Annotated in this window: 55 protein-coding genes and 2 pseudogenes; 38 read left to right on the top strand and 19 right to left on the bottom strand. The window is 71.7% G+C overall.

From position 1 onward, the window contains the following. Positions 1-59: 59 nt before the first annotated feature. From ACZ43N_RS37360 to ACZ43N_RS37350, 3 genes are all read right to left on the bottom strand, one after another. A complete protein-coding gene (locus tag ACZ43N_RS37360; RefSeq protein ID WP_468103612.1) occupies positions 60-776 on the bottom strand; it encodes a hypothetical protein in 717 nt (238 codons plus the stop codon). A 186-nt stretch (positions 777-962) separates the two neighbouring features. After that, positions 963-1919 carry a dienelactone hydrolase family protein gene (locus ACZ43N_RS37355; protein WP_468103611.1) on the bottom strand — a complete coding sequence of 319 codons (957 nt, stop codon included), beginning with the start codon at positions 1917-1919 and terminating at the stop codon, positions 963-965. A gap of 64 nt (positions 1920-1983) precedes the next feature. Next, positions 1984-3897 (bottom strand): rhamnogalacturonan lyase, encoded by a 1914-nt coding sequence (locus ACZ43N_RS37350; RefSeq protein WP_468103609.1) that lies wholly within the window; start codon positions 3895-3897, stop codon positions 1984-1986. 726 nt (positions 3898-4623) lie between these two features. Between ACZ43N_RS37350 and ACZ43N_RS37345 the strand changes: the two genes are divergently transcribed. Together ACZ43N_RS37345 and ACZ43N_RS37340 are read left to right on the top strand one after the other, a co-directional pair. After that, positions 4624-4998: a hypothetical protein gene (locus ACZ43N_RS37345; RefSeq protein WP_468103607.1), complete on the top strand. Its 375-nt coding sequence runs from the start codon at positions 4624-4626 to the stop codon at positions 4996-4998. A gap of 18 nt (positions 4999-5016) precedes the next feature. Next, positions 5017-5262 carry a hypothetical protein gene (locus tag ACZ43N_RS37340; RefSeq protein WP_468103606.1) on the top strand — a complete coding sequence of 82 codons (246 nt, stop codon included), beginning with the start codon at positions 5017-5019 and terminating at the stop codon, positions 5260-5262. 156 nt (positions 5263-5418) lie between these two features. Here the strand turns inward: ACZ43N_RS37340 and ACZ43N_RS37335 are convergent, their stop codons facing one another. Beyond that, a complete protein-coding gene (locus tag ACZ43N_RS37335) occupies positions 5419-6360 on the bottom strand; it encodes a PhzF family phenazine biosynthesis isomerase (protein WP_468103604.1) in 942 nt (313 codons plus the stop codon). A gap of 110 nt (positions 6361-6470) precedes the next feature. On the opposite strand from ACZ43N_RS37335, the gene ACZ43N_RS37330 reads away from it, so the two are divergent. After that, on the top strand, positions 6471-7436 hold the full coding sequence (locus ACZ43N_RS37330) for a LysR family transcriptional regulator (protein ID WP_468103602.1): 966 nt from the start codon (positions 6471-6473) through the stop codon (positions 7434-7436). Here ACZ43N_RS37330 and ACZ43N_RS37325 read toward each other — a convergent pair. Both ACZ43N_RS37325 and ACZ43N_RS37320 read right to left on the bottom strand, forming a co-directional pair. Beyond that, positions 7393-7956, bottom strand: coding sequence for a dihydrofolate reductase family protein (locus tag ACZ43N_RS37325; RefSeq protein ID WP_468103600.1), 564 nt, complete (start codon positions 7954-7956; stop codon positions 7393-7395). The genes ACZ43N_RS37330 and ACZ43N_RS37325 overlap by 44 nt on opposite strands. Before the next feature lie 124 nt (positions 7957-8080). Next, positions 8081-9070, bottom strand: coding sequence for a BtrH N-terminal domain-containing protein (locus ACZ43N_RS37320; RefSeq protein WP_468103598.1), 990 nt, complete (start codon positions 9068-9070; stop codon positions 8081-8083). Between the two features lie 1119 nt (positions 9071-10189). On the opposite strand from ACZ43N_RS37320, the gene ACZ43N_RS37315 reads away from it, so the two are divergent. From ACZ43N_RS37315 to ACZ43N_RS37275, 9 genes are all read left to right on the top strand, one after another. Further along, positions 10190-11287, top strand: a complete 1098-nt coding sequence (locus ACZ43N_RS37315) for a hypothetical protein (protein ID WP_468103596.1) — start codon at positions 10190-10192, stop codon at positions 11285-11287. Beyond that, a complete protein-coding gene (locus ACZ43N_RS37310) occupies positions 11284-11763 on the top strand; it encodes an NUDIX hydrolase (RefSeq protein WP_468103594.1) in 480 nt (159 codons plus the stop codon). Before ACZ43N_RS37315 ends, ACZ43N_RS37310 begins: the two co-directional genes overlap by 4 nt. Before the next feature lie 25 nt (positions 11764-11788). Beyond that, positions 11789-12568: an SDR family NAD(P)-dependent oxidoreductase gene (locus tag ACZ43N_RS37305; protein ID WP_468103592.1), complete on the top strand. Its 780-nt coding sequence runs from the start codon at positions 11789-11791 to the stop codon at positions 12566-12568. A gap of 403 nt (positions 12569-12971) precedes the next feature. Then, positions 12972-14084, top strand: coding sequence for an inositol-3-phosphate synthase (locus ACZ43N_RS37300; RefSeq protein WP_468103590.1), 1113 nt, complete (start codon positions 12972-12974; stop codon positions 14082-14084). Beyond that, on the top strand, positions 14077-15114 hold the full coding sequence (locus tag ACZ43N_RS37295) for a phosphotransferase enzyme family protein (RefSeq protein WP_468103588.1): 1038 nt from the start codon (positions 14077-14079) through the stop codon (positions 15112-15114). The genes ACZ43N_RS37300 and ACZ43N_RS37295 overlap by 8 nt, the downstream gene beginning before the upstream one ends. After that, the gene (locus ACZ43N_RS37290) at positions 15111-16085 is read left to right on the top strand and encodes a hypothetical protein (RefSeq protein ID WP_468103586.1); all 975 of its coding nucleotides are present in this window, start codon (positions 15111-15113) and stop codon (positions 16083-16085) included. The genes ACZ43N_RS37295 and ACZ43N_RS37290 overlap by 4 nt, the downstream gene beginning before the upstream one ends. Then, positions 16082-16609, top strand: a complete 528-nt coding sequence (locus ACZ43N_RS37285; RefSeq protein WP_468103584.1) for an AAA family ATPase — start codon at positions 16082-16084, stop codon at positions 16607-16609. Before ACZ43N_RS37290 ends, ACZ43N_RS37285 begins: the two co-directional genes overlap by 4 nt. Then, positions 16606-17892: a DegT/DnrJ/EryC1/StrS family aminotransferase gene (locus ACZ43N_RS37280; protein ID WP_468103582.1), complete on the top strand. Its 1287-nt coding sequence runs from the start codon at positions 16606-16608 to the stop codon at positions 17890-17892. Before ACZ43N_RS37285 ends, ACZ43N_RS37280 begins: the two co-directional genes overlap by 4 nt. A 183-nt stretch (positions 17893-18075) precedes the next feature. Next, a complete protein-coding gene (locus tag ACZ43N_RS37275) occupies positions 18076-18804 on the top strand; it encodes an IclR family transcriptional regulator (RefSeq protein ID WP_468103581.1) in 729 nt (242 codons plus the stop codon). 7 nt (positions 18805-18811) lie between these two features. On the opposite strand, the gene ACZ43N_RS37270 is transcribed toward ACZ43N_RS37275, so the two are convergent. Together ACZ43N_RS37270 and ACZ43N_RS37265 are read right to left on the bottom strand one after the other, a co-directional pair. Beyond that, entirely contained in the window at positions 18812-19726 is a 915-nt protein-coding gene (locus ACZ43N_RS37270) for a class I SAM-dependent methyltransferase (RefSeq protein ID WP_468103580.1), read from the bottom strand. Between the two features lie 60 nt (positions 19727-19786). Next, positions 19787-21061 (bottom strand): aspartate aminotransferase family protein, encoded by a 1275-nt coding sequence (locus tag ACZ43N_RS37265; RefSeq protein WP_468103579.1) that lies wholly within the window; start codon positions 21059-21061, stop codon positions 19787-19789. Positions 21062-21222: 161 nt separating this feature from the next. On the opposite strand from ACZ43N_RS37265, the gene ACZ43N_RS37260 reads away from it, so the two are divergent. From ACZ43N_RS37260 to ACZ43N_RS37205, 12 genes are all read left to right on the top strand, one after another. After that, positions 21223-22263, top strand: a complete 1041-nt coding sequence (locus tag ACZ43N_RS37260) for a hypothetical protein (RefSeq protein WP_468103578.1) — start codon at positions 21223-21225, stop codon at positions 22261-22263. After that, positions 22260-22835, top strand: a complete 576-nt coding sequence (locus tag ACZ43N_RS37255; RefSeq protein ID WP_468103576.1) for a hypothetical protein — start codon at positions 22260-22262, stop codon at positions 22833-22835. The genes ACZ43N_RS37260 and ACZ43N_RS37255 overlap by 4 nt, the downstream gene beginning before the upstream one ends. Further along, entirely contained in the window at positions 22825-23844 is a 1020-nt protein-coding gene (locus ACZ43N_RS37250) for an ABC transporter ATP-binding protein (protein WP_468103574.1), read from the top strand. The genes ACZ43N_RS37255 and ACZ43N_RS37250 overlap by 11 nt, the downstream gene beginning before the upstream one ends. Continuing rightward, positions 23837-24622: an ABC transporter permease gene (locus tag ACZ43N_RS37245; protein WP_468103572.1), complete on the top strand. Its 786-nt coding sequence runs from the start codon at positions 23837-23839 to the stop codon at positions 24620-24622. Before ACZ43N_RS37250 ends, ACZ43N_RS37245 begins: the two co-directional genes overlap by 8 nt. Positions 24623-24668: 46 nt before the next feature. Further along, the gene (locus ACZ43N_RS37240; RefSeq protein ID WP_468103570.1) at positions 24669-25322 is read left to right on the top strand and encodes an HAD family hydrolase; all 654 of its coding nucleotides are present in this window, start codon (positions 24669-24671) and stop codon (positions 25320-25322) included. A 166-nt stretch (positions 25323-25488) separates the two neighbouring features. Then, on the top strand, positions 25489-26658 hold the full coding sequence (locus ACZ43N_RS37235) for an acyl-CoA dehydrogenase family protein (protein WP_468103568.1): 1170 nt from the start codon (positions 25489-25491) through the stop codon (positions 26656-26658). A 45-nt stretch (positions 26659-26703) separates the two neighbouring features. After that, the gene (locus ACZ43N_RS37230; protein ID WP_468103566.1) at positions 26704-27150 is read left to right on the top strand and encodes a type II toxin-antitoxin system RatA family toxin; all 447 of its coding nucleotides are present in this window, start codon (positions 26704-26706) and stop codon (positions 27148-27150) included. Beyond that, positions 27147-28163 carry an NAD-dependent epimerase/dehydratase family protein gene (locus tag ACZ43N_RS37225; protein ID WP_468103564.1) on the top strand — a complete coding sequence of 339 codons (1017 nt, stop codon included), beginning with the start codon at positions 27147-27149 and terminating at the stop codon, positions 28161-28163. The genes ACZ43N_RS37230 and ACZ43N_RS37225 overlap by 4 nt, the downstream gene beginning before the upstream one ends. 43 nt (positions 28164-28206) lie before the next feature. Continuing rightward, positions 28207-29397 (top strand): methionine adenosyltransferase, encoded by a 1191-nt coding sequence (locus ACZ43N_RS37220; protein WP_468103562.1) that lies wholly within the window; start codon positions 28207-28209, stop codon positions 29395-29397. A gap of 8 nt (positions 29398-29405) precedes the next feature. Further along, a complete protein-coding gene (locus tag ACZ43N_RS37215; protein WP_468103560.1) occupies positions 29406-30428 on the top strand; it encodes a hypothetical protein in 1023 nt (340 codons plus the stop codon). Further along, positions 30425-31213 carry an SDR family NAD(P)-dependent oxidoreductase gene (locus ACZ43N_RS37210; RefSeq protein ID WP_468103558.1) on the top strand — a complete coding sequence of 263 codons (789 nt, stop codon included), beginning with the start codon at positions 30425-30427 and terminating at the stop codon, positions 31211-31213. Before ACZ43N_RS37215 ends, ACZ43N_RS37210 begins: the two co-directional genes overlap by 4 nt. 4 nt (positions 31214-31217) lie before the next feature. After that, complete coding sequence (locus ACZ43N_RS37205; RefSeq protein WP_468103556.1) at positions 31218-32033, top strand: histidinol-phosphatase; 816 nt, start codon at positions 31218-31220, stop codon at positions 32031-32033. A 294-nt stretch (positions 32034-32327) separates the two neighbouring features. On the opposite strand, the gene ACZ43N_RS37200 is transcribed toward ACZ43N_RS37205, so the two are convergent. The 4 genes from ACZ43N_RS37200 to ACZ43N_RS37185 all read right to left on the bottom strand — a co-directional run bounded on the left by ACZ43N_RS37200 (position 32328) and on the right by ACZ43N_RS37185 (position 36028). Continuing rightward, complete coding sequence (locus ACZ43N_RS37200) at positions 32328-33392, bottom strand: NAD(P)/FAD-dependent oxidoreductase (RefSeq protein ID WP_468103554.1); 1065 nt, start codon at positions 33390-33392, stop codon at positions 32328-32330. 11 nt (positions 33393-33403) lie between these two features. Next, entirely contained in the window at positions 33404-33922 is a 519-nt protein-coding gene (locus ACZ43N_RS37195; protein ID WP_468103552.1) for an isoprenylcysteine carboxyl methyltransferase family protein, read from the bottom strand. Continuing rightward, the gene (locus ACZ43N_RS37190) at positions 33919-35007 is read right to left on the bottom strand and encodes a type III polyketide synthase (protein WP_468103550.1); all 1089 of its coding nucleotides are present in this window, start codon (positions 35005-35007) and stop codon (positions 33919-33921) included. Before ACZ43N_RS37190 ends, ACZ43N_RS37195 begins: the two co-directional genes overlap by 4 nt. A gap of 178 nt (positions 35008-35185) precedes the next feature. After that, positions 35186-36028: a UbiA family prenyltransferase gene (locus tag ACZ43N_RS37185; RefSeq protein WP_468103548.1), complete on the bottom strand. Its 843-nt coding sequence runs from the start codon at positions 36026-36028 to the stop codon at positions 35186-35188. Positions 36029-36457: 429 nt separating this feature from the next. Between ACZ43N_RS37185 and ACZ43N_RS37180 the strand changes: the two genes are divergently transcribed. After that, a complete protein-coding gene (locus ACZ43N_RS37180; RefSeq protein WP_468103547.1) occupies positions 36458-37321 on the top strand; it encodes an oxygenase MpaB family protein in 864 nt (287 codons plus the stop codon). 90 nt (positions 37322-37411) lie between these two features. On the opposite strand, the gene ACZ43N_RS37175 is transcribed toward ACZ43N_RS37180, so the two are convergent. Next, positions 37412-38320: an NAD-dependent protein deacetylase gene (locus ACZ43N_RS37175; protein ID WP_468103545.1), complete on the bottom strand. Its 909-nt coding sequence runs from the start codon at positions 38318-38320 to the stop codon at positions 37412-37414. Positions 38321-38621: 301 nt separating this feature from the next. Here ACZ43N_RS37175 and ACZ43N_RS37170 point away from each other — a divergent pair, with 301 nt between their 5' ends. Together ACZ43N_RS37170 and ACZ43N_RS37165 are read left to right on the top strand one after the other, a co-directional pair. Continuing rightward, complete coding sequence (locus ACZ43N_RS37170) at positions 38622-38864, top strand: DUF6411 family protein (RefSeq protein WP_468103543.1); 243 nt, start codon at positions 38622-38624, stop codon at positions 38862-38864. A 399-nt stretch (positions 38865-39263) separates the two neighbouring features. Beyond that, the gene (locus ACZ43N_RS37165; protein WP_468103542.1) at positions 39264-40229 is read left to right on the top strand and encodes a YihY/virulence factor BrkB family protein; all 966 of its coding nucleotides are present in this window, start codon (positions 39264-39266) and stop codon (positions 40227-40229) included. Positions 40230-40366: 137 nt separating this feature from the next. Here the strand turns inward: ACZ43N_RS37165 and ACZ43N_RS37160 are convergent, their stop codons facing one another. Further along, positions 40367-41014, bottom strand: coding sequence for a TetR/AcrR family transcriptional regulator (locus tag ACZ43N_RS37160; RefSeq protein ID WP_468103540.1), 648 nt, complete (start codon positions 41012-41014; stop codon positions 40367-40369). A 106-nt stretch (positions 41015-41120) separates the two neighbouring features. Here ACZ43N_RS37160 and ACZ43N_RS37155 point away from each other — a divergent pair, with 106 nt between their 5' ends. Together ACZ43N_RS37155 and ACZ43N_RS37150 are read left to right on the top strand one after the other, a co-directional pair. Further along, positions 41121-42554 carry an MFS transporter gene (locus ACZ43N_RS37155; RefSeq protein ID WP_468103539.1) on the top strand — a complete coding sequence of 478 codons (1434 nt, stop codon included), beginning with the start codon at positions 41121-41123 and terminating at the stop codon, positions 42552-42554. Between the two features lie 99 nt (positions 42555-42653). Then, a complete protein-coding gene (locus ACZ43N_RS37150; RefSeq protein ID WP_468103538.1) occupies positions 42654-42830 on the top strand; it encodes a hypothetical protein in 177 nt (58 codons plus the stop codon). A 406-nt stretch (positions 42831-43236) separates the two neighbouring features. Here the strand turns inward: ACZ43N_RS37150 and ACZ43N_RS37145 are convergent, their stop codons facing one another. After that, positions 43237-44076: a hypothetical protein gene (locus ACZ43N_RS37145; RefSeq protein WP_468103706.1), complete on the bottom strand. Its 840-nt coding sequence runs from the start codon at positions 44074-44076 to the stop codon at positions 43237-43239. A gap of 102 nt (positions 44077-44178) precedes the next feature. Here ACZ43N_RS37145 and ACZ43N_RS37140 point away from each other — a divergent pair. Further along, positions 44179-44745 (top strand): annotated as a pseudogene (locus ACZ43N_RS37140) (phosphotransferase); the annotation flags it as partial. A 93-nt stretch (positions 44746-44838) separates the two neighbouring features. Further along, complete coding sequence (locus tag ACZ43N_RS37135; RefSeq protein ID WP_468103537.1) at positions 44839-45084, top strand: hypothetical protein; 246 nt, start codon at positions 44839-44841, stop codon at positions 45082-45084. 226 nt (positions 45085-45310) lie between these two features. Here ACZ43N_RS37135 and ACZ43N_RS37130 read toward each other — a convergent pair whose 3' ends face one another. Beyond that, positions 45311-45955, bottom strand: a complete 645-nt coding sequence (locus ACZ43N_RS37130; RefSeq protein ID WP_468103535.1) for a TetR/AcrR family transcriptional regulator — start codon at positions 45953-45955, stop codon at positions 45311-45313. Between the two features lie 282 nt (positions 45956-46237). Here ACZ43N_RS37130 and ACZ43N_RS37125 point away from each other — a divergent pair, with 282 nt between their 5' ends. From ACZ43N_RS37125 to ACZ43N_RS37115, 3 genes are all read left to right on the top strand, one after another. Then, a complete protein-coding gene (locus ACZ43N_RS37125; protein WP_468103533.1) occupies positions 46238-47050 on the top strand; it encodes an SDR family NAD(P)-dependent oxidoreductase in 813 nt (270 codons plus the stop codon). Positions 47051-47307: 257 nt separating this feature from the next. Beyond that, a complete protein-coding gene (locus ACZ43N_RS37120; protein WP_468103532.1) occupies positions 47308-48741 on the top strand; it encodes an amidase in 1434 nt (477 codons plus the stop codon). Beyond that, positions 48734-49213, top strand: a complete 480-nt coding sequence (locus ACZ43N_RS37115; protein WP_468103531.1) for a hypothetical protein — start codon at positions 48734-48736, stop codon at positions 49211-49213. The genes ACZ43N_RS37120 and ACZ43N_RS37115 overlap by 8 nt, the downstream gene beginning before the upstream one ends. On the opposite strand, the gene ACZ43N_RS37110 is transcribed toward ACZ43N_RS37115, so the two are convergent. Together ACZ43N_RS37110 and ACZ43N_RS37105 are read right to left on the bottom strand one after the other, a co-directional pair. Beyond that, positions 49176-50429: a sensor histidine kinase gene (locus ACZ43N_RS37110; protein WP_468103529.1), complete on the bottom strand. Its 1254-nt coding sequence runs from the start codon at positions 50427-50429 to the stop codon at positions 49176-49178. The genes ACZ43N_RS37115 and ACZ43N_RS37110 overlap by 38 nt on opposite strands. After that, positions 50426-51097 carry a response regulator transcription factor gene (locus ACZ43N_RS37105; RefSeq protein WP_468103528.1) on the bottom strand — a complete coding sequence of 224 codons (672 nt, stop codon included), beginning with the start codon at positions 51095-51097 and terminating at the stop codon, positions 50426-50428. Before ACZ43N_RS37105 ends, ACZ43N_RS37110 begins: the two co-directional genes overlap by 4 nt. An 86-nt stretch (positions 51098-51183) precedes the next feature. Between ACZ43N_RS37105 and ACZ43N_RS37100 the strand changes: the two genes are divergently transcribed. Beyond that, positions 51184-52104 (top strand): hypothetical protein, encoded by a 921-nt coding sequence (locus ACZ43N_RS37100; protein WP_468103527.1) that lies wholly within the window; start codon positions 51184-51186, stop codon positions 52102-52104. 4 nt (positions 52105-52108) lie between these two features. Continuing rightward, positions 52109-52801, top strand: coding sequence for an SIMPL domain-containing protein (locus ACZ43N_RS37095; protein WP_468103525.1), 693 nt, complete (start codon positions 52109-52111; stop codon positions 52799-52801). A 671-nt stretch (positions 52802-53472) separates the two neighbouring features. On the opposite strand, the gene ACZ43N_RS37090 is transcribed toward ACZ43N_RS37095, so the two are convergent. Further along, positions 53473-54741, bottom strand: coding sequence for a DUF418 domain-containing protein (locus ACZ43N_RS37090; RefSeq protein WP_468103524.1), 1269 nt, complete (start codon positions 54739-54741; stop codon positions 53473-53475). Between the two features lie 213 nt (positions 54742-54954). Here ACZ43N_RS37090 and ACZ43N_RS37085 point away from each other — a divergent pair, with 213 nt between their 5' ends. Continuing rightward, positions 54955-55170: a hypothetical protein gene (locus tag ACZ43N_RS37085; RefSeq protein ID WP_468103522.1), complete on the top strand. Its 216-nt coding sequence runs from the start codon at positions 54955-54957 to the stop codon at positions 55168-55170. A 77-nt stretch (positions 55171-55247) separates the two neighbouring features. Further along, positions 55248-55480: pseudogene (locus ACZ43N_RS37080) on the top strand (ABC transporter ATP-binding protein); the annotation flags it as partial.

The raw sequence follows: 55480 nt of genomic DNA, 5'->3' as shown, positions 1-55480 counted from the left end.
TCGTCCGTCTCCGCCGGCCGGGCCCGGGGGCCCGGCCGGCCACAGCCGGCGCCGGCCCTTTACGGCGTGAACACCTCTTCGAGACGGTCGATGGCTCCGTTCTTCCCCAGGTGGTAGGTGAAGACGAGCCCGGAGTCCGGGTTCGCGTCGAGCCAGTCGAGGAACTCCTGGACACCGATGGGCTGGTTGGTGGTGCTCTCCACGATGGGGTTGGTGACCGTGACGTACGCGGCCTGGTCCATCGGGATGTACGTCTCCTTGCCCACCGTCTCGAACGGCGCGCCGTCCGAGTCGGGCGTGCCGCATCCCCAGTTGCCGTGCTTGACGATCAGGCTCAGTGACCCCCCTTCCGGGGTGTAGCGGTAGACAGCGATCTCGTCGGGGGAGATGGGCATCTTGTGATCGCAGTCGTCACCGCCGTCGGCGCTGCCCCCTCCGCCGCCCCCGGACCCCGAGGCCGAGCCCTCGGACGGCTTCGAGGTGACAGAGGTACCCCCGGCGGACTTGCCCCCGCTTCCCCCGTCCGTGTCGGTGTTCTCACCCGCGCCCGCGGAAGCCTTCGCTCCGGTCTCCTCGCCCCCCGTACCGGCGCTCGCCCCCGCCTTGCCGTCGCCGCCCGTCGCCGTCACGGTCGGCTGCGCGTCACTCCCGGCGCCCTCCGTACCGCCGCCCCCCGAGCAGCCTGCCAGGCCCAGCGCCCCCACGGCGCACACGCTCAACACGGCTGCCCGGACGGCGCCGGGTCTGCGGCGGCTCTTCCTCGGCGTCAGGTTCATGTTCCGTCCCCCCACTCAGGTGGTTCGATCTCTCCGCGAGCCCCGTCGGCTCGGGTAGAAGGGACGAGTTCCGGCCATCGGCAGTTGCACGCCCTGGCTAGATTCTGCATGCCGGACGCACGCCTACCGCGCCCGGCACCACACGCACCGCACGCCGAGGGATGCGAGAACCTGCTCGGACCCGAGTCAGCCGAGGGTGCCCAGCGGGACGTACGGACACTTCGTCCTCGACCGGGAGATGTTGCTGGAATCGGCCGGCGACGGGCAGAGGAACTTGGTGTAGCGGGTGTCGTTGTCGATGAAGATCTTGAGCCAGGGGATCGTTCGCCGCGTCACGTGCGAGTTGCCCCACGTCGGGAAGCCGTGGCCGCCGCCGGCGAGTTCGACGAACGCGCTCTTCGTGCCGGCCGGCATGCCGCCGTACAGGCCGTCGAGGTACGAGGGGGTGACCGTGCCGTCGTCACGGGCGCCCATGATCATCGTCGGGACCCGCAGGGTGGACAGGTTCTGCGAGGGGGAGAAGGGCGCCAGCGGGACGGCCGCCTTCAGGGAAGGGCGCCGCTCGGCCGCGCTGATGGCGCCGCCACCGCCCATGGAGTGGCCGATCACTCCCAGTCGGTTCGGGTCGACCCGGTCGCGCACCGGGCTCCTCTGGGTGAGGTAGTCCAGCGCGGCGAGGAGCTGGGTGCCGCGGGCCGTGTCCCAGTCGTTGGGGCTGTTGGTGTCGATGCCGATGACGACGAAGCCGAACGAGGCGAGCCAGTGCCCCATCCAGGCCCCCTCGGCGTTCCACCGGGCGGTGTAGCCGGGCACCGCCGCGATCGCACCCCAGGTGCCCTGGCTGGTGTCGGTCGGATAGTAGATCCTGCCGCCGTTGAAGCCGTTGCCCGGCGACACGGTCATCTCCGCGGTGGCGAACGTTCCCCTCTGGGCCGCCACACTGGTCACCGTGGGGTCCGGGCCCCGCTGGTACGGGTTGTCCTGGGCCGATGCCGACTGTGCCGAGACCAGTGCCGCCAGCAGGGCGGCCACGATCGCGACCACCAACGCCCTCGGCCCGGCCCGCCGACTCCCCTGACGGGACCTCGCCCGGCCGGTGCCGGTCTCCTGCTGCGCGGAGACCTCGGTGACACGTGACTGCATGGTGGTTTCCTCCCTCTCGTTGTATGTGCGCGGAGCGCGGCGGTGTCGGAGCGGTCGCCGGCGGTCAGGGTGTGTGGACGGTGGGGCGGGGCGGGGTGGGCATGCCGGCGCCGATGAAGAAGCCGGGGTGGGGAGGCTGGTTGTAGGCGGTGTTCTGCCATGCCAGCGCGGTGCGGTACTGGGTGTCGTGGAGCAGGGTGGTGATACGCGTCGCGGTCTGGTGAGGCGTGCTGTAGACGCGCAGGGCGCGGTTGTCGCTGGTCCGCCAGACGACCTCTTCGCGCCAGTCGCCGAGGAGGTCCCCGGACAGGGCGGGGGTGGACTTGGTGCCGTTGTTGGAGGAGACCCCGGACCCGGTCAGCAGCCGGGTGTCGCCGGACGTGCCGTACTTGTCGATGCGGGTGCCGTCGAGGAGTTCGCGCACGGGATCGCCGTCCCACCACGACAGGAAGTTGATGCTGGACGGCTCCCGGCCGAGGGATCCGCCGGTCGCCGAGCGCAGCGTGGTGTCGGAGGCGGACCATGCCTCGGCGCCCGCGCTGCCGGCGTAGATGTCGGCGGCGACTCCGCGACCGTTGTCGCTGCCGGAGGCCGTCTGCCACAGGATCTGACCCGTGCGCGCGTCAGCCATCCAGGAGCCGGGCTTGCCGGCGTCCTCGGAGACCTTGAAGTACTCCAGTCCCGCGCGGGCCGGGTTGAGGTCGCCGACGTGACCCGCGTCGCCGTGGCCGAGCCTGGTCGTCCAGAGCCCGGCACCGTTGTCGTCGACGGTCATCGCGCCGTAGACGATCTCGTCCCTGCCGTCGCCGTCGACGTCCGCGACGGACAGACCGTGGTTCCCCTGTCCGTCGTACCCCTTGCCGCTGTTGGTGGAGGAGGTGGTGTCGAAGGTCCAGCGGCGGGTGAAGGCGCCGCCCCGCCAGTCCCAGGCGGCGAGGACGGTGCGGGTGTAGTAGCCGCGCGCCATGACGAGTGAGGGGCGGGCGCCGTCCAGGTACGCCGTGCCCGCGAGGAAGCGGTCCACGCGGTTGCCGTAGGAGTCGCCCCAGGAGGAGACCGTGCCGCGGGCCGGGACGTAGTCCACCGTGCCCATCGCCCTGCCGGTCTGCCCGTTGAACATGGTCAGGTACTCGGGGCCGGACAGAACGTAGCCGCTGGAGTTGCGGTGGTCGGCGGAGGAGTTGCCGATGACGGTGCCCGTGCCGTCCCGGGTGCCGTCGGCGGTCTTCATGGCGACCTCGGCCTTGCCGTCACCGTCGTAGTCGTACACCTGGAACTGCGTGTAGTGCGCTCCGGAACGGATGTTGCGGCCCAGGTCGACACGCCACAGCCGGGTGCCGTCCAGCCGTATTCCGTCGACGATGGTGTTGCCGGTGTAACCGGACTGGGAGTTGTCCTTGGCGTTGGTCGGCTGCCACTTCAGGACCAGATCGAGTCTGCCGTCGCCGTCCAGGTCGCCGGTGGAGGCGTCGTTGGCCTCATAGGTGTACGCCACCCCGTCGGGTGTCGTTCCGCCTGCGGGGGGCGAGATCGGCACGTCCAGGTACCCGGCCCTGAACTGGAGCGCACGCTCCGACGCCGGCTGCTCGGTGCCGTTCACCACCGGGCGGACCGTGTAGTCGGCCGAGTCCGCCGCGCCGGCGTCGAAGTAGTTCGTCGAGGCGGTCAGGGGAGAGGAGTTCAGCTTGGTGGCGCCGCGGTAGACGTTGAACGCCACGTCGTTCGAATCGGTGGCCAGCCACCGCCACGACACCAGGTTCCCGCCGCTGGTGTGCGTGCTGATCAGCCCCCGGTCGAGGCGCTCCACCTGGCGCGCGGTGGCGGCGTGCGCGCTGTGCGGGAGCGCGGTGAGGGCGGAGACGGCCAGCACGGCGGCGGCCGTGACACCCAGGGTGCGCCTGCCGCCCGACCGGATCGACCGGCTCGTCGATCTCCGGGATCCGGGCGTGCGTCGGGGACGCGAAGGTACGTCGGTCATGATGACCTCCGATGCGTGGGGGGGAGTGAAGCGGTGTCGCCAGTGCTGTGTGCGGGCCAGGGGTCACTCCATGGGTGTGGGAACGCTCCCATCGGTGGGAGGGTAAGAACCGATCTGATGCTCCGTCAAGAAATCTGTCGGACCCGGACTTTCGGCCATGTTCGGATTCGTGGCCTCGGCTCCTCTTCGCTGACTGACAGCCCGGACGCCTCCCTGGAAACTGCGTGGTCCCCCTGCTCGGCGTGGGAACGATCCCGGTCGGCTGACCGGCGAAGTGCGAGTCGGGAAAGGCAGGCTCGCGGCTGCTCGCCGCAATCCCCCTCAGGACCGGGACCGTTCACACACCCGGTATGCCCATGGCGGCAGCCGGATGTGATCGCGTCCGCCGGTCGCTCATGCCCCGACCGGCCCTCGACCGCTCGACCGCTCGACCGCTCGACCGGCGCGGCACGCCGCCGCCGGCGTTCATGTATCAGCGCCCTCGGCCCCCACAACACCTGCCCGCCGACCGGCTCGACCGCCATTCCCCCGGGGCGCGATCGGCGGACGGGGAAGGAGCGACCATGTCCCCCACACATGCGTCCGGTTCGACCCCGGTGCCCGTCAGCCGCCGGACGTCGCTCCGGGCCCCACCGCGACCGCGGGAGCGATCGCCGACGCGGCCGTGTTCCCGGAAGGGGAAACGCCGGCCGCAGCCCCGGCGGCGCGGGCGCGGACAGCGGCACCGTGCCCGAAGCCGTCGCGGCCCACTGCGCCGTGCCGCGTTCGCACACCACCGCCCCCGCCGCAGGCGCTGTTGCCGCTCCGGTCACCGTGTGGCCGGCCGGCGACTCCACCATGGCCGACCCGGGCTCCGGCCCGTTGCCCGGTCGGCTGGGCAGCCAGTTCGACGCCCTGTTTTCAACAGGAGGTGACCGCCAGGAACCAGGCGGTGGGCGGTCGCAGCGTCCAGACCTGGCCGCACGAGTCGAACGTGTGGCCAGGCGAGGCCAACGGCGGCGCAACCACGCCATGTTCCCCGGCGAAGTCGTCGCCACGAACGACTGCATCCACCGACACGGCAACCAGGGCTGGTCCGACACCACCCTCTACACGGGGTGAACCCCCTGCTCCATGTGCATGAGCGCGACGGCGTGGGCGGATCTGCGACGTGTCGTCCGGGGCAGCTCCATCGACGAGATCCGCCGCACCGACATCACACAGATCTCCCTGTCCGCACCCGATGTGGCCACCGCCGCGCGGTCCTTCCACACGCCCGCGCTGCTCCCGGGCGGCGTACTAGCCGACCGCACCAACCGTCTCTTGCGCGAAGCCCAAAGGCTCCGGCAGTCTCTCCCGGCCCCGCCCGCGACCCACACCTCCTGACTTCGGCGGCCCGCGAGGCAAGCACAGGGGCCGGGCCGAGGGGACGCGTCCTGCGCGACGGCACGGTTTGCCCCATCGCCGACGACCGCGGCGCCCCCTGACGCCGCCCGCATGAGCGGTAACCGCACCCCCCCGTCCGGCCCCAGGGGCACTGGCTCACACGAGGGGCACCGCCCCGCCCGTGACGCGGACGCGGGGGTCCTCGCCGGACACGTCGATCCGCAGGTCGCTGGGGCGCCCCATGTCCTCGCCCTGGCGGATGTCGATCGTGGACGGGGCGGTGATGAGGCCGAGGGCACGCAGGTAGCCACCGAAAGCCGCCGCGGCGGCGCCGGTCGCCGGGTCCTCGACGACACCGCCCACGGGGAACGGGTCGCGGGCGTGAAAGAGGTGCGGGGACTCGCGCCAGACCAGGTGGACCGTCGTCCAGCCGTGGCGGCGCATCACGTCGGCGAGGCCGTCGAAGTCGTAGGCCAGGTCGGCGAGGCGGGACCGGGAGGCAGCGGCGAGGACGAGGTGGTCGTTGCCGCCGAAGGCCACATGGGGAGGCAGGGCGGTGTCCAGGTCCTCCGGGGACCAGCGCAGTGCCTTGAGGGCCTCGTCCAGTTCGGCGGGTGTGGCGGGTCGGGAGAGGGCCGGAACGCTGGTGAGGGTGGCACGGGTCGTGCCGTCGGCGGGGTCGACCGCGGTGGCGACGGGGATCTCGCCGGCGGGCGTGTCGAAGAGGAGGTCGCCCCCGCCCAGCCGTTCCGCGAGGGCCACGGCCAGTGCCACGGTCGCATGGCCGCAGAACGCCACCTCGGCGAGCGGGCTGAAGTAACGGACCCGGAAGCGGCGCGCGGACGCGTCCGCGGCGGTGACGAAGGCCGTCTCCGAATAGCCCACCTCGGCGGCGATCGCCAGCATCGCGGCGTCGTCGAGCGCGGAGGCGTCGAGGACCACACCGGCGGGGTTGCCGCCTGCCGGGTCGTTCGAGAAGGCGGAGTAGCGCAGGATGCCGGTCGTCGCCTCGGACGGCCGGGCCGCGTCGGGGGAGCCGGAGGGGGCCGCGGAACTCACGCCGCTTACATCGTCTCTGGGGTACGCGTCGCTGGTCATGCCCCCACGCTGCCAGTGAACGGCGATCGCGTCCAACGATCATCAGCGATCGAGTCCATCGATAATGTACATAACGGCAGGCAGTGCGATGGCCGACTAGTCTGGGCGTCGTGGACACCCGACTGTTGCAGACCTTCATCACGCTCGCCCGGACCGGCAGCTTCACCGCGGCCGCCGCCGAGTTGCACCTCGCCCAGTCCACGGTCACCGTCCACATCCGCACGCTGGAGCGGGAGTGGGGCACCCGGTTGTTCGACCGGTTGCCCACCGGAACGCTGCTCACCGAGTCCGGGCGACGGCGGCTGGAAGGGGCGCGGGAGGTGCTCGACGCCGTGGCGCGGCTGCGCGGCGGCGGTGTCGGGGAGGGCGGTGACGGCGTCCTGCGGGGGCGGGTGCGGGTCGGTGCCCCTGAGTCGCTGTGTGCGACCAGGCTGCCCCCGCTGGTCGCCGCACTGCGCGACCGCCACCCGGACGTGTACGTCGACCTGTACGCGGCCGGAACGGGCGAATGCGTGGAAGGGCTGAGGTCCGGGCGGCTGGATCTGGCGCTGCTGCTGGAGGACGAGGCAGATCCACTCTCCCCGGATGTGGCGGCCGAGACGGTGGCGCACGAGGAACTCGCCCTCGTCTGTGCTGCCCGGCATCCCCTCGCGGGGCGCGAACGACCGCCGACCTGGGCGCGCTTGGCGAGGGAAACCTTCTTCCTGCTGGAGGAGGGCTGTTCGTACAGCGATGCGTTGGAGCGGCGGCTGCTCGCCGTGCCGGACGCCCGGCCCCGGCTGACCCGGTTCGGTGGCGTCGACGCGGCGCGCTCATGTGTCGCCGCCGGACTGGGACTGACCCTGCTGCCACTGACGACCGTGGAGGAGCAGATGCAGCAGGGCAGACTGGCGCGCGTACCGGCGCCGGGCTTCAGCGGTATCCCCGTGCGGCTGGCCCGCCACCGCAGACGGTGGACGTCCCCGGCCGCGGGGGCCGTGGCGCGGGAGATGGCCCGACGGTGGGCGGACGGCGAGGTCTCTCGGACAGCCCCTACCGCGCCACGCGGTAGCGGACGTACACGACTTTCGAGGTGAAGATGCGGGTCTCGACCAGTTCGAGATCCACCCGGCGCCCGTCCCGGGGAAAGAAGGGAATGCCGCCGCCGACCAGCACCGGGTAGACCCTGGCCCGGTACTCGTCGATCAGCCCCAGTGCGGCCGCCTCGGCGGCGAGCGTCGCACCGCCGATCGCGATGTCGCCCGTCCCCGGCTCGGCTCGCAGGCGCTCGATCTCCTCCGCCAGGCCGCCGGAGGCCAGGCGGGCGTTGCCCTGCACCGCCGGCAGCGTGGTGGAGAACACCACCTTGGGCAGCGGCTTCCAGAGCGCGGCCCACTCGAGCTGTGATGCGTCGAGCGAGGGATCCTGGTCGGCGGTCTCCCAGTACAGCATCGTCTCGTACAGCCGTCGTCCCAGCAGGTGGACACCGACGTGTCGGATCTCGTCGATCCAGGAGCGGAAGACCTCCTCGTCGGGCGTCGTCCAGTTGAAGTCGCCGTCCGGCCCGACGATGTAGCCGTCGAGTGAGACGTTCATCGAATAGGTCACGCTGCGCATCAGAAGTCCTCCTCCGTGACGGGCTCGACGGTACGACCGCCGGACGTCGGACACCGGATGACGCACCGTGGCCCGCGAGGCGGACCACGACGGCCCCACCGCCGACTGGCCGGCGGGGCCGGTTTCATTCCTCCAGACGGCTCAGCGCCTGCATGGCCTCACGTTCGGTCCGTGCGAGTTCGGACAGGGTGGTGCCTGCCTCGATGAGGTACTGGGCATCGCCCGTACGGCCGGCTTGCGCGATGAGCGACGCGGTGTGCGTCCACAGCCCGGCGGCTTGCGCGTACAGCGCGTGCCCGGTGCGCAGGTGCGGACTGTCGATCAGCTCGGCGCATTCCGCGAGGAAGTCGCGGTACAGGTTCCGGAAGAGAGCGCCGCCGGTGCCGGCCTTCTCCATCAGCAGGGCGGCCTGCGGCAGATCGTGCTGCGGGTCGTCGCTCCGCTGGAGCCAGCCGCGTACCTGCTTGCCGGCCTTCTCGATACCCCGGTGGCCCAGGTTGGCGATGGGCGGGTCGAGGAAGGCGTCGGCGCAGGCGGTGATGGCCGGGACGACCCGCTCCCGTGGGGGAGCGGTGTTCGCCGAGGCGGTGACGGTGAAGGAGCGGTGCCTGGCCGTCATCGGCCCGCGCGCGGCGCGGGCCGCGGCGAGGCTGGTCAGGCTGGTGGTCACGGCCCCGCCCTGGGAGGCGGTGTCGACGAGTCGGGCGTGCTGGTCGTCGTAGCCGTACAGGGCGACGATGTGCCCGCCGAAGTGGACTTTCGAAGTGAAGTAGTCGAGGTGGTAGCTGTCCAGTTGCAGTCCGACGGGTCGGCCGGCGTCGACGGCGGCCGTCACGTTCTCCCAGGCCCTGCGTGGGGAGGTGGTCTCCTTCACCTGGAGGTCCAGCCCCAGCCTGTCGGCGAGGCCCATGGTGAGGGCGAAGGGTTTGACGCGTCCTCCGAGGAAGGGGAAGTCCATACTCTTGCTGTCCCAGTAGATGAAGGACAGCCCTGCGCCGAGCCCGAAGAGCATGGCTTCGGACAGATCGAGCCCCTGGTGACGCAGCAGCACCGCGAGCGTGGTGGTCTCGCAGTGCTGCATCCCCCGGGCGTCGATGCCGTCGACCTGCGTCATGAGATGCGCTCCCGGACGGTGCGTGGCGGACGGGGTCACCGGCTGGTCCTGGTCGGCGGTCCGACACAGTACCGGCATCGGTACCGGCCGTCGGGGCCCGGCCTCGCCGGTGCTGAAGTGACGCCCGATGATGCGGTGATGGTGGCAGAGCACGTACCGACGTATACGACTCGACTGCTCACCTCGGAGACCTGGGGGGACTTCGCGTCCCTCGTGGAGCAGCACAACGGTGTGTGGGGTGGCTGCTGGTGCAGCGTGATGAGCGGGGGAGGCCGCGGCCGGCGCTCTTCGACCTCGGTCCAGTGCGAGCACGACAGGGGCGCGGAATGCGGGCAGCCTCATGCATGGTCCTTGCGTAGCTGCCGACGACGGGCCCGCGAGTTCGCCGCGGGACGTCCATGAGGCCGACGTACCGATCGTACCCGCGGGGCCGGCCTCGATCGGCGCGCACCTGCACCAGCACCCCTGCACCAGCACCTCGGCGGCCCGGATGCCGGGCCGAACCATGTCGGCCGGCCGCGGAGTCCCCGGCGGGCCGAACCGCGGGCGCCGGCCCCATGGATCTCAGGTAAACGGGCACCGAACGGGCACGCTCAGCCGGCAAACGGGCACTGGTCCCCCGGTGGCGAGGGCTCCCTCCGCCTCGTGAAGGACCTCAGTGGTTCGGCAACGGCAAGCCCGACTGCCCTGGTCGCGCGCTTTGCCGCCCCCGGGCCGGGGAGGGTGGGGGAGTGAGGTGCGAAGCGTCCTGTAACGGAAAAATCGTGACGAAAGGAGCGCAAGAAGGTGAGCCGGTATGCCGACGGACTTTCAGGCAAGGAACCGCTCCCTTTCGGACAGAGATACTCAAGTGTTGAACACGCCAGGGAAGTTTGGTTGGATGGCTTTCACTCGGGAAGCCTTCCGTCCGTCACTCAGGACCTGTAAGGGCAGCGGGTCGGCAATTGAACAGCCCATGGCGATTCACTGTTCGCCGGAACAGAATGAATCCGAATGCACAGGAGAACGCGCTCAGGTGTGCTCTAGCGATACACAGAGAAAATGTACGCACCCCCGCAGGTCGATAGTGCGCGGTTCGGTAATGCGCGGTCGCATCTTCTGCGTCGGAGGGCGTTGAAGTTGGAACTTGGTTTAGGCAGCGAAACGCAGATCGTCTGGCACGACCTGGAGTTCCGGGTCCGGGCCGAGGACCCCGAGGTCCTCGACTACGTCAGCAGCCAGCACCAGCTCGCCCGCGGGGAGCCCGCTCAGGCCGTCACACGGATCACCGTCACAGCCGTGAGCGACCCGTCAGGGCTGGAGAAGCTGGCGGCCCAACCGGTCACCGAGCGCCGGGAGTCCTACGCGGGATGGTGGTACGGCTGCCACCACCGTGAGGACGGAACGTTCGTCCTCGTCTCGGGGGAGGGGCACGAGTTCCCGCACGCCCTCCTCACCACCGACTTCCTCTCCTGGGAGATCATCGCCGCGCACGAGTGTGAGCTGGGGCTCGTCGTCACCCGCACCCTGCGGGAACTGGTCCGCGAACACTTCGTCGACCGCGGTGCGCTGATGCTGCACGGCGCGGCGGCCGTCCTGCCCGACGGCACCGGCGTGGTCCTCGCCGGCCCGTCCGGCGCCGGCAAGACCTCGCTCTCGGTGCAGCTCGCCCAGGCGGGCGGCCACTGCGTCGCCACCGACCGGTGCCTGCTGCTGGCCGACGGCCCGGCATGGACCGTGGTCGGCCTGCCCCTGTCCGTCCGGCTCACGCAGGAGGCGGCCGTCGGCCTCGGGATCGCGCCCGGAGAGAAGAACAAGCTCATCAGACACGGCGAGGCGGCCACCCGCAGACCGGACCCCAAGAACAAGATGTCGCTCAGCAACGGCGAGATGCGGCGCCTGGCCGGCGTCGAGTTCCTGGCGTCCACCCGGATCGACCGGCTGGTACTGCTCGAGAACACCGGCACGCCGGAACCCTTGTCCAGCCCTGTCCCAGAGGCGGAGGCCGTGGCGGCGCTGGCCGAGCACATCCTCGTTCCCGACACGGCGTACCGCACCCGGTGGCTGTCCGCCGACCCGAGCCCCGAGCCACCCGGCGATCTCACGGGCCGCCTCCGTGAACTGGCCGCGGCCGTGCCCGCCCTGCACGGTGAGTGGACACCGACCACGTACAACGGCGGCGCTCTGGGCGCCTGGCTCGCCCCGCGCGCCGAGATGACGGGAGACCCTGCACGATGACCGCCCCCCAGATCCGTTACAGCGCCCGTGCTCTGCTGCTGGACGAGGACGGAAGACTCCTGCTGTTCTCCAGCGTGGACGACGACAACGGCGAGACCTTCTGGTACCCCGTGGGCGGTGGCATCAAGGACGGGGAGTCTCCCGAGGACGCTCTGCGCCGCGAGGTCGAAGAGGAGACCGGCCTCAAGGACTTCGAGGTCGGCCCCCAGATCTGGTACCGCGAGGCCGTGGCCTCCTGGGGAGGCAACACCTACGACTGCCGCGAGCGCATCTACCTCTGCCGCGTCCCGCACTTCGAGATCGACACCAGCGGCTTCAGCCAGGGTGAGATCGACACGGTCAGCGGCCACCGCTGGTGGACGCAGGACGAACTGGACGCCGCCACCGACCGGCTGGTCCCCGCCGATCTCGCACCCCGGCTCCGTGCGGTCCTCGCCGACGGGGCTCCCGCGGAACCCGATGTCGTCGGCAGCTGAGCACGGGACCGAAAGGCACAGGCACATGAAAGGACTGAAGGGGCGGCCCGCACTCGTGACCGGAGGTGCCCAGGGCATCGGCAGAGCGGTCGCCGCCCGCCTCGCCGACGAGGGTTCCCACGTCATGATCATGGACATCGACGAGGACTCAGGACGGTCCACGGCCGCGGACCTCACCCGGCACGCGGGCACCGGCCGGGTCGCCTTCGTACGCGGCGACATCGCGGACGAGGACGACGTGGTGGCCGCCGTGGAGGCGGCACGCACCGCGTTCGGCGGAGTCGAACTGCTCGTCAACTGTGCCGCCGCGTTCATCATGCGCGGGATCGAGGCCACCGTGGAGGAGTGGCGGCGCGTCACGGACGTCAACGTCATGGGCCACGCCCTGATGGTCAAACACGTCGCGCCCCTCATGGAGGCCGCCGGAGGGGGCAGCGTCGTCAACGTCTCCTCGATCTCCGCGCACATCGCCCAGCCCCGGTTCGTCACGTACAGCGCCACCAAGGCGGCCATCATCGGCATGACCCGGTGCATGGCCACCGACCTGGCCGGGGCGGGGATCCGCGTGAACGCGGTGAGCCCGGGAACCGTCTGGAACGACAACCTCGCGCGCCGCTACAAGGAGAAGTACGGCGTGTCGCGCGAGGAGGCGGACGCCCACCCGGACATCGGCGGCAAGCACATGCTGCACCGCACCGCCGACCCGGAGGAGATCGCCTCCACCGTGGCGTTCCTGCTCTCCTCCGAGGCCAGCTTCGTCACCGGCGAGAACCTCATGGTCGACGCGGGACACACCGTGATGTGATGTCGCCACGCGTGGGCAGCGAACTCCGCTCCCCACGCGGGCGGTTGCTTTCCCGGATTCCGCCGCCGTCTGCGTGCTGCCTTCCGTGCCGCGTTTCCGGTACGCCCGCACGTTTTTCTTGGCGAGCAGGTGCGCGGCGAACTCGCGACCCCCGCCAATCATTTTCGGGGTCCTCTTTCGCGCATGCCTTTCACAGGCGTGCGCGAGTCCCCCCGCTATTCCATCCGGCGATTCCACGGGAATTCGAGTGGTGGATAAACGAAGCCCCCTTGATATACGTTTGCCGCGACCGGGCGGAAATAGCTGAAGCAGATGAACCGCTCGCACCGATCCCGGTCGCCTGAGATTCCTCGGCACACCGGGAAAAACGTATCCACAGTCAGGTAAGTCCGGAGGGAAACCCTTGAGTAACAACGCGATCAGGGTCGTGCTGGCCGGCGTGGGTTCCTGCGCCTCCAGTTTCGTGCAGGCAGTGGTCCTTGACCGGCAGAGGCCCGGTCCGGCCAACGGCGTGATGCACGAGTACATCGGCGGTCACCGCCTCGCCGACATCGAGTTCGTCGCGGCCTTCGACGTCGACCACCTGAAGGTGGGTCAGGACCTCTCCGACGCCGTGTACGCCGGCCGCACCGCCGCCGTCCGCCACGTGGACGTCCCCCACCAGGGCGTCACCGTCCAGGCCGGCCCGCTGCTCGACGGCCTCGACGGAGCCCTCGCAGACGCCGTCGCCGTCCACGCCGACGTCGACGCCGCCACCCCGCAGTCCCTGGCCGCCGCCCTGGCCGCCGCCCGGCCCGACGTCGTGGTCTGCCTGTTACCCACCGGCTCCACCGAGGCAGTGCAGACATACGCGCGGGCTGCCGCCGAGGCGGGCGCCGGCTTCGTCAACGCCACCCCCGAACCCGTCGCCAACGACCCCGAGCTGGCCGCCCTGTTCGCCGAACGCGGTGCCGCGCTCCTCGGCGACGATCTGCGCAGCCACCTCGGCGCCACCACCCTGCACACTGCCTTGATCGAGCTCTTCCAGAGCCGCGGCGTCGAGGTCAAGGACAACTACCAGCTCAACGTCGGCGGCAACACCGACTTCCTGAACCTGTCCGACCCGGCCAGGTCCCGCTCCAAGCAGACGTCCAAGCGCAAGGCTCTCGCCAACGCCGGCATCGACTCCCGGGAGGTCGCCGCCGGCCCCAACGGCTTCGTCAAGCACCTCGGAGACCGCAAGGTCTGCTTCCTGCGCATCGAGGGCGAGAGCATCATCGGCGCCCCCGTGCACATGGAGATACGCCTGGAGGTGGAGGACAGCCCCAACGCCGCCGCCGTGCTGGCCAACGCCGTCCGCGCCGCACACAGCGCCGCCCGCCAGGGCATGGTCGGCGTCGTCGACCCGGTCTGCGCCTTCCTGTTCAAGAGCCCCAAGACGGGGGCCAAGGAATCCGAGGCGCTGCACGACTTCCAGGGGTTCGTACGCAAGGCGGGCGAGCACCACGCCCTGCAGGCGGTCGACGGGAATGCCTGACGCCGCCCCCACCCTGCAGCCCGCGCAGGACAGCACGGTCACCCGCGTCCTCGCCCGGGAGTACGGCCTCCACACCCACCAGGTGTGGTCCCTGAACCGTGAGAGCGTCAACACCGTCTGGCGCGTCACCGCACCGGACGGGGAGTACGCGCTCAAGCGGCTCGGGCGGGACGTCTCCCCGCAGTGGCTGGCCTTCGAACACGCGGCGCTGCCCCGGCTGACCGCCGCGGGCATCCCCGTCGCGCCGCCTGTGCCCGCGGCCGGGGGACACAGCTCGGCCGTCCACGACGGCTCCGTCTGGCAGCTGCGGCCCTGGCGGGCGGGCAGACCCTTCGACTCCGCCCGCCCCGGCGACATCGCACAGGCCGGTGCCTTCCTGTCCGCGCTCCACCGCGTGTCGGTCAGCGGACTACCCGCGGACGGCCAGAGCTCCACCCGCAACCTGGAGTTCTGGCTCACCACCACGCGCCCCCCGCACACGGTGCTGGACGAGGTCGACGAGATCGCCGCCCCCCATGTCAGCGTCGCCGTGCGCGCCGACGCCCGGCGCGCCTACACCGCCGTACTGAGCCGGGCCCAGGCCGAACTCGCCGCGTACGACACCCTCCCCGAGGTCCTCACCCACGGCGAGGTGGCGGGCTCCAACCTGCTGTACTCCGACAGCGGGGAACTGGCCTGCGTCCTCGACTGGGACGCGCTGCAACTGCGCCCCCGCGTCTACGACGTCGCCCGCGCCCTGCTGTTCCTGCCCCGGCGCGCCCGCGGCAGCTTCCGGATCCTGCCCGACCGCGCCCGGGCCGTGCTCGACGCCGCGACGGCCCACCGGCCGCTCACCCCGGACGAACTCGGCTCCCTGATACCCGTACTCGAGCTCAACTTCGTCCCGTCACCCGGATACCTCCGACAGGTGGCGCGGCACGCCCCGGGCATCCTCGAGTGGTACCTCGGTTGGCGGGCCGAGGGCGCCGTCACGGTCCGCGGCCTCCTCTCGGACGTCGTCGCCACGACAGCGCAGGGAACCCGCGGATGACACGGTACGTGTGCCGCACCTCCGGGCATGCGGTGGCGCTCGACGTGAGCCCCGACGCCGCCGCCCACGTCCGGGAGACGCTCACCCCCTACATACGGGTCGCCCCCGCCGCCGACCCCGTCCCCGCCGCCGACCCCGGCCCTGCCCGCTGGCGGATCGGGATCGCGGACCAGGAGCGCCCGGCGGGCGAGGAGGTGGTCATCACGAACGCCACCGAACCCCCCACCCGGCTCTGGTACGACGGAACGGCCCGCCAGGTCCTGTTCGACCCGGCGATGCCACGGGACTTCCTGTGGCACAACCTCATCCGGTTCACCCGCATCCTCCTGCGGCTGGAGCACACGCAGGACCCGGAAGTCTTCCTGCACGCCGGGCTGGTCGCCAGGGACGGGCACGGCGCGCTGGTGCTGGGCGCGAAACGGGCGGGGAAGACCTCCACCGTCCTGTCCGCCCTGCGCCACGGACACCGCTTCGTCGGCAACGACGACGTGTCCGTCCACGCCGGCGCCGACGGATGGACCGGACGCGGCTGGCCCCGCCGCGTCTCCGTGCGCGGCGACACCTTCCCCGCCGTCGGACTGCCCGGCACCACCGACCGCCTGCTCCGCCCGGCGGAACTGCGCGCTCTCACCGGCAGCCCCCCGCTCCTGGCCGAGGCACGGATCCGGGTCCTGGTCTTCCCCCGGTTCCACCCCGAGCCCGGCGCCTTGCCCCTCGACACCGAGGAGACCCTGGCCCGGCTCGTCACGAACGAGTTGCTCACCGCGGTCAAGCACGCCGACTTCCTGCTGCCGTTCTTCACCCCCGCCCCACCCTCCGCCCGACGGGACATCCTCGCCCGCATGGCAGCCGAGGTGCCCGGCGTCGAACTCCGGCAGGACTTCTCCGCCCTGCACGACGGAGCCGCCGCGCTGACCCGGCTCCTGGAAGGAGACATCCCCGCACCACCCCTCGAAAGGCAGACAACGTGAGCACGACCGGCAGCAGGGTATGGGTGGTCGGCCCCTCGGGCGCGGGCAAGAGCACCGTCGCCCGCGCCCTCGCCGAAGCCCGCGGCGTACCCCACGTCGAACTCGACGCCATGTTCTGGGAGACGGGCTGGCGGCGCCGCCCCGAAGCGGACTTCCTCGCCGCCGTCGCCGCGCTGGACCACACCGACGGCTGGGTCGCCGACGGCCAGTACGGCGCGGCCCACCCGGTGCTGGAGGAACTCGCCGACACCGTCCTCTGGGTCGACCCGCCCCGTACCGTCACCACGGCCCGGCTGCTGCGCCGCACCCTGCGCCGGCTGCGCACACGCGAGGAACTGTGGAACGGCAACCGTGAACGCCCCGGCAGCGCGGTGCACCTCCTGCTGTGGGCCCACCGGGAGTTCCCCGTGGTCCGGCGTGTCAACACGGCCCTGTTCGCCCGCCTGAAGGCCCGCTCCGTGCCGTGCCTGCGGCTGCGGACCCCTCAAGACATCCAGGAACTGCTCAGGAAGGAACGGGCATGACACGACTGGCGCTCCTCGGCGGAGAGCCCCTGCTCACCCCCGCCGACCGGCCCCGGTGGCCGTACATCACCGAGGAGGACATCGAGTCGGTGACCGCGCTCCTGCGCCGGGGCGAGATCACCTACAACGGCAGCGAGGGCGAGGTCCAGGCCCTGGAGAACGGCTACCGCGCACGCCTCGGATCCGCCCACGCCCTCGCGGTCAACTCCGGCACCTCCGCACTGCACTCGGCGTTCTTCGGCCTCGACCTGCGCCCCGGCGACGAGGTCATCGCCCCGGCCTACACCTTCCTCGCCACCGCGATGCCGGTCTTCACCTGCAACGCCGTACCCGTCCTGGCCGACGTGGACCCCGACACGGGCATCCTGGACCCCGAGGAACTGGCCGCCCACCTCACACCCCGCACCAAGGCCGTCGTGGTCACCCACCTCATGGGCTTCCCCGCCGACATGGAGCGCATCACCGCCTTCGCCCGTGAGCACGGCCTGGCCGTCGTGGAGGACTGCTCCCAGGCCCACGGCGCCGAGACCTCGGGCCGGCCGGTCGGCCGCCACGGCGACGTCGCCGCCTTCAGCCTCCAGGCCAAGAAGCAGGTCACGGCCGGCGAGGGCGGGATCCTGGTCACCGACGACCGCAGGATCTACGAGCGCGCGGTGATGCTCGGCCACTGCATCGACCGCGGCGAGGAGGACGTCACCAGCGAGGAGTACGGTGCGTACGGCCGCACCGGCTTCGGCCTCAACTACCGCATCCACCCGGTCGGCGCGGCCCTCGCCCGCGGTGCCCTCGCCCGGCTCGACACCGTGCTGGCCGCCAGGGAGAAGAACTACGGCCGGCTCGGCGCCCTCCTCGACGGCATCCCCGGCATCACCCCGCCGGTGCGGCACAAGCACGTCGACCGCGTCGCCCACTACGTCAGCTACCAGCCCCTGTACGTCGCCGAGGAACTCGACGGACTGCCCATCGACGTCTTCACGGCCGCGGCCAGGGCCGAGGGTGTCCCGCTGACCCGGCCCACCTCGCCCCCGCTGCACCGCGAGGCCGCCTTCCGCAGCCCTGGCTGGCACTCCGGCACCTACCACCCCGGGGACAACACGTACCGCGTCTACCGGGGAGACGAGTTCCCGGGCACCGACACCTACCTCGCCCGAGCGCTGCGGCTGCCCGTGTACTCCGACGACCGCCCCGAACTGATGGACGCCTGGGCCGAGGGCATCCGCAAGGTCGTCGGCCACGCCGACGAACTGCGCGCCCGGCACGCCTCCGGCGCCCTGGTGCTGTGACCTGACCGGAAAGGTTCACCGGCTCGCGACTCCAGCCACAGCACCAGCCGCACGGTAGACGGCCGGCCCCGGCGAGACACCCGGCACCGATGCCCGCGTCGGCCCGGTACGCCCACCGCGTACCGGGCCGGGCGCGGAGCCCGCACGACACCGCACCACCGCCCCGACATGGAGGAAGTTCTCTTGTCCGTCGATAACAGTGCTCGCTCCATGCTCGCGCGCGGCCTCGGCGTTCTTCGCGCCTTCCGGCCCGGCGAGCCGGAACTCCCGCTCTCCGAGATCGCCCGGCGGGCCGACATGCCCAAGGCGACAGCCCACCGCATCATCGCCGAACTGGTCAGGGAGGGCATGCTGGAGCGCGGCGAGAAGGGACTCAGGCTCGGTCTTGGCCTGTTCATGCTGGGCGCCCGAGTGTCCCGTCAGCTGATGCTCCGCGACATCGCCCTCCCGCACGAGGAGCAACTGCACCGTCTCACCCACGGCAGCGCGTTCCTCTTCATCGCCGACCCCGCCGGCGCGGACGCCGCCCTCGTGGACGCCGTACGGAGCACCCATGGACACGATCCGGACCGGGGCATGGAGGAGTCCCGGGCCTCCCACCGGGCCGCGACGCGTGTCTTTCGCGCCTTCGGCGCCGACGACGACACCGCCGCGCATCAGGTCGCGCGCACCCGGAAGGACGAGACGGCCCTCGTACGGCGTCAGGGCTTCGCGGTCGTCCGCGGTGCCACCGGTGTGACCGGTGTCGCCGCCCCGGTGCTCACCACGTCCGGCGCCGCCATCGGGGCGCTGGCCGTCGCCGGCCCCCGGGCCCGGCTGGACGCGGGCCTCGCTGCCGCACACCTGAGGACCGCGTGCGCGGCCGTGTCCCGCGCCCTGCAACGAACCCCCGAGCTGGTCACCTCCTTATGACCGGAGGTCAGCTGCCGGTCCTCCTGGCGGTGAACAGCGTGGGCAGCAGCCGGCCCGCGAGGTACTCCTCCCGGGCCGCGGTCAGGGTGTCCCTGATCCGGTCCGCCGACGCGTCCCCGTAGATGTTCGCGACGCTCCCGCGGAAGATGCGCACCACCTTCAGCCGGTCGGCGAGCAGCGCCACGGCCCAGTCGGTCAACTCCTCGCGCTCCACGTCGGTGAAACCGGCCCGGGCCAGTTGGACCCTGCGGTCGGCCACCGACGTGGTGAAGAAGACGCCGCGCGGATGGATCGCGCGGAAGCCCTCCGAGGGCTCCGCACCATCGGCCGTGAGGCTGACCTCCTCGGTGAGCACCAGCAGCCCGCCGGGCCGCAGCAGCCGTGCCGCCTCGCGCAGTACGGCTCCCGGGTCCGGGAAGTGCGGCATGGAGCCCGTGATCAGGACCAGGTCGAGCGAGGCGTCGGGAAGGGGTACGTCGGTGGCCGACGCACACAGCTCCGACATCGTGGTGCGGCCCTGCGCCCGGCTGATCCGGGAACTGACCGCGCAGTGCTCGGCGACGAGATCCACGCCGTAGGAGCGCCGCACCTCGACGCCCGCGGCGGCGAGCCTGTCGACGGTGTAGCGCAGCGCACCGCCGAAGCCACTGCCCAACTCGCACAGCTCCACCGCGCGGCCCGACCCGAGGCGGGCGACGGCGGCGCGGACCACCACATCGCAGCCCTGAGGGCCGAAGTGGCCCATCTGGTCCAGGCCGAGGAGCCCGTCGGGCCCCTCCTCGCCGGTGAAGTCCACGATCGCCCGCTCGGTGTTCTCCCAGTCGTGCAGCGCCGGGAACAGGTCCCGGTGATAGCGGTACTGGACGCCGGCCTGGTCGGGTGTCTCCTCGGCTCCGGCCGGGGCGCAGGGCTCCGCGCTCATCTCGTACTCCTCGCGTTGCCGGCCCCGGCCCGGATCGTGCCGGAGCGGGGCGCTGGATGGTCAGGATCGGACCGCGGCGGCCGGTACCCGGAACTCGTCGGGCACCGCCGAGCAGACGGAGTGCAGAAGCGCCGACGCCTCCTCGGCCTCCTCATCCGTGGCGACCAGCGGCGGCAGCAGCCGCAGCACCTCCGGCCGGCCCAGACAGGGGGAGACGATCAGGCCCCGGCGGCCCAGCTCCATCAGGACCTCGCCCGCCGCGGCCCGCGTGGCGAACTCCACGCCCCACAGCAGCCCCCGCCCGCGCACCGTGGTGACGAGACCGCGGTGGTCTTCCGCCAGCCGCGCCAGGGCGGAACCGAAGAACTCCGCCAACCGCTCTCCCCGCGGAGCGAGTTCCTCCACCGCCCGCAGCGCCGCCACTCCCGCCGCGGCACCCAGCGGATGCCCGGAGAACGTGGTCGTGTGCACGAACGGATCCGCGGACAGCGGCGCGTACAGCTCCGGGGTCGCCACGACGGCGGAAACCGGCTGCACCCCGCCGCCGAGGGCCTTGCCCAGCAGCACGGCGTCCGGCTCCAGCCCGAGGCCGGTGCTGACCAGACGCGGGCCGCAGCGGCGCAGCCCGGTCTGGATCTCGTCCGCGATCAGAAACGCGCTGTGCGCACGGGCCGCGTCCGCCAGGGCCCGGAGGAACACGGGGTCCAGGGGGCGCACGCCCCCTTCGCCCTGCACCGGCTCCACCAGGACGGCGGCCACGTCCTCGCCCTGGAAGGCACCGGGTACCGCCGAGACGTCCGCGGGGATGTGGGTCACCCCGCCCAGCAGCGGTTCCAGGGTCTCGCGGTAGCGGGCGTTCCAGGTCGCGGCCAGCGCACCCATGGACTTGCCGTGGTAGGCGCCCTCGACGGCGATCACCCGCTGCCGGCCGGTGGCCCGGCGCGCCAGCTTCAGCGCCGCCTCGACCGCGTCGCAGCCGTTCAGCCCCAGCCACACCTTCGTCAGACGGCCCGGGTCGGCCCACGCGGCCAGGGCCCCGGCGAGCGACGCGGTGGCCCGGTTGCCCAGGACCCGGCTGGACACCGGCATCGCGTCCAGTTCGTCACGCACCGCCGCCACCACGGCAGGATGGCGCTGACCCAGCAGGGTCACCGCGTAACTGCCGAAGTCGAGCGCGGTACGGCCGTCGGACAGCCGCACCCGCGCACCCTCACCCCGAGCCTCGACGGCGCCGGAGCCGTTCAAGCCGTAGACCAGGGCCAGTTGCGGCGAAAGGTGCCGGCGGATCGCGGTGAGCGTCTCTCGGGCGGCGCCGTCGCCGGCGTTCGTGGTCATGGGGGCGTCCTCTCCGTGGTCCGGCGGAGAACACGGTTCTAGCCCCCCGCGCACACCCCTGAGAAGCCGTGTTCCGGCAGCCGGAACGGGCGTTGAGCCCGCAACCGCCCGCTTGACAGTGTGACCGCCGTCGCCGTCCGTATCGAAAGGTGCACCGACGCATGGAGACCACTTCCCCGGGCGCTGTGGCGTTCCCCGAACCGGACATCCTCGACCGGCGCCTCGCGGCCTTCCTCGACCTGCGGGGACTGAGCAGGGACGCCGTGCTCAAGGAGGCCGACCAGGGCATGGGAACACCGGCCCTCGCGGTGGTCGCCGGCTCGGTGCTCGCGGGTTTCGGCAACGTGCGCAGCGACCTCGACCTGCTCGTGCTCGTGGAGAACGAGAACCTCAAGCGTTTCCCCGTCCAGTCGCACGAGCACGGCACGCTCATCGACGTCGGCATCCGCCGGGCGAGCACCGTCCGTGACGCCGCGGCCGCGCTGACCGCCGCACCGTGGCCGCGCTTCGAGACCGTCACCGAGGACGCCTGGAACCACCGGCGCCGCACCCTCAACACCGTCTCCCGGCTGGCCCTCGGGCTGCCGCTCACGGTCGTCGAACCCTGGGACGAGTGGCACACCGGGCTGCGGGCGCCGTGGCTGCGGGAAGCGCTGCGCGAATGGTGGGTGGTGGAGGCCCACCGGCTCGCGCAGGCCGCCCGCTGGCTGCTCGACGCCAAGCCGTTGACCGCCGGGGTACGGGCCCGCGAGGCGGTCGTCGCCGCCCTCAACGCCCGTGCCACTGAAGGGGGTCAGCTGTACTTCGCCGCCAAGTGGGCGGGGGAGAAGCTCAAGGCGCTCGGCGACCTGGAGAACCTCGAACTGCTCCGCACCGTCCTCGTCCCCGGCGACCCCCGCGAACGGGTCCCCTTCTGCCTCGACGCCGTCGAGGGACTCGTCGGCCCGGCCGCACCGCTGCACGGCGTGCTGCGCTGGGCCACCGGCACCGGGACCATGCGGCTCGACGACCGTACGGTCGTGGACCGCTGGCAACTGCGCGCCCTGGAGGTCCGGCGGCTCGGCCTGCCGGACGGCGGGAGCGACGACGTCATCTGGTCGGGACCGGCCGGCACCGCTCCCCCCGAGGATCTGCTCCCGCTGTTCGTGCACAACATGGTGTGGCTCGGTATGGCCCACCCGGCTTCGGAGGTTCCCGCGTGACGCATCCCCCCACGACCGCGACCGACGCGACCGAGACCGACGCGACGGCCCCCGGCCCCGCCGGCACCCCCGTCGACCTGCGTCGGCTGCTCACCTTCCGCGCCCACGGCGCCGCCCGCCTCCTGCTGGGCTGCCGGGCCCGCCTGGAGGACGTCGAGGGCGCCGTCGCCGCCGGACAGAGCGAGGTCGCCGTCCTCATGGCGTACGACCTGCTCCAGCTGTCCCTGTCGATCCGCGGGCTGCGCACCGAGGGCGAGCTGACCTACGGCCACGACGAGGCCGCCTTCGACCCGTTCGCCGGCCTGCCCACCGAGGAGTCCGAGGCCGCCCTGACACTCTCCGCGGAGGGCGTGGACGCCACCGGTGACCGGGCCGAGCCGTGGCTGGCACGGCTGCGCGACCACCTCGCCGAGACCGAGGCCCAGCTCGGGTACCCGGCACCGCTGCCCGACGTCCGCTCCGGCAGCGGCATGATGAAGGGCTTCAAACTCGCCCGCACCTGGCAGCCGTTGATGGACCGGGTCGGCCTGCCCCCGCTGCTGCCGGACGCCTGGACGCGCCGTGCCGACTGAACCAGGGCCGGCCCGCGGCGCGGACCGGCCCCTCGCCCTCTCCGTTCGCGGAGTCGGCAAGAGCTACGGCGCGACGACCGCACTGGACCACGTCGACCTCGAGATCGCCGAGGGCACGATCGTGGGCCTGCTCGGCCACAACGGCGCCGGCAAGACCACCCTGATGTCCCTGGTCGCTGGACTCCTGCGCCCGGACACCGGGGAGATCGAGGTACGGGGCCACTCCGTGACACGGCACCCGCGCCGGGCCCGCCGCGAACTCGGCCTCGCCCCCCAGGAACTGGGCATCTACCCGCCGCTGACAGTCCGCCAGAACCTGCGGTTCTTCGCCGAACTGGCCGGACTGCGCGGCGGTGAGGCACGGCGGCGCATCGAGGAGGTCGGCGAGCCGCTCGCCCTGACCGCGCTGATGGACCGGCCCGCCTCCCGGCTCTCCGGCGGCGAACAGCGCCGTGTGCACACCGCGATGGCGTTGCTCCACCGGCCCGGACTCGTCCTTCTCGACGAGCCCACCGCCGGCGTCGACGTGGAGACCCGCGCCCGCCTCATCGCCCACGTACGGGAGCTGGCCGCGGCCGGCACCGCCGTCTGCTACTCCACGCACTACCTCCCCGAGATCGAGGACCTCGGCGCGGACGTGGCCGTACTGCACCGGGGCCGCGTCATCGCCCGCGGCTCCGTCGAGGAACTCGTCCGGCGCCACGGCGACAGCGCCGTGGAACTGGTCTTCTCCGGCGAGCCACCCCGACTCGACCTGCCCTGGCCGGTGACCCGACAGGGCGACACGCTCCTCGTCCGCGTCGAACAACCGCACACGGTCACGGCCCGCCTGCTCGCCGCCCTCGGTGACCACGCCGCCCGGCTGACCACCCTGCGGGTCGTCCGGCCCAGCCTCGACAGCGTCTTCCTCGGGCTCGCCGGGAGCCACGCCGCCGACCCCGCCGAGCGGGGCGCACCCGGAACGGTAGGTCACAGCCACGACAGGATCGGAGCGGGACACCATGCGTGACGGGGCGTTCTCCCGGATCACGGCCCTCGTCCGGCAGGACGTCAGGCTGCTGCTGCGCGACCCCGCGCCCCTGGTGGTCCGCACGGTCATGCCGCTGGTCATCATGAGCTTCATGCAGCCGCTGTTCCGCGCCGCCCTGCGGGCGGGCGGCGAGGTCACCGACGCCAACGGCGCCGAACAGGGCGTGCCCGGCATGGCGGTGATGTTCCTCTTCTTCCTGGTGAACGTCGTCGGCTTCGCCATGTTCCGCGAGCACGGCTGGAACACCTGGGACCGGCTGCGCGCGAGCACCGCGCGTCCGGTCGAACTGCTCGCCGCGCGCCTGGTCGTACCGCTGGCCGCCGCGCTGCTCCAGCTCACCGTCATCCTGGTCGCCGGCGGCCTGCTGTTCGACCTGCGGGTGACCGGCTCCTACCTCGCGCTGGCGGTGGTGGCGGTACCGCTGGCCCTGTGCGTGGTCATGGTGGGCATGGCACTCGTCGCGCTGTGCCGAACGATCTCGCAGCTCAGCGTCATTGCCAACATCCTGGCCCTGGTCTTCGCCGGCCTCGGCGGCGCCCTGACCCCGCAGTCGGCGATGCCGCACTGGGCGAGGCCGCTCGCACCCGGCGTCCCCAGCTACTGGGCGATGCGCGGCTTCAACGAGGTCATCCTGCGCGGCGGAGGGGTCACGGACGTCCTGTTCCCGGCGGGTGTGCTGTGCGTCTTCGCGGCCGGACTCACCGCCGTCACCCTCGTCTTCTTCCGGGCCGACCACCGCAAACTCTCCTGGTCCTGAGCGGTACGCCGCCCGGAACCCGCAACGCCGTCAGAGAGGGCACCCCATGTCCACGCTCGTCGTCCTCGACTGCTTCGACACCCTGATCACGTCCCGGCCCCTGCCCGGCCCCGAGCGGTTCACGGAGGTCCTCGCCGACACGCTGGAGCTGGACCCCCGGTCGGCGGGCGCGGTGGTCCACACCGTCTACGGCACCCTCCTCGACGTCATGCGAGACCCCCTCGCCCCACAGCCCGCGACCCTGGACCTGCTGGAGACCGGGCTGCGGAACCAGGGCGCCGTCCGGGACCGGACCGCGCTGGAGCAGGCACTGTGGCGAGCCCTCGGCTGCGCCGACCCCGGCCGGTACACCCTGTGCGAGCCCGTCGCGGAGGCCGCGCGCCGGGCCCACGCGGCGGGCCACACACTCCGGCTGCTGTCCAACTGCTACCTCCCCGGCAGACTCATGTGGGACCTGCTGCGCCAGGCCAAGGCACCCGACGTCTTCGACCGCGGACTGTTCACCGCCGACGGCGGCCCGAAGAAGCCCGACCCGCGTGCCTTCCACCGGATCGCGGAGGGCCACTTCGAGCAGCACGTGATGGTCGGCGACTCACCGGAACTCGACCTCACGCCCGCCGCGGCACTCGGCTGGCACACCGTCCGGGTCACTCCCGGCGCCCCCGTGCCGGACGAGTTCTTCACCCTGCTGCACCTGTGACCGGCCCGGCGGCGACCGGCGGATCCCGGCCGTCGCGATCTCGTGTTCCGCACAAAGAAACACCCACCCGATCGAGCCGTCCGCGCTGCCTAGAGTCGAGCCGTCACATCGCGCCGGGCACGCGGAGAACCGGACCGGCCGGCCCGTGACGGGCGAAGGGAGAACCATGGGGACGGCTGCCACGCAGGCGCCAGGAAACCTCGGGGACGGCTTACCGCCGCACCGCACACTGCTGGACGCGGGATGGAGCACGGCGTGGACGCCCGCTCCGCCCCGCGAGGGAGCCACCGGCCCCGAACGCATCCGGGAGCTGGCCACCGGCGGGTACGCCGCGCTGCCCATTCCCGAGGACCTCGGCGGCGCCGGCGCGAACCTGGTCGAGGTGGCCGCCGCGCAGCGCGCGCTCGGCCGGATCGACCCCTCCGCGGCGGTCGCCCTGAACATGCACGCCTTCACCGTCGGCCTGATGGTCGACTACTGGACACGGCACCGCGACACCACGTGGATGCTCCTGGAGGGCATCGCACGCTCCGGCGCCCTCGTGGCCTCCGCGTTCGCCGAGCCCGGCGGCAGCCCCAACTTCATGACCAGCACGTCCGAGGCCGTTCCGACCGAGAAGGGCTACCGCGTCAGCGGCGTCAAGTACCCCTGCTCGCTGGCCACCACCGCCACCCTCGTCTGTCTGACCGCCCGCGTCACCGACACCGACGAGACCATCCTCGCGCTCATCCCGAGCTCCTCACCGGGTCTGGACGCCGAGGGCGAGTGGCCCTCGCTCGGCATGCGGGAGTCCGACACCGCCCGGCTGGTGCTGCGCGACGTCGAGGTCGACGACCGGCTCGTCTTCCACCGCGGTCCCGCCGACGTCATCGACGAGAACGTCACCGCCGGCATGGCCTGGTTCTCCGTACTGCTGACCGCCACGTACCACGGCGTCCTCAGCGCACTGCTGGACGCGGCGTACCACGGCCTGAGCGTCTCCGGGCGCTTCGGACCCCGCACCGCGCTGCTCGGCCGCGCCACCCGCGAACTGCTGACCCTCGGCGGTGCCTGCCGCCAGCTCGCCGCGGACATCGACACGGGCGCCCTCGCCGGCGAAGCGGCCATGGCCGCCGCGGTGGGCCTGCGCGCCACCCTCAGCGACACCCGCGACCGGGTGATGTCCGCCGTCACCCCGGTCGTCGGCAGCCGTCTCTACGGGCGCGGGCAGGAGGCGGCCGGGCTCGCGCTCGACTCGCTCGCCGCCCACCACCACCCGCCGTCCCTCCTGGTCTGCGACGAGGTCGTCGGCAGCTTCTGCACGGGGCGCGAGATCACCTTCGACCCGGCCGACTGACCCCCAGCCCCCACCCGCGGGCACCACACAAGGAGAGACACCACCATGCCGCATGTCGAGGTCAACCTGCCGATCAACGCCCCGGTGGCCGAGGCGTGGACAGCCGTCACCCGCCTCGAGGACTACGCCGCCTACATGGAGAACGTCGAATCGGTCACCGTGATCGGCGAGAGCGACACCGGAGTCCGTACCAGTGAGTGGTCGGTCCTGTTGAAGGGCTCCGTCCTGGAATGGGTCGAGACGGACACCCTCGACCACGAGACGAGGGTCATGTCCTTCGACCAGGTGTCCGGGGACCTCGACCTGTTCACCGGGTACTGGAAGGTCGAGCGCACCGGCGACGGCACCTCGGTCGTCACCTTCTGCGTCGACTTCGAGATAGGCATCCCGCTCCTCGCCGACATGCTCAACCCGGTCGCCACCAAGGCCCTGCGGGAGAACGCCGAGCACATGCTGCGGGCCATCGAGCGGCGGATCACGGCGGTCTCGTGAGCACGCCCCCCCGAGTCCTGGTCACGGGTGCCACCGGAGCCGTGGGCAGCGCGGTCATGCGCGCGCTGCGGGCGGCCGGCCACGCGCCGCACGGCGTCAGCCGCCGCGGCGGCGAGGGCCCGGACCTGACCGCCTGGCACATCGGCGCCCAGGAGCCGCCGTCGCAACTGCGCCGCCCCTGGGACGCCGTCGTGCACTGCGCGGCCGACACCCGCTGGAACCTGCCGGACGAGGAGGCCGAGGACGCCAACGTCGTCCCGCTGCGCGCGGTGCTCGCCCTGGCCCGCCCCGACACCCACGTCGTCCACCTGTCCTCCTCCTTCGTGACGGGACTTCAGGGCGACATCTCCTCACCCGACAGAGACGTCTACCGCAACTCCTACGAGTGGTCCAAGGCGCATGCCGAACGCATCGTCCACGCCGAACGGGACAGCGCCGACATCGTGCGCTTCCCGATCGTCATGGGCGCCCGGGCGGACGGCGCGCTCGACCGCTACAGCGGCTTCTTCTGGCTGCCCGCCTCGATGTGCAACGGCGCCGTGCCCGCACTGGTCGCGGAGGAGAAGGGCCTCCTCGACATGGTCAGCACCGATGACGTCGCCGGCCATGTGACGCGGCTGCTCGACTCCGGTCCGCCGGACGGGCACCGGCTGTCCGTCCTGGGCCGGGGCGACGGCGCCCAACGCGTCGACGAGGCCTTCGACACCGTACGGGAGGCCCTCAACGCCTGGCGTGCCGAGCACGGTGTGCCCCTGCTGGACCGGCTGCCGTACGTGACGCCCCAGCAGTGGAACCGCTTCTACCTGCCCTTCGCCGAGGAGTACCTGGACCGCGCGCAACTGCTCAAGGTGACCGCCTTCCGCGCCTACCAGGGCTATCTGTCGGTGACCGACCCGTTCGACGTCACCCACCAGGTCCCCGACACACGGGACGTGCTGTACCGGTCGATCCGGCGCTGGGCGCAGACCCACGCGAGCTCCGCCCGCCGCGTCCCGCGTCCCTGGCGCGCCTGACCGCTCCCGTTCTCCCACCCCCGTCACCCAGGAAGAGATGGCCATGCTGTCGATCGAAAGAGACTCCCGCACCGTCGAGGACCTCCCTTACGAACTCGTCGAGCGCAAGGGTGTGGGACACCCCGACACCATGTGCGACGCCATGGCGGAGCGCATGTCCCGCTACTACTCCCAGTACTGCCTCAAGGAGTTCGGCGGCGTCGCCCACCACTGGTTCGACAAGGTGACGCTGTACGGCGGCGGCGCGGACGTCGACTTCGGCCGGGGCGAGATCACCTCCCCGTACCGTGTGAAGGTGTTCGGCAAGGGCGCCTACCGCGTCGGCACGACCGAGATACCGGTGCACGACATCATGTTCCGCGCCGCCGCCGACGTCCTGTGCGAGGTCACCACCGGCTTCGACCCCGAGCGCCACCTCGTGATCGAACTCGGCGTCGTCGACCACCAGGGCTCCGGTCGCGGCGTCTCCCGCTACCAGCCGGCCTCCCCGGACGACCTGGTGCCGCTGCGCTCCGCCGGTCTCGTCTCCAACGACACCAACCTGCTGCACGGCTACGCCCCGCTGTCGCGTCTGGAGACCGCGGTGCTCGGCCTGGAGCACCTCATCAACGGTGCCGACTTCAAGAAGCGGCACGCCGACACCGGCTGGGACGTCAAGGTCTTCGGCAGCCGGCGGCACGACGCGTTCAGCCTCGTCGTCAACATGCCGTTCCTCGCGGCCGACATCACGACGATGGACCAGTACTGGGCCCGCAAGGCCGTCATCCAGCAGGAGCTGGAGGAGTACGTCACCTCGCTCGGCCTGCACGACTTCCGCATGCTGATGAACGCCACCGACCGCAACGGCCGCCCCTACCTCACCGCGATCGGCTCCGTGGCCGACACCGGTGACGTGGGCGTCGTCGGTCGCGGCAACCGGGTCAACGGCCTCATCACCCCGATGCGCCCGATGAGCATCGAGGCGCCCGCAGGCAAGAACCCGCTCGACCACACCGGAAAGATCTACAACGTGATGGCCATGCGCCTCGCCCGGCAGGTCCACGAGCAGTTCGGCGGCCCCTCGCAGGTGCACATCTTCACATCCAAGGAAGCCCCGCTGGAGAGCCCCGACGAGGTCGTCGTCACCTCTCCCGAAGCGGACGAGTCCGAGCTCAGGGAACTGGTGGAGAAGACGGTCGCGAGTTCCGGCGACCTGACGGCGGAACTGATCGAAACGGGCATCACCCTGTGGTGACCTGGGACATGGCACGCGCGCTGTCGGCCGCGGCGCGGGACACCCGGCGCCGCGCGGACAGCGGCCGGCCGCCGCTGCCGGCACCCGAGGGCGGCAGTCACGCCGCCGTCGTCGTCAAGCCCGAGGTGATGACCGCGCCGCTCGCGCCCGACATGCTCGCCGCAACGGTCCGAGCCCTCGGCCGCCAGGGAGTGACCGTGCTGCGCTGCGCCGTGGTCCCGGCCGCGGACTTCGCCGCCCGCGGCGACCTGCTGCTGCACTACCCCCGCCTGCACCGGGTGGCCGCCGACGGTGGCACGGCGCTGACCTCGGGCGCCCGTCGCGCGCTCGACGCCCTGCGCGAGCACACCGGTGTCCGCGACGTCCTCGCGGCCTACGCGGCGATGGCGGCCGGCGATCTGTCCCCGCGCTCCCTCGAAGAGCGCTGCCGGAGCGCGGGCATCCACAAACTGGGATCGGGTTCCTACGCGTCGGTCACCGAGGTGAACGGCCAACCCGTGACCGTCCTCAACGGCTTCCTGCCGGCCCTGGACCAGGGCTACCGCACCCCCGACGCTCTGGTCGGCCTGCTGGAGTGCCACAGCGAACGGCCCATGCGGGAACTGCGCGAGGAGGTCCTCGGCGACCTGCACCCGTTCCGCGCCCGCTCCGGCTCACTGCGCGGCACCCTCGGGGCGCTCGCCCGCGAACACGGCATCGACCTCTCCGAGGGACGCAACGCCGTGCACCTGTCCGCCGGGCACCTGGAGGGCATGTTCCAGAACTGGCGGTACTTCGCCGCCAAGGACGGCGACGGCCTGGGCAGCACCTCCCTGGGGCGGGCCCTGGCCCGTGCGGGCCTGGAGCCGGGGGCGGTGGCCGCGCTCGCAGCGGACCCCGACGTCCCCGTCGGCCCGGGGGAGACCCTGTCCCCGCACGGAGCCACCGAGAACCTGGACCGTGACGAGGTGGTCCGCCTGGTCGGGCAGTGGATCACGACCGGGACGGCCACAGCCGGGGCGACCATCACCGAGAAGGAGTGGGCAGGATGAGAAGCCGGGGACGTGGACTCGCCGGACGTACGGCGATGGTGACCGGCGGCGCGCAGGGCATCGGCGCCGCGGTCGTCGAGCGGCTGTGCTCGGAAGGCTGCCGGGTGCTCGTCTACGACAAGAGTGAGGAGCACGGCCGGGACGCGGTCGGGAAATGGACCGCCGAGGGACACGAGGTCCGGCTCGCGGTCGGCGACGTGACCGACGCAGCGGCGGTCAGGACCGCCCTGGCGGACCTGCCGGAGGACTGGCCGTGGCCGACGCTGCTGGTCAACCTGGCCGCCGGGTTCGTCTTCAAGGGCCTGGAGGCGACCGCCGAGGACTGGCACGCCGCGCTGGACCCGACCATCGTCGGGCTCTCGCTGGTCACCCGCGAGTTCGTGGCGGGCCTCCCGGAGCGCGACGCCGACGCGGCCGTCGTCAACATGGCGTCGATCTCGGCGCACATCTCGCAGAGCGGCTACCTGACGTACAACACGGGGAAGGCGGCGGTGCTCGGCTTCACCCGGTGCACGGCCGAGGAACTCGCCCCGCGCGGTATCCGCGTCAACTCGGTCAGCCCGGGCACCGTGTGGAACGCCAACAACGAGAGGTTCCACCGCGAGGCCCTGGGCCTGGACCGGGCGACGGCCGAAGCCGCCCCCGAACACGGCGGCAAGTTCCTGCTGAAGCGCTTCGCCGACCCCGAGGAGGTCGCGGCACCGATCGCGTTCCTGCTCTCCGGTGAGGCGAGCTTCATCACCGGCACCGATCTCGCCGTCGACGGCGGCTACTTGGCGGTGTGAGCCGGTGATCGACCTCCACACACACCACAACCGGTGCGGACACGCCCGCGGTTCGCTGCGCGACTACGTCACGTCGGCCCTCGACAAGGGGGTCAAGGTCCTCGGCCTGTCCGACCACACCCCCATGTTCGCGGAGGAGGCGGACCACGCACTGCCCCCGGTGGCGATGCCCAAGTCGGAGTTCCCGTCGTACATCACCGAGGCCCTGGCACTGAAGGAGGAGTTCGCCCGCAGCATCGAGATCCTCGTCTCCACGGAGGCGGACTTCTTCCGGGGCCGGATGGACCCGTACTCGAAGGCACTGGGCCGGTACCCACTGGACTACGTGATCGGCTCCGTCCACATGTTCGAGGGGCGCGACATCTTCGACACCACCCGCTGGGAGACCGTCGAGGACAACGAGCAGGAACTGGCCGCGGTCAAGGGGCGGTACTTCCGCGCCGTCGCGGAGTGCGCGCGGTCGGGCCTGTTCCAGGTGATGGGACATGTGGACGCCCTCAAGGGCAACCATCCGAAGCTCGGGACGGTTCCCGCGCCGGCCGCGGCCGACGAGATGCTGCGGGCGATCCGTGACTCCGGGGCGGTGATGGAGATCAACACATCGGGTGGCACGAAGATGCACGGCGGCTGGTACCCGGAGCACGACCTCCTGGAGCGCGCTTACCACTTCGACGTGCCCATCACCTTCGCCTCCGACGCGCACGTCCCCGAGCGGGTCTGCGACCAGTACCCGGACGTGGTCCGTGTCCTGCACGACGTGGGTTTCCGCACCTGGACGGTGTTCCGCCGGGGCACCCCCCGCACAGTCCCGCTGGCCTGACACCGGTCACGGCGAACGACGACGCAGTCAAAGGGCACGGCGACGCAGTCAAAGGGCACGGCGACGCAGCCACGCACGGCCTCGCTCCGCGAGCACCACAAGCACCTTCTCCAATGCTCCGAATGCTCCGAGTGCTTCAGGTGCTTCAGGTGCTTCAGAGCCTTCGGGGCGAGCCGGGCACGGTCGCGGCGTGAGCCGACGGCGGAGTGCTTCCGCCCGACCGTGCCCGACCGACGGGCGCGGCGGCTCGATCGGGCGGGGCGGCTCGCTCGATCGGGCGGGTCGGCCCGCCGGCTATCGACGTGGCAGGCCCGTGCGACGCTGCCCCGCCGGGTGGGCCAGCGCGTCGACGGCTGCGGCGAACAGCCACGGCAGCCCCTGAGCCAGGGGCACCAGCGCCGCGCGAACCGGGGGCACCCGCGTCGCGCTCAGCAGTGCGTGGGTCAGCCACCTGTAGCGCCGGGTGAGCCCACGCCACTGCCGTTCATAGCCCGCCAGGTCACCTTCGGTGATGGCCCGGACGGCCGCCTGCGCCTGTGCGAGCGCCAACGCGATGCCCTCGCCGGTCAGCGCGTCCACGTAGCCGGCGGCATCGCCGACCAGCAGCACCCGTCCGGCGGTGCGCGCGCTCGTGTCCTGGCGCAGCGGGCCCGCCCCGCGTACCGGTCCGGCGTGCCCGCCCCCGGCCAGCCGCTCCCGCAGTCGGGGGAAGGCGGCCAGGTGGTCGTCGAACGATCCGCGGGCGGAGGTGAGCACGGCGACGCCGACGAGGTCGTCGGCCACCGGGGTCACATACGCCTCCGCGCTCGGGCCCCAGTGGACCTCGACGTGGTCGCTCCAGGGCGCGAGCTCGTAGTGGCGTCGCAACCCGTGCCGCGACCCGTGGCGGGGGTGTGCCCGGTGTGGCCGGTCGAGCCCCAGGGCACGGCGGATGGGTGAGTGCAGACCGTCCGCGGCGACGAGGTGGGCGGCACGCGCGCCGTCGACCAGCACACCGTCCTCGTTCTGCTCGACGCGGCGCGCGGTGCGCTGGTCGATCCGTACACCGGCGGCGAGCACCGCCTCGCGCAGCGCCGTGTGCAGCGTCGTGCGACGTACCCCCCGGCCGGGGCCCGCTGCGAAGTCGGCGTCGACCCGACGCCGCCCGGCCACATAGCGGATGCCGCGCAGGCCGTGCCCGGGCGGGTCCAGGCCGAGTGCGGCGAGGGCGGTGACGGCACCGGGCATCAGCCCCTCGCCGCACGCCTTGTCGACCGGGCCGGCGCGTTGCTCCCACACCGCGACGTCGAGCCCGGCTCGGGCCGCGTGCAGGGCCGTGGCCAGGCCGGCCGGGCCCGCACCGACGACGAGCAGGTCCATGGGTGTCCCCTTCAGGTCAGTTGTGCCAGGGCGGTGTCCTCGGTGCGGATGCGGGTGGCGAGCAGGAGCCCGTTCAGTGCGGTGAAGGCGACCGCCGTGACCCAGGCCGAGTGCACCAGGGGAAGGGCGAGCCCTTCCACGACGACGGCGACGTAGTTGGGGTGGGGAATCCAGCGGTAGGGGCCGCCCGTCACGCGCGCGGCGCCCGGCACGACGATCACCCGGGTGTTCCACTGCCGTCCCAGGGTGGCGATGCACCACCAGCGCAGCGCCTGCGAGGCCGCGACGAGGGCGAGCATGGCCCAGGCGAGGTCCGCCGCCGTGTCCGGTCGGCGCAGCCACACCTCCACGAGCGCGCCGACGAGCAGGCCGGTGTGCAGGACCACCATGAACGGGTAGTGGCCCCGCCCGGCCTCCACGCCGCCCCGCACGAAGCTGAGGGCGGCGTTGCGCTGGGACACGACCAGCTCCGCGGCCCGTTCCAGGCCGACGGCCAGGACCAGGACGGTGAAGAGGACCTCGCTGCTCACCGCCGACCTCCCGGCGCACGCAGAAGCACGAACTCCGAACAGAAGCCCGGGCCCATGGCGAGCATGAGCCCGTGGGAGCCCGGCGGGGGCGGACGCTCGGCGAGCGTGTCCGCCAGGACGTGCAGCACCGAGGAGGAGGACAGGTTGCCGATCCGGCGCAGCGAGTCCCAGGTCATGGCCAGGGCGTCCCGCTCGACCTCGAGGGCCTCCTGCAGTGCCTCCAGGACCTTCGGGCCGCCGGGGTGCGCGACGTACCAGCGGAGGTCGTCGCGGGTCAGCCCGTGGTCGGTGAGGAAGCCGCGGACGTCCTCGCCCACATACCGGCGCACCAGGTCGGGAACGGAGGGATCGAGGACGATCTTCAGCCCGCCGGAACCCACGTCCCATCCCATCATGCGCTCCGAGTCGGGGTAGAGACGGCTGCGCGACGCGAGGACCTCGGGCCGAGTCGGGTCGTCGGACTGTGCGAGCGCGTGTTCGGTCCCGACGGCGACCACCGCCGCGGCGCCGTCTCCGAACAGGGCGCCGGCCACGAGGTTGGCGGCCGAGGTGTCGGCGCGCTGCAGTGTGAGCGAGCACAGCTCGACCGACATCAGTACCGCGACCCCGTCCGGGCGGCCGCGCAGCAGGTCGTGGAGGCGGGCGATGCCGGCCGCGCCCGCCACGCAGCCCAGGCCGACGAGGGGCAGGCGCACCACATCGGGGCGCAGTCCGATCTCCGCCGCGACCCGCGCTTCCAGCGAGGGGACGGCCAGGCCGGTCACCGTGCAGGACACGATGTAGTCGACGTCGGCCGGAGTGAGGCCGACGGCCTTGAGCGCGTCCACGACCGCACGAGCGCCGAGTTCGACGCCGGCCCGGATGAAGACGTCGTTCGCCCGGCCGAAGTCATCGAGCCGGACGTACTCCTCCAGCGGAAGCACGGTGTGCCGGGTCTCGACGCACACGTTGCGGTGCATCCGCTCCACGATGCCGTGTCTGGCCTTCTCCTCGACCAGCATGGTGGTGACCAACTCGGTGATGTCCGCCTGCCGGTGGCGGTGCTCGGGCAGTGCGCCGCGAACGCTGACGACGCGCATGGTCATGATGGCTCCTCTGGCCGGCTGGTCGAGCGGTTGGGTGCTGCGGGCGCCCGACCAGGGCCGAGCGTGAAGGTCGGGGCGCGTCGGCTCCGGGGAGGCCGGTTACGACGGAGCCGCGACCGGCCGGGGGCGGGCGGCCGGGGGCCCGCCATCGGGGGGCCGTGGCCGGCCGAGGGGGTCATCAGCCGGCCGCCACGAGCAGGACGACGTCGAGCAGGGCGATGGCCACCGCGGCCAGGAACGGAGTACGGGCGCGGGCGAACAGCGTGAGCAGGGTCAGGACCGTCACCAGTGCGAGCACCGCCCACGCCCAGGTCGGGGGCGGTCCCGCGGGGCCGAGCACGGCGACCACCGAGGCCGCCCACAGCAGCACGGCGGCAAGGACGCGTGAGCGCCGTTCGCCGATCCGGTGCGGGAGGCCGCGGACGCCGGTTCGTTCGTCGTCGTCGAGGTCGGGCAGCGTGTTGAGCAGATGTGCCCCGACACCGAGCGCGGCGCCGGCACCCGTCATCCACAGCGGGGCCCAGCCCCCGGCGGGGTCGGCGAGGGTGACGACCGAGGGCAGCGTCCCGAACGCGCAGGCGTACGGCACCCAGGACCACGCGGTCGCCTTGAGACCGAAGTTGTAGGCGTGACCCGCGCCGGTCGCGAGGGTGGCGTTGACCAGCGCGCTGCGCCAGTCGGCCAGCGCGGACAGCGCGAGGCAGGCGAACGCCGCCACGACCAGGGCCGGCACCACCCGGCCGACCGGGAGGGCTCCGCCGGCCAACGGTTTGTCGGTGCGACCGACGGCACGGTCGCGCCGGAGGTCCAGGAGGTCGTTTCCCCAGCCGATCGTGAGCTGGCCGGTGAACACCGCCGCGGTGACGGCGAGGACGTCGAGCGGGCGCAGGTCGGCGCGGAGCGCGAGCAGAGCCGCGACGGCGGTGACCGCCAGGGTGGGCCCGCCGTGGGCGGCGACGAACAGCGCGGGCACGGACGGCGATCCGACACGCGCCGGGACCGCGCGGGCGGTCACGGGCATGGCGGCACCTCCACCGGGCCGTGCGGCGCGCTCTGCTCGGGCCCGCCAGCGAGAGGGCGGAGAGCCCCTACCGAGTCACACGGCGCGGACCGGCGGCCTGACGCCGACCGTGTCCGCGACGCCTCCGAGATCACGGGCGGACCGACGGCAGGTCCGGACGGACCACCCGCGCGGACTCCGCGCAGAGTTCCCGCGTGCTGGAGGAACTCGTTGCGGACCATCCGGCGGGGCAGGGGCATCGTGTCGACGACACGGAGAGCCGGGCGCCCGCACCGGTGCTTCCCGTTGCACACGTGATCACCAGGGACATACAGGATCGCTGCCACGTCACCCGCCCCCTCACACGAGGCACTCCGGCATTCGGCGGACGCCCCGACGGCAACGCCGCCACCGTTTCCGTCGCGGAGGACGACGCCGCAGAATGAAACCATGGACAGAGGCCTCTTCATGGTCTCCGGCGTGCGGGACAGGCTCGGCCAGGCGCTCTTCCGCCGCGTCGCGGGGCCGGACGGCCCCGCGAACCGCGCACGCATCCACGACACCCCGGGGCCGCGGTGGTTCGGTCCGGATCGGCCGATCCGCGTCGTGCACGGGGACGCCTCCATGTTCATCGGCGGACTGCGCGCCCTGCTGCTGCAGTCCCTGCACCCGCTGGCCATGGCAGCCGTGGCCGCTCACTCCGGGTACCGCGGCGACCCCTGGGGGCGGTTGCAGCGCACCAGCACGTTCCTCGCCGTGACGACCTTCGGAACCGTCGACGACGCCCGGAGCGCGGTCGAACGCGTCCGCGCGATCCATGAGCGGATCCGGGGCAGGACGGCGCAGGGCGAGCCCTATTGGGCCGCCGACCCCCACCTGCTCGCATGGGTGCACGTCACCGAGACGGACAGCTTCCTGCGCGCCCACGAGCGCTTCGGGGCCCATCCCCTCACCCCCGGCGACTACGACGCCTACGTGGGGGACACGGCGCGGGTGGCGACGGCCCTCGGGGTGCCGGACCCGCCCCGGACGCGGGCGGAACTCGAGTCGCGCCTGGCCGCGTACCGTCCGGAACTCCGTGCCACCCCGGAGAGCAGGGCGGCCGCGCGCTTCCTGCTGATACACCCACCGCTGCCGCTCGTGGCCCGGCCTGCCTACGCCCTGCTCGCCGCGAACGCGGTGACGTCCCTCCCCCAGTGGGCACGCGGACTGCTGGGGCTGCCCCGTTTCCCGGGGTTGGAGGACATGGCGGTACCGCTCACCGGCCAGGTACTGACCAGGGCGATCAGGTGGAGCATGCGTCCACCCCCCTAAGGGCTGTCCCGTCGGGGGGACTCCCGGATGTGCCACCGACTGCCGGCCCGAGCCACGCGGCGATGCGGTGAGCCGGCACCCGCAGGGGCTCTACCTCGTTCCGGCCGTCACCTCGTCGTCGACGGGAATGCCCAGCCGGCCGGCCACCGCGGTGAGGGCCTTGCCCAGGGGGAGCGCGACCCGGGTGAGGGCGTGCCGGTCACCCCGGGTGGCGTCCCGGTTGACGATCAGCACCGGCGTCCCTGCCTCGGCTGCCTGACGGACGAACCGCAGCCCGGACATGACCGTCAACGAGGAGCCCAGGACCAGCAGCGAAGCCGCCTGGCGGACCAGGGTGCGGCAGTGTTCGACCCGCGGCGGCGGAACGGCTTCGCCGAAGAACACCACGTCCGGTTTGAGGATGCCGCCGCATACGGTGCAGGGCACCACGTGGAAGTCCGCGACCTGCTCGTCGGTGAGGTCGGCGTCGCCGTCCGGATTGATCGCGGCGGCCACCGGCTCGAAACCCGCGTTGGCCTCCTCCAGCCGCCGGGCGAGTTCACGGCGCGGGCTGAACGCGCCGCAGGACAGACAGACGACCCGCTCGAGACTTCCGTGAAGTTCCACGACGCCGTCGCTGCCGGCGGCCTGGTGCAGACCGTCGACGTTCTGGGTGATCACACCCGCGAGCAGACCGTGCCGCTCGAACGCGGTCACCGCCCGGTGTCCGGCGTTGGGACGGGCGCGGCCGAAGGTGCGCCAGCCGAGGTGGCTGCGCGCCCAGTACCGGCGCCGGGCCTGGGCGCCTGCGGTGAAGTCCTGGTACGTCATCGGGGTGTGCCGGCTCAGACTCCCGCCCTCGCCCCGGTAGTCGGGGATGCCCGACTCCGTCGAGATGCCCGCCCCACTGAGGACCAGCACCTCGCCGGACCCCAGGGCACTGACGACCGGTCCGAGATCCGTGGTGCCCGGCGGCAGGTCCTCGTCAGGGGACCAGCTCAGGGTGGGGCGCATACGCATGCCGCCCAGGGTACGGAACGTGCCGCCACCAGCGGTTGGAAGGCCGCGCCCACTCGGATGTCGCCTTGCCCGGTCCGCGGCCGGGGAAGGCCCGGCCGACAGCCGCTGTGCCGGCCATTGTGGTGGGGCAGAGACCCCCAGCGGGGTCAGGGTGTGCAGGAAGGGCCCTGGCGTCGCCCTGCGACGACGGCAGCGGGCTCGGACGAGCCACCGTCGCGGCCCTCCGCACGTGGCCGCCTCCCGCATGGGCAGGACGTAACGGGGCACCCGACTCCTCCCTGTCGACCAAGGGAGCTGACCCGTGATCATTGCAGCAGTTGTCGGAGTGTGTGTGGTCCTGGCCGTGCTGGCCTTCCTCGTTCCGCGTCTGTCCCGCCACCCCGAGCACGGCACCCAGCGTTCGCTCGGTGCCGGTGCGCGGGCCGGTGGCAAGGCGCCCGGTGTCCTTGGCAGGCTCTTCAGCAAGCCGTTCCGGACGAGTTCCCGCGCCGTGAGCCGCAGCGGCTCGGCCGGCCGCCGCACTCGTGGCCGCATGTCCTTCTGATCCCGGCGAAAAGGCGCTGCCGACGGCGCCCGCCCCGGTGCGGATGAGGTCTTCACGGTGGATGGCGGACCCCGTCCAGGACGGTCCGGGAGTGCGCCCCACGACACCGAGCACGCGAGCGACTGGGGGAGTGGGGCAGGGGCCTGGCCTCCCACGTCCGGCGGCGGCACGACCACCGACGAGGCCAACGTCGACGTGTCCACCTGCCACCGGCCCGAACCCGCCCCGGACACGGTCCGGCAGGCCTCCGAACCCCTGACGACGGGTCGGGCCTGACGTCCACCCGAGGGCGGGTCCCTCGACGGGCGACCGCGACGCCCGCCCGGTTGTACGGTTCTCCCGGCCGCAAGATCACGTTTTCTCGTCCGGGCGTACGAACGACAGGAGGAGACGTTCTCGATGGGCACCGTCGTGCATGTCCCGCAGACGCGGGACATGATCGGGGAGGAGCTGTCCGGGGACGAGGCGCTCACCGCGCTGCGCCGCTACGGAGGCCGCCGGCTCCTCCTCGACGCCTTTTCCCGGTTCCGCTACGCCGACGGGTTCACCAACTCCCGCTCGCTCGCCTTCCAAGTGGTCCTCGGCCTGGTGCCGTTCACCATCGCGCTGGTCGGCGTGGCCACCACCGTGCACACGGAGAGCGTAGGGCGGATCATCGAACTCACCCTGGGCCGGATCGTCCCGGGCGCCAGCGCCAACCTGGTCGAGGACGCCCTGGACGCCACCGCGCGCAGCGCCGGCTCCGGGGTCTGGAACGCCGTCGCCATGTGGCTGGGCCTGGCCTTCGCGGTGCTCAACCTCGCCTCGGCCATGGGGCAGGTGGAACGAGGCGCCAACCGCATCTACGGCATCGAACGCGACCGCCCGTTCCTGGCCAAGTACGGGCGGGCCCTGCTCCTCGCCCTCGCGGCGGGCATGCCGATGGTCCTGGGCTTCCTCGTCCTCGTCGCGGGAGACGCCGTGGGGAACGCGGTGGTGGAGGCCCTCGGCTGGTCCGAGCGCCTGCTCGACTGGTGGCGGCCCCTCCAAGTGCCCCTGGGCGTGGCGCTCGCCTGGGTCGCGTCGGCGGTGATCTTCCGCTGGGCTCCGCGCAGGGACCAACCGGGCTACACCTGGCTCGCGTTCGGCTCGGCCGTCCACCTGGTCCTGTGGATCACGGCCACCTGGCTGCTGGCACTCTATGTGGCCAAGAGTGGGTCGTTCGGTGCCGTGTACGGACCACTGACGGCGTTCGTCGCCTTGCTGCTGTGGGCCAATGTGACGGGCGTGGCGCTGTTCCTCGGCATCGCGTTCGCCGCGCAACTCGAAGCGGCCCGGGCCGGCATCACCGAGGCGGTGCGACCGGACCCGGGCCCAGGGCCGTGACCGCAGGCCCATGGCCCGGCATCGCCCGGACGTGTCCTGCCCGCCAGGATCCGGACCGGACGGGCACCAACGGATCCGGCGCCCGGCGGTAGCCGTACATCCCGGGTCCGGCCGTACGGTCGGGCGTGGCCCCGGCGCTACAGCGGCCGCGGACCGTAGTGGTCCAAGAACATCTCGACGCCACTGGTGATGAGGCGGTCGGTGAGGCTCTCGTCGATGTGCGTGCCGTAGGAGCCGAAAACCATGTGGGGGAAGACCAGCAGCGCATAGAGCTGGATGATGGCCGTCTCCAGGTCGGGGATGACCAGGCGATCCTGGTCGGCGAGGGTGCGCAGCGCCGTCGCCACCGCGGGATGGTGCCCCTCGGGTCCGTGGTGCTGCCAGGCCCTCCCCAGCTCCGGGAAGCGGTGCGCCTCGGCGGCCACGAGGTTGCGCAGGGCGGCGACCTCGTCGTTGGTGCGTACCGAGTGGACCCACGTGCGGGCCGCCTCCAGCAGGGCTGTTCGAAGATCCTCCGCCTCCGCCAGCTTTTCGAGCGCGGCGGACGCGTCCCCGGCGAGGGGCTCGTCCAGGGCGCCCGCGATGACGGCGGTGAAGAGAGCTTCCTTGCTGCCGAAGTGGTTGTAGACGGTCACCTTCGACACGCCGGCCTCGGCGGCGATGGAATCCATGCCCACACCGAAGCCCTCCCGCAGGAACAGCTTGCGGGCCGCTCGCACGATGGCCTGCCGCTTCAGCTCGGCACGGGGGCCGCTCGGGGGTTGCTTGACACCTTCCACGCTCACACCCAGGAGCCTAGCACCGCCTGAACTGAACAGTTGAGTTCACATGAACTGCACAGTACAGTTCAAGAAGATGTGGAAACCGTATCCCTCGCCCCCAAGGACCGTCATGACCCACTCCTCAGCCGGTGCGGCCCACGCTCCGGCGCACACCGATCAGGCTCCCGACCCCCGTCGCTGGGCCGCCCTGGCCCTGGTCTGCCTGGCCCAGTTCATGCTGATCCTCGACGTCACCGTGGTGAACGTCGCGCTGCCCGACATGTCCACCGACCTCGCACTCGACCGCGAGACCCTGACCTGGGTCGTCACCGCCTACACCCTCTGCTTCGGCGGGCTGATGCTCCTCGGGGGCCGTCTCGCCGACGCCCTGGGCGCCCGGCGCACCCTGCTCGCCGGACTTGCCCTGTTCACCGCCGCCTCGCTCGTCACCGGACTCGCCGACAGCGCCCCGGTCCTGCTCGGTGGACGCATCGCCCAGGGCGTCGGCGCGGCGCTGCTGTCCCCCTCCGCGCTGTCGATCGTCACGACCACCTTCCACGGCGCGGAGCGCAACAAGGCCCTCGGCGTATGGGCGGCGATCGGCGGGTCGGGCGCCGCCGCGGGGGTCCTCCTCGGCGGGATACTCACCGACGGCCCCGGCTGGCAGTGGGTCTTCTACGTCAACGTGCCCGTCGGCCTCGCGGTCATCGCCGCCGTCCCCGCGTTCATAGCGGCCCGCGCTCCGCGGCCCGCCCGGCTCGACGTTCCCGGCGCGCTGCTCGTCACCGCGGGCACCGGCGCGCTGATCTACGGACTCGTGGAAGCGGGCGACTCAGGGTGGGGGGACCCGGCCACCCTGCTGCCACTGGCCGGCGCAGCCCTGGCCTACGCCCTGTTCGCCCTGGCCGAACGGGTCGGCAGGGACCCGCTGATGGACCTGCGCATGTTCACCAGGCGGCCGGTCCTTGCCGGCGCCTTCCTGATGCTGACGGCGACCGCCCTGCTCATCGCCTACTTCTTCCTCGGCTCCGTCTACCTTCAGCATGTTCGTGAATTCAGCCCTCTGAGGACCGGGCTGGTGTTCCTGCCCGTGGCCGTCGCCACCGCCCTCGGTGCCCACTTCGGCTCCCGACTCGTCGGCGTGATCGGCAGCCGGACCACGGCTGCCGCCGGGATGACGGTCGCGGCCGCCGGGACCGTGCCGTTGACCCGCCTGTCGGACTCCGCGAGCGTGTACGGGAGCCTGCTGCCGGGCTACGTGGTCGCGTCCCTCGGAATCGGCGCGGTCTTCGTCACCGCCACCACCACGGCGCTCGCCATGATCGACCACAAGGAGGCGGGGCTGGCGTCCGGTGTCGTCAACACGTTCCACGAGGTGGGCGGTTCGATCGGCGTCGCGGTCGTCTCCACCGTCGCCGCATCCGGCATCGAGCGCGCTACGGTCGGCGGCTTCACCGACGCGTTCACGGTGTGCGCGGCGGCGGCCGCCGTCAGCGCCGTCGTGGCCCTGGCGCTGGTGCCGCGCGGCAAGCCGCAGATGACCGGTGTACCGCACGTGCACTGAGCGGCACGAGGACGCCGCCCGGTGCGCCGGCCGTGATACGACCTCGGGTGTGCGGATGCTCCCCTGCGGGCGGCCGGATCGGTGAATGCGGGCGACCGCATGGTGAAGTGGAACGCGGCGTTCCCCCTGTCGGCCGCTCAGGAGGAACGCCGACACGCGCAGCGCCTCGGGGTGGCGGTCCGCGAGCAGCCGGTCGAGGACGGCCCACGGTGTCCGGTCGTGGCGCAGCAGGTACGCGGCGAGCAGCCAGGGCCCGTCGGGACCCAGCCGGGGTAGTACGGCATCGACCACCTCGGCGTCGGCGAGGCACAGCAAGGTCCCCTCGGGCCAGGCCCACAGATGGTCACCGTGCTCCAGCAGGTCGATCGCCTCGTCGGGGGTGGCCGGCCTGGCCCTGCCGATGGACGCCTGGGCCGTCGCCGCCGGGACGGCGCCGGAGCGTGCACGCTCCAGCAACTCCGCCCATGTCAGTCCCCCGGAGGCGGCTTCGGACGCCGCCACGGTAGCGGCCAGGCCGAGCCAGGCGTCGGGGTCGGTGCCGAGTTCGGTTCTCAGCCGGCGGGCGAGCGCGGACCGCCACGCGTCGGCGAACGCGAGCCGCCGCCAGTCGTGGGGGAGCAGAAGCAGACGCCGGGCGGGTAGCAGGGTGAGCAGATCCTCGGCGGGCAACACGCCCTGCCCGTTAGGCGCGTTCGGTGTGCTGCGCCCCGGATCCGTACGTCTCGGGAAGCCGCGCGCGCACCTGCGCGAGGCTGGGCGCTTCGTACGCGCCGCCTTGCCGGGAGGCGGGGATGCCGTGGGCGGCGCACGCGAGGGCGAACCAGCGCGGGGTGGCGAGGCCGGGCGCGGATGCCGGCTCGTACTCGGTCAGCGCCCACAGCACCTCGGGATCCTTCGGCGTGGGCGCATCGTCCGGGGCCAGGGAGTACAGCAGGTCGAGCGCGGCCAGAGCGTGCACACGTTCGCTCCGGTGCAGCGCCCGCCGGGGCGGGCGTGCGGCGGCCGGCGGTCCGGGCACGGCCGCGGCCGGGGTCTCGGGCTGGGCGGGCGACTCGGGGGCCGACGGCTCGTGCTCGGCCGGCCGTTCGGGCTCGGCGACGGCCCCGGCCGAGGCCGGGCCCGCGTCTGCAACCGGCTGCACGGCTGCCCCCGCGTGCCCGGGCGACACCGCGTCGAGTGTCGCCCCGCCCTCCGGCCGCTCACTTCGGCTCGGAGACAGCGAGGTCGGTGTCACCACCACCTGCGGTTCGACCTCGGCGGCGAGCCGGTCCGGGGCAGCCTTCCCCGCCTCGGCGATCAGCTCCGCGACCGTTCCCTCATGTCCGGGCAGCAGCACATCGAGCGCCGCCCAGGCCTGCCCCCGCTCCCCGAGATGAATCTCCGTCAATGCGTTCACCTCCGCGACGGCTGCCGCGCCCAGCAGATCCCGCTCGGCGAGGCGGGCCAGCGCTGCCAGGGCGCGGGTGGCGGGGCGCGCAAGGTCGACCAGATCGACCGGGTCGAGGAGTCCTGCCGCCACCATGCCCTCCGCCCAGACGGCGGCACTGTCGTCGAGTTCCTCCTCCGCCAGGCGCCGCGAGGGTGGGGTGACGTTCCCGGCGCGGCGGCCCCCGGCCCGCCAGACGCAATCCCAGGGACGACGCTGGGACGCCTCGGTGGGCCGTCGACCGGGTCGCCGACGGCATGGGCCGCGGCGGGAGCCGCCATCCGGAAGTTGCACGACGCGCCGCTGCCACCCCGGCCCGGCCGGGCCGGCCGGAGCATCAATGCGCTGGTGGCGGAACTCGACGACGAGTGCGAGCGCCTTGTGACGAACGGCGTGCTGCCCGCGGACCTGGTCACCCGCAACGGCCAGGTCGCCGAGGCCGCGCTCCGACCGTGGACTCCGGCGTTCACTCACGGCGACCTGCATCTCGAGCATGTCTTCGTCGACGGCGACGAGGTCACGGGCATCATCGACTGGTCCGAGGCGGGCCAGGGTGATGCCTTGTACGACCTCGCCACCTTCACGCTCGGACACGAGGAGCACCTTGACGATGTCATCGCCGGCTACGGCACTGACATGGAACTCGACGTGATTTACGCGTGGTGGTCGTTGCGAAGCCTGCTGGCGGTTCGCTGGCTGGCCGAGCACGGGTTTGATCCGTTTGCTCCGGGGTGCGAGGTCGACGTGCTGAGATCTCGCATGTGAGGCCGCGCGGGCCCGGTGCTGCTGCGAATGCGTCAACCGATGCAGCAGCCGAACCTCCTTGCACGACCCAGCGGTACACGCAGGGCCGGAGCCGTGCCCACTGTCACGCCGGGCGAGGTGCGGGATGATCTGGAACCGACGGACCTGGTCCCGGCAGACCTCGTGGTCGTAGCCGCGGTCGGTGTACAGGCGCTTCTGGTGGCGCAGTGGCTGACCGACCGTGCCGCGGATCGGCGGGACGGCCTGGGGATGAGCTGGATCAGTTGGGTGACGTCGTCGCGGTTGCCGTCGATGGTGATCACGGCGAGCGGGATGCCGTGTGCCTCGACGATCAGGTGATGCTCGCTGTTGGACTTGCCCGGTCCACCGGGGACGGACCGGTGGCCGGCCCGCCCTTCATCGCGCGCATGTAGCTGGAGTCGACCGCCGTGCGGGCGAAGTCCAGCAGGTCCGCGGCCCGCAGCTCGGAGAGCGGCGGCTCGTGCAGCCGCTCACCAGACCGTGGCGACGGCTGCGGGACCCCATGCCCAGAGAGCTGTCGTGCGGCTGGGCTGCCCGACGGGATCTATGGCCGCGCGGCGTGGCCGCGGAGCCCGAGCCTTGTGATCGTGCGGCGGAGCGCGGTGCGGATCGCCTGCGTTGTCGACGGGTCGAGCGGTGCGGAGAGGTGGTCGATCTCCAGACCCGCGACGACCGAGAGAATGATCTCTGCGTCTGTCTCGGGATCGTCCGAGCCCAGCCGGGTCGCGACGTGACTGACCTGGATCTGCAACGCCTGGCGCCATGCCCTTGAGACGCGCGCGAGGTCCGGCCTACGAGTTGCTTCGATCAGGAACTCGTACTCCGCGACCAGCCTCGTCCGTGCCTCGGTCAGTCCGTGCTGGATGAACGCCGTGAGGTGCTCGGCGACGTCGTCGGCGTGGTCGCCGTCCGCCACACCCGCGAAAGCCGCGAGGACCCGGTCCGCCTCCCGGCGGGTGTGCAACTCGAACGCCTCGAGGATCAGATCGTCCTTGGTCTTGAAGTAGTAGCCGAGAGCTCCGAGCGGCAGTCCCGCTTCCGTCGCGATGGCACGCATGGAGAGCCCTGCCAGCCCTTTGTCCCCGATGACCTGCAGGGCTGCTTCAAGGATGGCCGCTTTGCGGACCCCACCGCGCTCGGTCAGTACAGGGGTGTCTCGTTGGTGGGCGGATCCGCCGGGCCGGCTCATGTCTTTCCTCGTCCTCTTCACCTGTGGGTGACCGTCGGGCGTTGCACGACGGCAGTGCATGGCGCAGTGGCCGCACGGTAGCAATCGCAGAGCAGCCCGCCTGAGCGGTGAGGCTGCCGCGGCGTACCATCTCAGGCAGAACTGGAACGAACGTACAACTCATACCGGGCTCGAATGTACAGGTTGTGAAGCCATTGCGATAACCCTCTGGGATCCCTACTGTGACGAACGTCCAACTCAGTCACGCCATCGAGCGTCCAGGGATCCGAGGGTGAGCACCACATGAACCCGACCAACGCCGACGGCCGGCCCGTCGCGATCATCACCGGGGTCGGCAGCGCGTCCGGCATCGGCTTCGCATGCGCCAAGCGGCTGGCCGACGACTTCTCGCTGCTGATCACCTCGACCACCGCGCGGATCCATGAGCGGGTGGCCGAGCTCGCGGGGAGCTGCCCCGTCAGGGGGGTCGCGGGCGATCTCACCGATCCCGGGTTCGCCGAGTCGGTGGTGGCCGAGGCGCTGGACGCATTCGGCCGGATCGACGTTCTCGTCAACAACGCCGGCATGGTCTCGGTGGCCGAGCCCGAAGACCCGTCCAGTCTCGCGACGGCATCCGACGAGCAGTGGCGTTCGGCCCTCTCGCGAAACCTCGACACCGCCTTCTACATGACCCGCGCCGCCCTCCAGCCGATGCTCAGCCGCGGGTACGGCCGGGTGGTGAACATGGCGTCGCTCTCCGGTCCGGTGATGGCCTACAAGGGCGACGTCGCCTATCACGCGGCCAAGGCCGGCCTGATCGGCCTCACCCGCTCGGCAGCCATGGACACGGCGTCGCGGGGCGTCACGGTCAACGCCGTCGCCCCCGGCTGGATCGCGACCGGGGGGCTCGACGAGCACGTCGACGCTCTCGGGGCGGCAACGCCGGTGGGTCGCGCCGGGCGTCCCGACGAGGTGGCCGCACTGGTGGCGTTCCTGACCTCGCCGGAGTCGTCCTACGTCACGGGACAGCTGTTCGTGGTGGACGGCGGCAACTCCATCCAGGAGGAGCGCGGACTGAGCTCGGCAGGCAACCCCTTGTCACTTTTCGCGCACTAACGGCTGTCCCGTAATCCCCGGCGGGCGCACGACGCCGGCTACGGCACCTCGCCGCGTTGTCGGAACGCCCGCATACATCCAGTATGCGGACGCCCCTCCGCCTTGCGATGCTCCCCCACTGCCTGAACGGCGTGGGAGGTGCCCCCAGCATCCGACGCCGTGCGCTGATCCACCGCGGATTACGGGACAGCCCTTAGCCCCTTGCATGCCCGTCTGACCTTTTTAGCCGCACTGCCCATTGCAAAGAGGAGCGAAGAATGGACCTGAACTATCTGTCGGCCGAGGAAATGCTCGGGGCGTTTCGGCGGCGCGAGCTGTCCCCGGTGGAGGTCCTGGACTCGCTGATCGAGCGGGTCTCCAAGACCAGCGAGGTCAATTCGGTGGCCGAGGAGATGTTCGACGAGGCGCACGATGTCGCGCGGGCCGCCGAGGCCAGGTACGCGGGGAAGGGCCCGGCGCCCCGGGCGCTCGAAGGTGTCCCGGTCGCGGTGAAGGAGGAGATGCCGATCGCCGGCAGGTCCCATCGCCTCGGCTCCCTGCTGACCGAGGGCACCGTCGCGACGCAGACGCAACCGATGGTCCAGCGGCTGATCGACGCCGGTGCGGTCCTGCACCTGCGGACCACGACGCCGGAGTTCTCGATCGCCGTGACCACCCACTCCGAGCTGTGGGGCGTCACACGCAATCCATGGAACCTCGACTACAGCCCCGGCGGTTCGTCGGGCGGCTCGGGTGCGGCACTGGCTGCCGGACTCGCTCCGCTGGCCACCGGCTCCGACATCGCAGGCTCCATCCGGGTGCCGTCGGCTCTGTGCGGCGTCGTCGGGTTCCGACCTCCCTACGGACGGGTGCCGTCGCTGCCGCCGCTCAGTCTCGACACCTACTGTCAGGACGGGCCGATGGCCCGTACGGTCACCGACTGTGCCCTCTTCCAGAACGTGATCGCCGGGCCTGACCCCGTCGACCACGCCTCGGTGCCGGCTGCTCCACCGCTCCCGACGGCCTTCGGTTCGTGTGCGGGCCTGAAGGTCGCGCTCGCGGTCACCATCGGTGACTTCCCTGTCGTCCCCGAGGCCGCGGCCAACATCGAGCGGTTCGCGAGCGCCCTGCGGGACGCCGGAGCCGAGGTGACCCCGGTGGAGATCCCGATCACCCGCCAGTCGATCATGATCACCGCGATGGCGCACTACGGCCTCCTCCTCGGGCCGTCCGTACGGGAGTGGGCGCCGGCTGACGACCCGAGGTGGTCCCGGAACGTCCTCGACGTCGTCGAGGCGTGCGAGGCGGCCCTGGAGAACGTCGGCGCCCTGCGGACCGTGGAGGAGGAAGGCCGTATGCATGCCGTACTCGCCGGGATATACCGCGACCACGACGCCCTCATCTGCCCGACCATGGCCACCACCGGCTATCCGGCGGACGCCACCTCCGCGGAGTCCGTGCAGCTCGCCGAGGGCGTGCGGTTCGCCAACCCCGTGAGCCAGTGTATGACCCAGCTTTTCAACATCGCGAGCCGGCATCCGGTCCTCAACGTGCCCTCAGGTCGCGCCGGTAACGGCGTGCCGACCGGGGTGCAGATCGTTGCCCGGCCGTTCGACGATCTGACAGCGTTCCGTCTCGGTGCGGCCGCCGAGGCACGTCTCGGCCTCTGGAGCGACCCGGACTGGCGTCCGAAGCTGGCCCACCATGGCTGAGACGCAACCGTCGTTCACCGACGAAGCCACGGTCGACGTCACCGTCTGCGCCGCCCCTTGCGCCGGCCCGATGTTGTCGGAGCACGACGCGACCCGCCTCCTCCGTGAGGAATGGGGAATCAACGGTCGGCTCACCGACCTGGGCAGCACGCAGGACCAGATCATGCTGGTCGAGAACGCCGGGGACGGGCGACGACACGTCCTGAGGGCGACCCTGGCCGACGGCGGTGCCGAGGCGGCCAACGCCGAACACCTGGCCATCCGTCACTTCCGGTCCCGGGATCCGGGTCTCGTGGTGCCGGAAGCCGTCCCGACGCTGCGGGACCATGACCTGGTCATGATCCACATCGCCAGGGCAGACCTTGTGGCCCGCCGCCTCACCCGCGAGAACAGCCTCTCCCGGCGCGGCCCGGCACGTCGGCCAAGCAGCAGATTCATGAGTGAACGTGTTCGGTCCGTCTGGCGTCGGTGATGCGGAAGGACAGGTGAGCGCCGTGGGGTGTGTCCTGGACCGTCAGGGTGCCTCCGTGGGCGGTGGCGATGTCGCGGGCGATGGCCAGGCCGAGTCCGGATCCGCCCGCGTCGCGGGCCCGGGCCTCGTCCAGTCGGTGGAAGCGCTGGAACACCCGCTCGCGGGAGGCGGCCGGGATGCCCGGGCCGTCGTCGATGACGTCCAGTCCGTCGGCCGTGACCTTGATGGTGATCTGGGAGGCGGCGTGACGGACCGCGTTGGCGACGAGATTGGCGACCATGCGTTCCAGGTGAGAGCGGGAGCCGGTCACGATGACATCGGACTCCAGCTCCAGCGCGATCTTCACGGGGGCCGGTCGTGCGGCGGCCTCGGCCGCCACCTGAGCCAGGTCGACGTCGGTGCCGATCAGCGGTTCGCCGCCGTCGAGTCGGGCGAGGAGCAGCAGATCACCGGTCAGCTCCTTGATGCGGGCCACGTCGGTCAGGGCCTCGGTGACGAGGTCGGGTGCCTGCGTCATCCCGAGTTCGAGTCGGGCGCTCAGCGTGGCGACGGGGTTGCGCAGTTCGTGGGCGGCGTCGGCGACGAACTGCTTGTGCCGCTCGACCGCGGACTCCAGCTGGCCCAGGGTGACGTTCATGGTCCGGGCCAGGCGTGCCACCTCGTCGCGGGTGACGGGCTCGGGCACCCGCCGGTGGAGGTTCTTGGCGGTGATGTCGGCGAAGGTGGCCCTGATCGATTCCACGGGGGCCAGCACCCGGCCCATCAACTGCCATGTCATGACGGCCATCAGCACCACCAGCGCCGGGACACCCACCAGGAGCAACTGCTCAAGCATGTCGAGGGCATTGCGGACGGGGGCGAGCGAGACACGGGCCTTCACCGTCACCGGGCCGTCGGCGGTGTCCACGACCGTGCTGGCGGTCGCGTACCCGTCGGCCAGGACCACCTTCTCCCCGCCCGTGCCGGCGCCGTGCTCGCTCTTCTCCGGCGTCGGCTCCGCGCTGCCCTCCTCGCCGGGTGGAGCCGCGTCGAGGGGCGGGTCCTCCTTGAGGGCGGCGGCACTGGCCCTGACCTTTCGGGCGGCCTCGTCGGCGACGCCGCCTTCCAGGCTGTCGTGCATCGTGATGATCAGCACGAGGGAGGCCGCGGTCAGTACCGTGGCGACGATGACGGACGCGGCCAGGGTCACCCGCATCCGCACCGACAGCCGGTTCACGGAAGCTCCAGAAGATAGCCGCTGCCTCGCACGGTCGTCAGGGTGCGGACCGCGAACGGTGCGTCGATCTTGCGGCGCAGGGCACTGATGTATACCTCGACGATGTTGGGATCGCCTACGAAGGCGAAGTCCCAGGCGTGCTGGAGCAGTTCCGTCTTGGTGACCACTTGGCCGGCCCGGCGGGCCAGTAGGTGCAGCACCGCGAACTCCTTGGGAGTGAGCGCGATGTGGACGCCGCCGCGCCGGGCGCACGCCGCCGCCGGGTCCACCTGCAGATCGCCCACCTCGATGACGGCGGGCCGTTCCTGAGCCCCGCGGCGGACGAGGGCCCGCAGCCGCGCCAGCAGCACCGCGAAGGAGAACGGTTTGGCCAGGTAGTCGTCCGCGCCGCTGTCCAGCGACTGGACCTCGTCGAGTTCACCGTCCATCGCGGTGAGCATCATGATCGGTGTCCAGTTGCCGGATTCGCGCAACTTCCGGCACACGGCGAAGCCGTTGAGGCCCGGCAGCATCACGTCCAGCACGATCGCGTCGTACCGGTGCTCACCGGCCATCCAGATGGCCTCGGCTCCGTCACCGACCACGTCCACGGCGAAACCCTTGTCCACCAGTCCGGACTTGATGACGTCGGCGAGTCGTTGTTCGTCCTCGACCAGAAGCAGGCGCATCCGCTCAGTTTCCGCCATCCGAGCTGAAAAAATCCTGAAGACGGCCTTCAGAAGCGTTTCAGGCATCGCCCGGCACGCTTGCCGCCATGAACACGACCACCCCGTGCTTCCGCGTCAGGCGTCTGACGACGGCCGCCGCGCTCGCCGCCCTTGTGCTCACCGGATGCGGGACCAGCACGGCCGCCTTGGCCCCGGACCGGAACAGCCCCACGGCGAAGGCCGTCTCCGAAATATGCGCGGCTTCCACGCAGCGAAACGGCATCGTGCACTGCACGAAACTCTTTCCGGGAAAGAAGCCGATCCGGCTGCCGAGCGACCCGTCCGGCACACAGCGCTTCGGAGCCCTCAAGCGCGGCGGAACGAAGTTCCACACTCGCGGCGGCGATCTGCCGCTCGCCGTCGCCGTCGCCAGGCAACTGAAAGCGGACGCCGATGTAGGCCGTACCGCCTACGCGAACACGATCTACCTCGCGACGATCTCCAAAGGCACCGTCACCAAGATCAAACCGGTCGCGGACATCGAGGAGAACGCCGTCCTTCGTGCCGCCTTCGCCGGCCGGGCCATGGAGGGCACCATCGGTGTCCGCACCCGACAGGGCGACTACGCCTCCCGCGCAACCCTCCCCGTCCGTCTCGCATTCGCCAAGTCACCGGTCCACGGGGAACTGACCGGCAAGATCAGCAACGCGACCATGGCCGTCCGAAGCGCCAAGGGCTCCTGCTTCGCCCCACTCAACCGCACCAAGGCGAATCCTCTTGTCGGAGAGTTCACCGCCAAGATCGCCCTTGAGCGGGTCTCCTCCATGCACGCGGCGTTCGACGACGAACTCCTCCTCAAGTGGTCCGGCGGCGCGAGCAACATGGGCCACGCGTACTACCCGAGCATCGCGACCCTGCTCGGCGGGGATCCGCTCGGCCGGACCTGGGAGACACTGCTCCACGGGACACCGTCGGCCGGCCCGCCCGTCAACCTCCGCCTCGTCAGCGGCGGCGGTGGAACCTGCTGACACCATGACCGGACAACCGTCCCGCCCCTACGGCACCCCCACCGCACCCCGCGTGGCCGTCTGCGGCGAAGCCCACCTCGAAGTCGACCCCGACCTCGCCCGTATCGGCATCACCGTCACCGCCCGCGGCACCGATCGAGGCGACACCCTCGGCGACCTCACCCGCCGGAACACCGCCGCCCTCGACCTCGTCAGAAGCTTCGGCGACATCGTCGAACGCCTTGAGACCGGCACGCTGGCCATCACTCCCCAACTCACGGAACGCGGCCGCCGCGAACGCGTCCGCGCCTACCATGGCCACGTCCGCACCACCGCCGAACTCACCGACTTCACCGCCCTCGGCGAACTCACCACCCGCCTCGCCCAACTCGACCTCACCAGCGTCGACGGTCCCTGGTGGGCCCTGCGCCCCGACTCACCCGTCCACCGCGCAGCACACCGCACCGCCGTCCACGACGCCGTCCGCCGCGCCCGCGCATACGCCGAAGCCCTAGACGCCACACTTGTCGCCCTCGTCGAGCTCTCCGACAGCAGCCTCAACGCCCCGGTGTCAGCCGATTACGGCCCGTACGGTGCTGTCAGCACCGAGGGCCTCGACGGAGCCGAACCGCCGGACGCCCTCCACCTGCAACCCGCACGACAGATCGTCACCGCCCAAGTCGAAGCCCATTTCGTCATGACCCCACCACGACTGTGACCGAAGCCGCTCCGCTCTCCTGCGCACACAAAAGGGCCGCCCTGTGCAAGACCACACAGGAGGCACTCACGCCGCCGGTCAGGTGGTCGAGATGGGCAAGCACCGTACGTCCTGCGGCACCGGAGTTGCTCTCGGTCACGGCCCCGGTGGGGGAGCGCGGAGGTGTGACCCGCGATGCGCGGAGGACGTCAGCCCGGAGGAGATGGAACGCGGGTTGGTGGCAGACCGGTGGACGGGCAGACCGCCACGCTGTGCGGTCCGTGCCACCGCAGCGTGCCGGGGCCGTGGTCGCCCGTCCGGCGCTGTCCCGGAACTGCGCCACCTGCGCTTCGCCCAGCGGCCGGCGCCGACGTCCGGGCGGGCCATTCGGCCACCTTGAGTGTCTGGTTGCCGGCCCGAATGCCGAATGCCGAATGCCGAATGCCGTAGGCGACCTGGGTGAAGTTCGTGCCGTCGGTGCTGGTGGAGATGAGAAGGCGTCCTGGAGGTGGCGCAGCCGCTCGCAGTGAGATCGAGGGCTCCATGGCGGTGCGGCGCTTTTCAGGGCCCGCAGCGCCGTCCTGTCGAGGGCCGACAGGGGCTCGGAGTCGGAGTCCGGGAAGGAGATGAGGAACTGCTCGGGCATCTCGGTGCCGGGGCGGAGCGAGGGGGCGTCCCACCCCGGCCGGGTCTCATCGGATGTGCTTTGCCGGCTTGGTGGCGGCGTTGAGGAGGTATTCCAGGGGGCCTCGGCGGAAGAAGCGGGACCAGATCGCGGCGAACACGGTCGCCCCGAGGACGAACATGATCAGCGGCACCCATGATTGCTGGGTGCCGGTCCCGGTGGGCACGGACAGCGCGGACTGGCCGAGGAAGTGGCCGACGTAGGCGGTCAGGGACATGGTGCCCACGGCGATGACCGGCTTCGCCAGACGGCGCAGTCGGGGCAGGCGGTCCATCAGCACGGTCGCGCCCACGATCACGAGGATCGCGACGCCCACGCTGCCGATGATGTCGAAGGTGGTCCCGCTGTGCGGCCCGGCCGCCAGGAGCGACGACGCCGGCATATCGGGGAACGACCCCCCGTCCGGGGGCATCGAACCGCTGGCGGGGGGCATCGCCCCGGAGCTGCCGGACGACGACCCGTCTTCCGCCGTGCTTCTCAACGCGCCCGATCCGGCGAGCAGCAGGGACATGCTGTAGGCGGCCGCGGTGAGGGAGGCGCCGAGCGCGGCCAGGCGCTTCTGAACGGTGCCGGAGGACAGGTCGAGGCGGCCCAGTGCCATGCCCGCAATCACGAACGACATCCAGGTGAGCGCCGGGTAGAAGCCGGTGAGCAGCAGGTCGAGCACTCCCACCTCGCTGAGGCGGCGGAGCGGGTCGTAGGCGTTGATGCTCTCCTGGACCGACGACGTCAGCAGCGAGGTCAGGAAGAACGCCAACTGCGGTGTGACCAGGGCGAACGCGGCCGCGATGATCGCGAGCGTCCTGGCACGCAGTCGTACCAGGGGCAGGGCGAGCAGGAAGTAGACCCCGTAGAAGCCGAGGATGATCACTCCCCCGTACTCCATCGCCAGCACGGTGCCCAGCACCAGCAGGACCACAGCCCGGATCGCGATCCGGGCCCTCGCCTGCCGGCCCGCCAGGCCCGTCTTCGGCTCGCGGCGGCCGGCGATCAGCATCAGCGAGAACCCGGCGAGAGTGGCGAACAGGACCGACGAGTGGCCATCCGCCATGTAGCGGATCCAGCTCGCCACGCCGGTCGTGGCGGACAGCGGGGGGCCGATGTGCACGACGTACATGCCGAACACCGCCAGCGCGCGGGCCAGGTCCACCCCGACGAGACGTCCCATCGAGGGACCGGCCGAGGCCGGCACGGCGGAGTCGGGGGAGGTCCGGGGCGGCGGAGGTGAGTTCTCCGGGAGAGCTGACGTCTCCTGCGGCGGCTGCGTCTGTGTCATACGGCAAACCTCGCGCGGAGCTCAGGGGCGGGCCATCCGGCAGGCTTCGGTAACGCCCCCGCCGACCGGCGGGTACCGCCCTGCCGACCGGTGGAACCTCGTCCCCGGCTCGGTCCGGTACGACCGGGCGGTGGTCTTGTCCAGCCACTCGGCGGGGGTGGACCCGACGGTTGCCGGATGGGTGCGGGGCGGCCGGGCTTCCAGGGTGGAGGCATGACACACCGTGCGCGGCACAAGGAGCCCGACACCTCCCTCCCCTCACCAGCTGACGAACCGGGGCGTGACGTGGTCCCTCGCAGGGGCGAATTCCTGGAGTTCCTCGGCCTGGTGCTGGCTGCGGGCGCCCTCGTCCTGGTCGTCGTACGCCCTGAGGTACCCGAAGCGTTGGTGCGCGCCCTTTCCTCGGGCACAGCCGGACTCGTCCGCTGAGCCGGCACACGATCACGCCCGGTCCGCACGGCACCGTCCATGCGGGTGCCGGGCGGACCGCACAAGGAAGGAATGTTGTGAACACCGCATCCGCCCCGGCGAAGGATGAGACGTCCCTGTCTGCCTGGGAGACGGTCAGGACGCTGTAACGCGTAGTCCGGCCCCCACCGTTGGGCCGTTGCCCTTGGTCTGTTGTGTGCCCTGTTGGGGCCCCGGGGGCGTTGTTGCAGCCGTTGGCCACGAAGGCGCTGGTGGACCGGATGGCGTCCGGTGGGACGATCACCGGGATCCTGATCGGGCTCACCGTGCT

The organism is Streptomyces sp. NPDC030814 (assembly GCF_055572155.1).
The sequence above is the reverse complement of the archived record's forward strand: the minus strand, read 5'-3'. Positions and strand labels throughout refer to the sequence as shown.

Excerpts from the sequence above, each read along its gene's own strand:
- ACZ43N_RS37230 (WP_468103566.1), top strand. The coding sequence starts at position 26,704 with ATGCCGCATGTCGAGGTCAACCTGCCGATCAACGCCCCGGTGGCCGAG.
- ACZ43N_RS37270 (WP_468103580.1), bottom strand. The coding sequence starts at position 19,726 with ATGAGCGCGGAGCCCTGCGCCCCGGCCGGAGCCGAGGAGACACCCGAC.
- ACZ43N_RS37120 (WP_468103532.1), top strand. The coding sequence starts at position 47,308 with ATGGACCTGAACTATCTGTCGGCCGAGGAAATGCTCGGGGCGTTTCGG.
- ACZ43N_RS37235 (WP_468103568.1), top strand. The coding sequence starts at position 25,489 with ATGGGGACGGCTGCCACGCAGGCGCCAGGAAACCTCGGGGACGGCTTA.
- ACZ43N_RS37305 (WP_468103592.1), top strand. The coding sequence starts at position 11,789 with ATGAAAGGACTGAAGGGGCGGCCCGCACTCGTGACCGGAGGTGCCCAG.
- ACZ43N_RS37325 (WP_468103600.1), bottom strand. The coding sequence starts at position 7,956 with ATGCGCAGCGTGACCTATTCGATGAACGTCTCACTCGACGGCTACATC.
- ACZ43N_RS37105 (WP_468103528.1), bottom strand. The coding sequence starts at position 51,097 with ATGCGCCTGCTTCTGGTCGAGGACGAACAACGACTCGCCGACGTCATC.
- ACZ43N_RS37355 (WP_468103611.1), bottom strand. The coding sequence starts at position 1,919 with ATGCAGTCACGTGTCACCGAGGTCTCCGCGCAGCAGGAGACCGGCACC.
- ACZ43N_RS37215 (WP_468103560.1), top strand. The coding sequence starts at position 29,406 with ATGGCACGCGCGCTGTCGGCCGCGGCGCGGGACACCCGGCGCCGCGCG.
- ACZ43N_RS37360 (WP_468103612.1), bottom strand. The coding sequence starts at position 776 with ATGAACCTGACGCCGAGGAAGAGCCGCCGCAGACCCGGCGCCGTCCGG.
- ACZ43N_RS37350 (WP_468103609.1), bottom strand. The coding sequence starts at position 3,897 with ATGACCGACGTACCTTCGCGTCCCCGACGCACGCCCGGATCCCGGAGA.
- ACZ43N_RS37260 (WP_468103578.1), top strand. The coding sequence starts at position 21,223 with ATGGAGACCACTTCCCCGGGCGCTGTGGCGTTCCCCGAACCGGACATC.
- ACZ43N_RS37150 (WP_468103538.1), top strand. The coding sequence starts at position 42,654 with ATGGTGAAGTGGAACGCGGCGTTCCCCCTGTCGGCCGCTCAGGAGGAA.
- ACZ43N_RS37280 (WP_468103582.1), top strand. The coding sequence starts at position 16,606 with ATGACACGACTGGCGCTCCTCGGCGGAGAGCCCCTGCTCACCCCCGCC.
- ACZ43N_RS37220 (WP_468103562.1), top strand. The coding sequence starts at position 28,207 with ATGCTGTCGATCGAAAGAGACTCCCGCACCGTCGAGGACCTCCCTTAC.
- ACZ43N_RS37320 (WP_468103598.1), bottom strand. The coding sequence starts at position 9,070 with ATGACGCAGGTCGACGGCATCGACGCCCGGGGGATGCAGCACTGCGAG.
- ACZ43N_RS37090 (WP_468103524.1), bottom strand. The coding sequence starts at position 54,741 with ATGACACAGACGCAGCCGCCGCAGGAGACGTCAGCTCTCCCGGAGAAC.
- ACZ43N_RS37125 (WP_468103533.1), top strand. The coding sequence starts at position 46,238 with ATGAACCCGACCAACGCCGACGGCCGGCCCGTCGCGATCATCACCGGG.
- ACZ43N_RS37190 (WP_468103550.1), bottom strand. The coding sequence starts at position 35,007 with ATGACCATGCGCGTCGTCAGCGTTCGCGGCGCACTGCCCGAGCACCGC.
- ACZ43N_RS37165 (WP_468103542.1), top strand. The coding sequence starts at position 39,264 with ATGGGCACCGTCGTGCATGTCCCGCAGACGCGGGACATGATCGGGGAG.
- ACZ43N_RS37175 (WP_468103545.1), bottom strand. The coding sequence starts at position 38,320 with ATGCGTATGCGCCCCACCCTGAGCTGGTCCCCTGACGAGGACCTGCCG.
- ACZ43N_RS37240 (WP_468103570.1), top strand. The coding sequence starts at position 24,669 with ATGTCCACGCTCGTCGTCCTCGACTGCTTCGACACCCTGATCACGTCC.
- ACZ43N_RS37295 (WP_468103588.1), top strand. The coding sequence starts at position 14,077 with ATGCCTGACGCCGCCCCCACCCTGCAGCCCGCGCAGGACAGCACGGTC.
- ACZ43N_RS37290 (WP_468103586.1), top strand. The coding sequence starts at position 15,111 with ATGACACGGTACGTGTGCCGCACCTCCGGGCATGCGGTGGCGCTCGAC.
- ACZ43N_RS37210 (WP_468103558.1), top strand. The coding sequence starts at position 30,425 with ATGAGAAGCCGGGGACGTGGACTCGCCGGACGTACGGCGATGGTGACC.
- ACZ43N_RS37100 (WP_468103527.1), top strand. The coding sequence starts at position 51,184 with ATGAACACGACCACCCCGTGCTTCCGCGTCAGGCGTCTGACGACGGCC.
- ACZ43N_RS37335 (WP_468103604.1), bottom strand. The coding sequence starts at position 6,360 with ATGACCAGCGACGCGTACCCCAGAGACGATGTAAGCGGCGTGAGTTCC.
- ACZ43N_RS37200 (WP_468103554.1), bottom strand. The coding sequence starts at position 33,392 with ATGGACCTGCTCGTCGTCGGTGCGGGCCCGGCCGGCCTGGCCACGGCC.
- ACZ43N_RS37185 (WP_468103548.1), bottom strand. The coding sequence starts at position 36,028 with ATGCCCGTGACCGCCCGCGCGGTCCCGGCGCGTGTCGGATCGCCGTCC.
- ACZ43N_RS37115 (WP_468103531.1), top strand. The coding sequence starts at position 48,734 with ATGGCTGAGACGCAACCGTCGTTCACCGACGAAGCCACGGTCGACGTC.
- ACZ43N_RS37145 (WP_468103706.1), bottom strand. The coding sequence starts at position 44,076 with ATGGTGGCGGCAGGACTCCTCGACCCGGTCGATCTGGTCGACCTTGCG.
- ACZ43N_RS37130 (WP_468103535.1), bottom strand. The coding sequence starts at position 45,955 with ATGAGCCGGCCCGGCGGATCCGCCCACCAACGAGACACCCCTGTACTG.
- ACZ43N_RS37095 (WP_468103525.1), top strand. The coding sequence starts at position 52,109 with ATGACCGGACAACCGTCCCGCCCCTACGGCACCCCCACCGCACCCCGC.
- ACZ43N_RS37310 (WP_468103594.1), top strand. The coding sequence starts at position 11,284 with ATGACCGCCCCCCAGATCCGTTACAGCGCCCGTGCTCTGCTGCTGGAC.
- ACZ43N_RS37340 (WP_468103606.1), top strand. The coding sequence starts at position 5,017 with ATGAGCGCGACGGCGTGGGCGGATCTGCGACGTGTCGTCCGGGGCAGC.
- ACZ43N_RS37180 (WP_468103547.1), top strand. The coding sequence starts at position 36,458 with ATGGACAGAGGCCTCTTCATGGTCTCCGGCGTGCGGGACAGGCTCGGC.
- ACZ43N_RS37265 (WP_468103579.1), bottom strand. The coding sequence starts at position 21,061 with ATGACCACGAACGCCGGCGACGGCGCCGCCCGAGAGACGCTCACCGCG.
- ACZ43N_RS37155 (WP_468103539.1), top strand. The coding sequence starts at position 41,121 with ATGACCCACTCCTCAGCCGGTGCGGCCCACGCTCCGGCGCACACCGAT.
- ACZ43N_RS37245 (WP_468103572.1), top strand. The coding sequence starts at position 23,837 with ATGCGTGACGGGGCGTTCTCCCGGATCACGGCCCTCGTCCGGCAGGAC.
- ACZ43N_RS37085 (WP_468103522.1), top strand. The coding sequence starts at position 54,955 with ATGACACACCGTGCGCGGCACAAGGAGCCCGACACCTCCCTCCCCTCA.